The organism is Streptomyces griseus subsp. griseus (assembly GCF_003610995.1).
Lineage (GTDB): Bacteria > Actinomycetota > Actinomycetes > Streptomycetales > Streptomycetaceae > Streptomyces.
This window is the reverse complement of the sequence record NZ_CP032543.1, coordinates 1490917-1548587: the sequence shown is the minus strand read 5'-3', so window position 1 is coordinate 1548587 and position 57671 is coordinate 1490917. Positions and strand designations below refer to the sequence as shown.

The following is a 57671-nucleotide window of genomic DNA, read 5'->3' as shown; positions in this document are numbered from 1 at the left end:
ACGGGGGTGGAGATCGGCCAGGACATCGACGCCGCCAAGCTCCGCCGCCGCTACGACGCGGTCGTCATCGCGGCCGGTGCCACCGTCTCCCGCGACCTGCCGGTCCCCGGCCGTGAGCTGGGCGGCATCCACTTCGCGATGGAGTACCTGCCGCTCGCCAACAAGGTGCAGGAGGGCGACCTCACCGTTCCCCCGATCACCGCCGAGGGCAAGCACGTCGTCGTCATCGGCGGCGGCGACACCGGCGCCGACTGCGTGGGCACCGCCCATCGCCAGGGCGCGGCCTCCGTCACCCAGCTGGAGATCATGCCGAAGCCGGGCGAGGACCGGAACGCGAACCAGCCGTGGCCGACCTTCCCGATGCTCTACAAGGTCACCTCCGCGCACGAGGAGGGCGGCGAGCGGGTCTACTCCGTCTCCACCACCCACTTCGAGGGCGACGAGGACGGGAACGTCGCGGCCCTCCACCTGGTCGAGGTCGAGTTCAAGGGCGGTAAGCTGGAGCAGAAGCCCGGCACGGAGCGGCGCATCCCCGCGCAGCTCGTCACCCTCGCCATGGGCTTCACCGGAACCGACCAGTCCAACGGTCTGGTCCAGCAGTTCGGTCTGGAGCTCGACGAGCGCGGCAACGTCGCCCGCGACGAGAGCTACGCGACCAACGTCGACGGCGTCTATGTCGCCGGTGACGCGGGCCGCGGTCAGTCGCTGATCGTCTGGGCGATCGCCGAGGGCCGCTCCGCCGCCCGCGGCGTGGACCGCTTCCTGACCGGGACCAGCGCACTGCCGGCTCCGATCCGCCCGACGGACCGGTCTCTGCTGGTCTGAGCACCACCCGGGTTCCCCCTGGTCCACGCGGCCCGGGGGAGCCCCACACAGACGTCCCGTACAACGGCGTACGGAACTGAACGCGGCGCCCGCCTGTCCCCGACCGGACTCAGTGGGCGCCGTGGCGCGTCCGGGGGCAGCTCCTTTGTCCGGGCTCAGCCGGTCAAAGCCGAGGTCCGCACCGCCACCGCCACCGCGAACAGGCCCGCCAGCACCACCCCGCCCGCCAGCTGCACCGGCCCGGTCCGCAGCTTCGCCGGCGCGTAGGCGAGTCCGTACGTCACCAGCGCCCCGGTCAGCAGTCCGCCCAGGTGCCCCTGCCACGAGGTGAAGAGGGCCGAGAGCACCATCCAGAGCAGAAACCCGGCCATGAACCGGTTCACCGCCGCCATGTCCCGGCCGAGCCGCCGGTTGATCACCCAGTACGACGCGGCGAGACCGAACACAGCACCCGAGGCGCCCACGGTGGAGGTGTCCGGGGCCAGCAGATACACCGCGACCGAACCGCCCACCGCCGACAGCAGATACAGCGCCAGATAGCGGGCCCGGCCGAGCTGCCCCTCCACCACCCGGCCGATGTTCCACAGCGCGAACATGTTGAACAGCAGGTGCATCACGCCGAACGAGGCGTCCGGCGGCAGATGCAGGAAGGCCCCGGTCACCAGCCGGTACCACTCGCCGTCCGCGATGCCCGTCAGCTCGTACCCGACGTACGTCTCGCCCCGGTAGTAGTACTGCTCCCCGCCCGGCCCGGTCAGCGCGGCACCGAGCACCGCGAACCGGTCCACGATCTCGGGCCGCACCACCTCGCCGAGGTAGACCAGGATGTTCAGCGCCATCAGGACGTACGTCACCACCGGAGCCGGCGCCCCGGAGACCGCACCGCCGAACACGGTCCGGGCCCGCCGCACCGAGCGCTGTCCCTCCTGCACGCACTCCGGGCAGTGGTGGCCGACCGAGGCCTCGCGCATGCAGTCGGGGCAGATGGTGCGCTCGCAGCGGGTGCAGCGGACATACGTCTCGTACGAGGGATGGCGGTAACACGTGGTGGCGGCGGCCTCCATGACCGGCTCCTTCACTGGGGTGCGATGCGGGGCCGGTGTGGTCGGCGGCGATCAAGATAGCGAACCGGTGCCGAGCACTCCGGAGCCGGGGGCGCCGCTGGGGCACACGGCAGTTCGACGACAGGCCCTAAGCTCTGGTCCGAAGAGCACGGACCGCACGAAGGGGGGCGCCATGCACGGCGTGAACACGGCGGCCGCCACCGGCCCGGCCATCAGCCTGACCAAGGTCCAGGAGGCGGCTCCCGGCCTCGTCAGCCTCTACAAGAGCGCCGGCGTCTCGTTGGAGAAGCACGGACTGAACGGCCGGCGGGCCGCCGTCTACCTGGTCCTCGACTACTCCGGCTCGATGCGGGACTACTACAAGGACGGCACCGTCCAGGCGCTGGCCGACCGGGTGCTGGGCCTCTCGGCCCATCTCGACGACGACGGACGCGTCCCCGTCGTCTTCTTCTCCACCGATATCGACGGGTTCGGGGAGGCCGGGCTGAGCGAGCACCACGGCATCATCGACAAGATCGTGGCGAACCTCGGGCACATGGGCCGCACGAACTACCACGTCGCCATGGACGAGGTCATCGACCACTACCTCGACAGCGGCTCAACCGAACCCGCCCTGGTCGTCTTCCAGACGGACGGCGGGCCCACCAGCAAGCTCGCCGCCGAACGCTACCTCTGCAAGGCGGCGAAGCTGCCGCTGTTCTGGCAGTTCATCGGCTTCGGCGACACCCGCAGCCGCCAGTTCGACTTCCTGCGCAAGCTGGACGAGCTGGCCGTCCCCGCCAAGCGGGCCGTCGACAACGCCGGGTACTTCCACGCGGGCCTCGACCCCCGGAAGGTGCCGGACGCCGAGCTGTACGACCGGCTGGTCGCCGAATTCCCGTCCTGGCTGGCCGCCGCCGAGGCCCAGGGGATCGTCCGATGACCGCCCGGATCCTGCGCGCCGCCGACCGTACGCCCGTCGCCTGGAAGAACGGCGGCGGGCTCACCCGTGAGGTCGCCGCCTCTCCTGGAGAGGCTGACGGGTTCGAGTGGCGGGTGAGCCTCGCCGACGTCACCGCCGACGGGCCGTTCTCCGACTTCCCCGGGGTGGACCGCACCCTGACCGTCGTCGAGGGCGCGGGTATGGACCTGGTCGTCGGCGGCGAGCACCACATCGTGGACGAGCCGCTGTGGCCGCACGACTTCCCCGGCGACCGGCCCACCGAGGGCTTCCTGCTGGCCGGACCCGTCGTCAACCTCAACGTCATGCACCGCAGGGGGCGTACGCGGGCGGAGACCGCGGTCGTCTGCGGCACCGTACGCCTGATGGCGCCTCCGGGCGGCGCGGTGCTGGCCCTCTCCCTCGACGACGGGGCCGTACTCGACGGGACGGACATCCGACTCGACCGCTACGACGCGGTGCTGGCCGAGGGCGGATCGCCCGGGGTGCTGCGGACGATGGGCCAGGCGGTGGTCATCACGTTCTCGGACGTGTGAGTGGGAGAGACGGTCGGCGAAACCGGACAGAAGGTGTCGGGTATCGGGTGTTCGATGGCGGTCATGACGTCTTCCTCACCGCTCTCCTGGGGCGCTTTCAGCACCGCCGAGCCCGCCTTCGCCGACACCGTGCGCCGCCGTTTCCAGCTCTACAAGCACCATGTCCTCGCCACGGTGCGGAAGGACGGGGCGCCCCGGGTCACCGGCCTGGAGGCCGACTTCCGCTTCGGTGAACTGCTGCTCGGCATGATGCCGGACTCCCGCAAGGCCCTGGACCTGCGCCGCGATCCCCGCTTCGCGTTCCACGCCAACCCGGGGCCCGACGCCGAGATGAACGACGGCGATGTCCGCGTCAGCGGGCGGGCCGTGGAGATCACCGACCCCGCCTACCTCGCCCGCTTCGTCGACGACGCCACTCCGCCCGAACCGTTCCTCCTCTTCCGGGCCGAGCTGACGGAGGCGGTCCGGATCGGGCTGGACGACGAGGAACTGGTCATCCAGTCCTGGCGGCCGGGGCAGCCGCTGCGGACGGTACGCCGGAAGTGACGGTGCTCCGGGGCCGGTTGCCTGAGCCGCCGGGGGCCTGAGGGGGTGTTCCGGCGGACGTGCCCGCTGGAGGGCGACCGAACCCGGCGTACAGATCAGCTCGCCTCACCTCGCCAGCACCCGCCCCCGGCACGCCGACGGCGTCCCCCACGCGTCCCGCAGCGGCCGGGCCCGGCGCAGCCACCACGCGAGGTCCAGCTCCTCGGTGTACCCCACCGCGCCGTGCAGTTGCAGCGCGGTGCGGGCCGCCGCGTACCCGGCCTCGCCCGTCGCCACCTTCGCCGCCGCTACCGCCGCCCCGGCGCCGGGCGTCCCCTCGGCCAGCTCCACCGCCGCCCCGTACAGCAACGGGCGTGCGAACTCCAGGCCGAGCAGGGTGTCCGCGAGGCGGTGCTTGAGGGCCTGAAAGGAGCCGACGGGCACCCCGAACTGGGTGCGCTGCTTGGCGTACGCCACCGTCGCCCGCAGCAACTCCTCGCCGCAGCCCAGCGCTTGGGCCGCCGTCGCGAACGTGGCCCAGGTGCCCGCCGCCCGGGCCGCCTCGCGCACCCGTGGACCGGCCGCCACCCCTTCGCCGCCCGCCCCGGGCCGGAAGAGCCGCCGCGCCGGGTCCATGGAGCGCGTCGGCTCTCCGTGCCCCGGTGCCAGCCGCAGCCCGTCCCCGGTCGCCGTGAACACCGCGTCCGCCGCGTCCGCGTCCAGCGCGTACGGCCCGTACCCCTCCAGGACCAGCGTCACCACCGCCGTACCGGAGGCGATCCTCGGCAACCACTCCTGGGCGACCGGCCCGCCCACCGCCCCCAGCAGCACCCCCGCCGCCACGCTCTCCACCACCGGCCCCGGCACCCCGTGGCGGCCCAGCTCCACGAACGCGACGGCCGTCTCCACCGGGAGCGGACCCACGCCCCCGTACGCCTCCGGAACCGCCAGCGCGAACACCCCCGCGTCCGCGAGCCGCCGCCACAGGGCCAGCCCCGGTCCGTGGTCCCCGGCGGCCCACGCCCGTACGACCGCAGGTGTGTCGGCCGCCGTCAGCAGCGCGTCCAGTGAGCGCGCGAACTCCCGCTGCTCGTCGTCCAGGAGGAACGGCATCAGCGCCGTCCCTTCGGCAGACCGAGGAGCCGCTCGGCGATGATGTCGCGCTGGATCTCGTTCGTCCCCGCGTAGACCGGCCCCGCCAGCGCGAACACGTACCCCTCCGCCCACGCCCCGTCCGCCGCCTCCGCGTCCGGGCCGAGCAGATCGAGTGCCGTCTCGTGCAGCGCGATGTCGAACTGCGACCAGAACACCTTGTTCAGGCTGGACTCCGCCCCGAGCGCCGCCCCCGCCGCGAACCGGGACGCCGAGGCGGCCGTGAACAGCCGGTACGCCCGTGCCCCGATCACCGCGTCCGCCACCCGGTCGCGCACCGCCGTGTCCGCAGGGTCGCCCGCCTCCCGCCACAGGGACGTCAGCCGGTCGGCGGCGGCCAGGAAGCGGCCGGGGGAGCGGAGGGCGAGGCCGCGCTCGTCGCCGGTGGCCGACATCGCGATGCGCCAGCCCTGCCCCGGCTCCCCGATGACATCCGCGTCCGGTACGAAGACCTCGTCCAGGAAGACCTCGGCGAACGCGGGCTTCCCGTCCAGCCGCCCGATCGGCCGGACCGTGACCCCGGGCTCCCGCAGCCCGAACATCAGGTACGTGAGCCCCTGGTGCGGCTTCACCGCCCCCGGGTCCGTACGGAAGATCCCGAACGCCCGGTCCGCGAACGCCGCCCGCGACGACCACGTCTTCTGCCCCGACAGCAGCCAGCCGCCCTCCGTCCGCACCGCCCGCGACCGCAGCGCCGCCAGGTCCGACCCGGCCTCCGGCTCCGACCAGGCCTGCGCCCAGATCACCTCGCCGCCCGCCATCGGGGGCAGCACCCGGGCCCGCTGCTCGGCGGTGCCGTGGTCGAAGAGGGTCGGGGCGAGGAGGCTGATCCCGTTCTGCGAGACCCGGCCGGGGGCGCCCGCCGCCCAGTACTCCTCCTCGAACGACAGCCACCCGAAGAGATCCGCGCCCCGGCCCCCGTACTCCTCGGGCCAGGCGACCGCCGACCACCCGCCCGCGTGCAGCTCGGCCTCCCACTCCCGGTGCGCGGCGAACCCCTCGGCGGTCTCCAGGGAGGGGAGCGGCCGGGCGGGCACATGGGCGCGCAGCCATCCCCGCGCCTCGGCCCGCAGCGTCTCGGTCCGTTCCGTCTGCGCCAGATCCATGGGGCCTGCCTTCCGTGAGGTCGGCACTGACGCCGAGGCGGTTCCCTAACAAGTGTTTGGTAGGTTAACGTACGACCCAAGCACCGTCGAGGAGTAGGGGGATGGGCCGATGGGCGCACCGGACTACCTGCCGGGCCACGGACTGCTGGCGGGCCGCACCGCCGTCGTCACCGCCGCCGCCGGAGCCGGGATCGGCGGCGCCACCGCCCGCCGCTTCCTGGAGGAGGGCGCACGTGTCGTCCTCGGCGACGCCCACGCCCGGCGGCTCGAAGAGAGCGCGCACGCCCTCGCCGAGGAGTTCGGTGCCGACCGCGTCACCGCTCTGACCTGCGACGTCACCGACGAGGACCAGGTACGGGCCCTCTTCGCCCACGCCGAACACGCCCACGGCGGCCTCGACATCGTCGTCAACAACGCGGGCCTCGGCGGGACCGCCGAACTCACCGAGATGACCGACGGCCAGTGGACGAAGATCCTCGACGTCACCCTCAACGGCACCTTCCGCTGCACCCGCGCCGCCCTGCGCTCCCTCCAGGCCGCCGGCACCGGGGGAGTGATCGTCAACAACGCCTCCGTCGTCGGCTGGCGCGCCCAGCGCGGTCAGGCCCACTACGCCGCCGCCAAAGCCGGTGTCATGGCCCTCACCCGCTGCGCCGCGCTCGAAGCCGCCGACTACGGCGTCCGCGTCAACGCCGTCGCCCCCAGCCTCGCCATCCACCCCCACCTGGCCAAGGTCACCTCCGCCGAACTGCTCGCCGAGCTGACGGAGAAGGAGGCCTTCGGCCGGTACGCCGAGCCCTGGGAGATCGCCAACGTGATCGTCTTCCTGGCCAGCGGCTACTCGTCGTACATGACCGGTGAGGTCGTCGCCGTCAGCAGCCAGCATGCGTGAACACCCAGGCCGCGGGCGGACAATGGACGGGTGCCTACCAAGAAGAAGCCCCAGGTGACCCCCACCCCCGAACGGCGCGGCGAACTCCTCGCCACCGCCGCCGAGGTCTTCGCCGCCCAGGGATACAACGCCACCACCGTCCGCCGCATCGCGGACGAGGCGGGGATGCTCGCCGGCAGCCTCTACTACCACTTCGATTCCAAGGAATCGATGGTCGACGAGATCCTCTCCACCTTCCTCGACGAGCTCTGGCAGGGGTACGACGCCGTCCTGGCCGCCGGACTCGGCCCCCGCGAGACCATCGAGGCACTGGTCACCGAGTCCTTCCGGGAGATCGACCGGCACCGCCCCGCCGTCGCGATCTACCAGAAGGAGTCCAGGCACCTCGCCACCCAGCCCCGCTTCGCCTACCTCACCGACTCGCAGGCGAAGTTCGAGAAGCTCTGGCTCTCCACCCTGGAACGCGGCGTCGCCGAAGGCGCCTTCCGCGACGACCTGGACATCCGCCTGACCTACCGCTTCGTCCGCGACACCGTCTGGGTCGCGGCCTCCTGGTACCGGCCCGGCGGACACCACAGCCCCGAAGAGATCGCCCGCCAGTACCTGTCGATGGTGCTGGACGGGATCGCCCTGCGCACCTAGCCACCTCTTGCCAGTCACCTCTCGATGACCGAGGAGCAGCAGCCATGGCCGAGGCCTACATCGTCGAAGCGGTACGGACACCCGTCGGGCGGCGGAAGGGAGGTCTCGGGGCCGTCCACCCCGCCGACCTCGGCGCCCATGTGCTGCGGGAGCTGGTCGCCCGCGCGGGCGTCGACCCGGCGGCCGTGGAGGACGTCGTCTTCGGCTGCCTGGACACCGTCGGACCGCAGGCCGGGGACATCGCCCGTACGTCATGGCTGGCCGCCGGGCTGCCCGAAGAGGTGCCGGGCGTCACCATCGACCGGCAGTGCGGCTCCTCGCAGCAGGCCCTCCACTTCGCGACCCAGGGCGTCCTCTCCGGCACCCAGGACCTGGTGGTGGCGGGCGGCACGCAGAACATGACCCAGATCCCCATCGCCTTCGCCTCCCGCCAGGCCGCCGCACCCCTCGGCCTCACCGAGGGGCCGTACGCGGGCAGCGAGGGCTGGCGCGCCCGGTACGGCGACGCGCCCGTCAACCAGTTCCACGGCGCCCAGCTCATCGCCGAGAAGTGGGACATCAGCCGCCGGGACATGGAGGAGTTCGCCCTCACCTCCCACCGCCGCGCCGTCCGCGCCATCGACGAGGGCCGCTTCACCCGGGAGACCGTCGCGTACGGGGACGTCACCGTGGACGAGGGGCCGCGCCGCGACACCACCCTGGCCAAGATGGCCGCCCTCAGCCCCGTCCTCCCCGGTGGCACCATCACCGCCGCCTGTTCCTCGCAGGTCTCCGACGGGGCCGCCGCCCTGCTCATCGCCTCCGAGCGGGCCGTCGCCGAACACGGCCTCACCCCGCGCGCCCGGATCCACCATCTCTCGGTCCGGGGCGAGGACCCGATCCGCATGCTCTCCGCGCCGATCCCCGCCACCGCGTACGCCCTCAGGAAGACCGGCCTCACCATCGACGCCATCGACCTCGTCGAGATCAACGAGGCCTTCGCCCCGGTCGTCCTCGCCTGGCTGAAGGAGACCGGCGCCGACCCGGAGCGCGTCAACGTCAACGGCGGGGCCATCGCGCTCGGCCACCCGCTCGGCGCGACCGGCGCCAAGCTGATGACCACGCTCCTGCACGAACTGGAACGCACCGGGGGCCGCTACGGGCTCCAGACCATGTGCGAGGGCGGCGGCCAGGCCAACGTCACCATCGTCGAACGCCTCTGACCAGGACCCGGCTTCTTCGGGGCCGGCGTGGCGTGATCCACCACGCGCAGGGAGGACGTGCTACGGTGTTCCCGTTGCAGTTTTGGTACCCATGAACTTTATGTGCGCCTGACGGGAATGCTTCCTCAGGCGCTTTATTGTTTTCCGGCTTTCTCCGGATGGGGCTCAATGCGGCGACTTGGAATCCGTAAAGTGCGGATTCTCGGCACTGCACCTGTTTTAGGAGAATGACATGGCCACCGGCACCGTGAAGTGGTTCAACTCGGAAAAGGGCTTCGGCTTCATCGAGCAGGACGGCGGCGGCGCCGACGTCTTCGCCCACTACTCCAACATCGCCACCTCGGGCTTCCGTGAGCTCCAGGAGGGCCAGAAGGTCTCCTTCGACGTCACGCAGGGCCAGAAGGGCCCGCAGGCGGAGAACATCGTCCCGGCCTAATTGCCGCGACGCGTACCTCTCTGACCGGGGCCCGCACCGTGAAGGTGCGGGCCCCGGTTTGTGCTGTTCGAGCAACAACCCGTTCTGTGCGCGCATCCTGGGGGCGCACAACAAGCGGTCGGACAAGCACATCGGCAGTGATCCGAATCCGTAGTTGCCCAGGAATCCCCCAGGAGGGCAATTCCGTATGACTCGCTTCGAACGCCAGGACCGCACCCCCCGCTCCCGCCCGGCCCGTGGCCGCGGCCAGGGCACGACCGCGCAGGCCCCGTCGGGCAACCGTGGGGGCGGCGCCGCCCGCGGCAAGGCTCCGGCCCGCCGCCGCGCCACGCCGCCGCAGGGCGAGTTCGCCCTGCCGGAGACGGTGACCCCCGCACTGCCCGGCGTCGAGGCCTTCGCGGACCTCGACATGCCGGCCGCGCTGCTGAAGACCCTCGCGGCGCAGGGCGTCACCGAGCCGTTCCCGATCCAGGGCGCGACCCTGCCGAACTCGCTGGCCGGCCGGGACATCCTCGGCCGGGGCCGCACCGGCTCCGGCAAGACCCTCGCCTTCGGCCTGGCCCTGCTCGCCCGCACCGCCGGGCGCCGCAGCGAGCCGCGCGCCCCGCTGGCCATGGTCCTCGTCCCCACCCGGGAGCTGGCCCAGCAGGTCACCGACGCGCTGACCCCGTACGCGACCGCCGTCAACCTGCGGATGGCCACGGTCGTCGGCGGCATGTCGATCACCAAGCAGTCCGCCACCCTGCGGCGCGGCGCCGAGGTGCTCGTCGCCACGCCGGGCCGGCTCAAGGACCTCATCGAGCGCGGCGACTGCCGGCTGGACGAGGTGGCCATCACCGTCCTCGACGAGGCCGACCAGATGGCCGACATGGGCTTCATGCCGCAGGTCGTCGCCCTGCTCAAGCAGGTCGAGGCGGACGGGCAGCGGATGCTGTTCTCCGCCACCCTGGACAAGAACATCGACCGCCTCGTCAAGATGTTCCTCACCGACCCGGTCGTCCACTCCGTCGACCCGTCCGCCGGTGCGGTCACCACGATGGAGCACCATGTGCTCCACGTCCTGGACGAGACGGACAAGAAGGCCGTCGCCACGAAGATCGCCGCCCGCGAAGGCCGCGTGATCATGTTCGTCGACACCAAGCGCGCCGCCGACCGCTTCGCCAAGCGGCTGCTCGCCAGCGGTGTACGGGCTGCCGCCCTGCACGGCGGGCGCTCCCAGCCGCAGCGGAACCGGACCCTGGACCAGTTCAAGAACGGGCAGGTCACCGCGCTCGTCGCGACGAACGTGGCGGCCCGTGGCATCCACGTCGACGACCTCGACCTCGTCGTCAACGTCGACCCGCCCACCGACCACAAGGACTACCTCCACCGGGGCGGCCGCACCGCCCGCGCCGGGGAGTCCGGCAGCGTCGTCACGTTGGTGCTGCCCGAGGAGAAGCGGGAGATGACCCGCCTGATGCAGGACGCGGGCATCGCGCCGCGCACCACCCGGGTCACCTCCAGCGACGAGGAGCTGTCCCGCATCACGGGGGCGCGTGAGCCGTCGGGCGTCGCGATCGTGATCGAGGTGCCCCAGCCGACTCCGCCGAAGCAGCGGACGCGGTCGGGCGGTTCGGGTCCGGCCGGCTCCGGCGGCGGCACGGTGCGCTCCGGGAGCCGGGGCCGGGGACGGCGTGGGACCGGTTCCGGGACGGGTGCGGGTGGCGCGTCCGGTGGAGGTGCGGGCCGCTCCGGCGCCGCGCGTTCGGGCGGCGAGCCCCGGGGCACGGGGCGTTCCGGCGCCGCTGCACGGGGACGTCGGGCAGCGTAGGGCGGCGCGCCTTCAGCCTGCCCGGCGCCTGAGGACGGGGACCACCTCGGGCCGTCCGGCGATGGAGGACCGGGGCCATGTTCGGCCGTCCGGCGATGGAGGGCCAGGGTCCCTTCACCCCGTCCAGCGATTCGAGGACCGGGATCACCTACAGCCGTTCAGCGATTGATGGCCGGGACCACTCCCAGCCGTCCGGCGATGGAGGACCGGGGTCCGGGGCAGAGCCCCGAAAGCCCCGGACCGGGGGTGTCCTCGATCGCCGGACGGGCTGGAGATGGCCCCGGTCGTCCGGTGCAGGGCCGACGTGGCGTCCTCAAGCGCCGGACGGGCTGGATTCGGCGCCGGGCGGGCCGGAGGTGGCCCGAGGCGGGCTGGATTCGTCGCCGGGCGGGCCAGAGGTGGTGCCGGGCGGGCCGGATTCGGTGCTCAGGGTCGCAAGCGTCCGCTCCGCCTCCGTCATCAGCCGGGACACCAGCTCCCCCACGCTCGGCAGGTCCTCGATCAGGGCCGCCACCTGGCCCGACGCCATGATGCCGACATCCGTGCGGCCCTCCACCATGGCCGCTCTCAGCAGCATCGGCGTGTTCGCCGCCAGCAGCACCTGGCTCCAGGTCAGCTCCTTGCCGTGCCGCAGCGCCAGTCCGTCCCGCACCATCCCGGGCCAGCCCAGGCCGGAGATCCGGCGGAAGCGGGACGCGCGGCGCACCGCCGTCGCCAAGGAACGCAGCCGCCCCGCTCCCTCCAGCTCCGCCACCATCTCCGTACGGAGCATCCGGTGCGGGAGCCCGTCCACGGCCCTCGTCAGGGTGATGTCCTTCGCCGTGGCCGCCAGATACCGGGCCTTCACCGCGTCCGGCACCGTCGAGTCCGAGGTCAGCAGAAACCTGGTTCCCATCGCCACGCCCGCCGCCCCGTACGCCAGCGCCGCCACCAGCCCCCGCCCGTCGTGGAAGCCGCCCGCCGCGATCACCGGGATGTCCACCGCGTCGGCCACCTGGGGCAGCAGCACCGTCGTCGCCACGTCCCCCGTGTGGCCGCCGCCCTCGCCGCCCTGCACGATCACCGCGTCCGCGCCCCACGCCGCGACCTTCTCCGCATGCCGCCGGGCCCCCACCGACGGGACGACCACCACACCCCCGTCCTTCAGCTCCGCGATGAGCTCCTTCGACGGGGCGAGCGCGAACGACGCCACCCGTACCCCCTCCTCGACGATGATCCGCACCCGCTCCCGCGCGTCCCCGGCGTCCGCCCGCAGGTTCACCCCGAACGGGGCGTCCGTCCGCGACCTCACCTCCCGTACGGCGGAACGCAGTTGGTCCGGCGTCATCGTCGCCGAGGCCAGGATGCCGAGCGCCCCGGCCCGTGCGGTCGCCGTGACCAGACGGGGGCCGGAGACCCACCCCATCCCCGTCTGCACGATCGGGTGCCGCACCCCCACGAGCTCCGTCAGCGCCGTACGCATCAGGGCCGCACCTCGCGGTTGCGGGTGCCGGACGGGTCGATGACCTCGCGGATCAGGGCGAGTTCGGCGGGGGAGGGGGTGCGGGTGTACGGGACGTCGGCGGGGACGGTGAGGGGGAAGCCCGTCGCCTCGTGGACCTGGTCCACCGTGACGCCCGGGTGGAGTGAGGCCAGCCGCATCGAACGGTCCGGGGTCGTGAAGTCGAAGACCCCGAGATCACTGACCACCCGGGGGATACGGTGGAAGCGTGTCGCCGAGGGGCCCGCCGCCTCGGCCCGGTCGTATCCGACCCCGCAGACCATGTCGACCCGTTCGACGAAGACCCGGGGCGAGTGCCGGGGGATCCAGTAACTCACCGGGTTGTTCAGGGTGTTGACCGGTGCTCCGCGCACTCCCAGGAGCTGGCGGGCCGGCTGCTCCCAGTCGCCGATGCAGGAGATGTTCTGGTTGCCGAACCGGTCGATCTGGCTCGCGCCCATCATCACGTGCCGCCGCCCGCCGGTGACCAGGGTGAGGTGCTCGCGGTAGGGGAGCCACCCCTCCGCCTCGCCGCCCGGGCCGACGATCGTCGCCTCGCCGTCCGTGAGCAGCAGCTCGGGGGCGAAGGTCAGCCGGGCCAGTCGCGCGCCGACGGAGGGGATCGCGCCCATCGGACTGGCCAGTACCTCGCCGTCGCCGCGCCAGGCCTCCGCGCAGGCGATCACGCAGTACTCGGCACGGGTCGCGGCCGGAGTGCCGGGTGGGTTCATCGCTGCTCCTCGTGCCAGGTGCGGACCGCCTGCTGGTAGCTCTTCTCGTCGCCGTCCGGGGGGAGGAAGCGCGCGCTGAACCCGGCCCAGGCCGCCGGGTCCGCCGCGGCGGCCGCGTACGCCTTCTGGAACGGCTCGTCGCGCGGGTGGTCGGGGACGCAGGAGGTGAAGTGCGCACCGCCCGGGGTCTCCACGACCCCGGTGACGGAGTGCCGCCGGACGAGGAGCGTCTGCGGGGCCGCCCCGGACCGTTCAGTCAACTCGGCTGTCTCCACGAGGCGTTCGCAGGAGACGTACGCCTCGTCCGCCGCCTCGCAGAACAGATCGTCGAAGTACGGGTCGGGGCCGAGGTACTGGCCGTTGCCCAGCCGGTCCGCCCGGTTCAGATGGACCAGCGCCGCGTCCATCCGCAGGGCCGGCACCGCGACGAACTCCTCGCCGTCCTCGTACGGTGAAGTCACCGTGCGCAGGCCGGGGTTGACCCGCATCACGTCCGAGCCGAGCCCTGCCCGCACCGGCAGGAACGGCAGCCGGTTGGCGGCCGCGTGCAGCCCCCACATGAACATCGCCTCGTCGATCTCCGTCAGCGCGAACGCCGCGCGCTGCCGGGCCGCCCGGTAGTGCGGCTCCAGCGGGATGGAGTCGAGGGTCACGAACGCCGTGACCAGGCGGGCGATCCGCCCGGCGGCGGCCAGCAGCCCGACGTCCGGGCCGCCGTAGGAGATCACCGTCAGATCGGTGACGGGCGAGCGGAGCAACGCCCGTACCAGAGCCATGGGTTTGCGGCGCGACCCCCAGCCGCCGATGCCGATCGTCATGCCGCTGCGCAGCCGGGCGACGACCTCCTCCGGCGTCATGGACTTGTCGCGTGCGGCGGGCGGCAGGGTCATGCCTCAGGCCTCCTTGCCGAAGGTGGAGCGGACCCGGTCGGCGGTCCCCGCCAGGCTCGCCTCGAAGGTGAAGCCCTGCTCGTAGCGGTAGCTGCGCCGTACGTCGACGGGGTCGATGCCGTTGAGCGCGGCCTTGGCCAGTCGCAGCAGGTGGCCGTCCTTGCCGGCGATCTCCCCCGCCAACTCGACTGCGGCGTCGAGGAGTTCACTTACCGGCACGACCCGCCAGACCGATCCGTGGGTCAGCAGCTCGGCCGCTGTCACCGTGCGCGAGGTGTAGTAGAGCGTCCGCATCAGATGCTGCGGGACCAGCCGGGCCAGATGCGTCGCCGCCCCGAGCGCGCCCCGGTCCAGCTCCGGGAGGCCGAAGACGGCATCCTCGCCCGCCACGATCGCGTCGGCGTTCCCGGCGAGGCCGATGCCGCCGCCGAGACAGAACCCCTGCACCGCCGCGACCACCGGGACCTCGCACGCGTACACCGCCTCGAACGCCTCCGCACAGCCCCGGTTGACGCCGATCAGAGCCGTGTTCCCCGGGTCGCGCTGCAACTCCTTGATGTCGACACCGGCGTTGAAGCCGCGCCCGGCGGCGGCCAGGACGACGCACCGCACCTCCGGGTCGCGGCCCGCCGCCCGGACGGCGTCGGCCAGGTCGTACCAGCCCTGTACGGGAAGCGCGTTGACGGGCGGCCGGTCGACGGTGACGACGCGGATGCCGGCGGCGGGAGACGCGGTGGAGACAGTCATCGGAGGATCAGCTACCTTTCCACCAAACATTTGTTAGGTGGACGGTAGCAGTCGCACCCCCACCCGCCAACCAGGCCGACTCGTACGGGAGATGAGATGACGCCACCCACCACCGGACGGCTCTGCGTCGGCCGGGTCGTCGCCGTCACCGGCGCCGGACGCGGCCTCGGCCGGGCCCACGCGCTCGCCTTCGCCGCCGAAGGAGCCGCGGTGGTCGTCAACGACCTGGGCGTCGGGCCCGGCGGGGACGGCGGCTCGTCCGAGCCCGCCCGCCGGGTGGTCGAAGAGATCGTGGCCGGGGGCGGGGAGGCGGTCGTCCACGACGGTGACATCGCCACCACCGAGGGCGCCGCCTCCCTGGTCACCACCGCCCTGGACGCCTTCGGCCGCCTCGACACCCTGGTCAACAACGCGGGCTTCCTGCGCGACCGGATGCTCGTCAACCTGGACGAGGACGCCTGGGACGCGGTGATGCGCGTCCACCTCAAGGGCCACTTCCTGCCCCTCAAGCATGCCGCCGCGCTCTGGCGGTCCGAGGCCAAGGCGGGCCGGACGCCCGTCGCCCGGGTGATCAACACCAGCTCCGGCGCCGGCCTCCTCGGCAGCGTCGGCCAGGGCAACTACGCGGCCGCCAAAGCCGGAATCGTCGCCCTGACCCTGGTCGCGGCCGCCGAACTGGGCCGGTACGGAGTCCACGTCAACGCCCTCGCCCCGGCCGCCCGGACCCGGATGACCGAGCAGACCTTCGCCGCGACGATGGCGGACCCGGGGGAGGGGAAGTTCGACGCGATGGCCCCCGAGAACGTCTCGCCCCTCGTCGTCTGGCTCGGCTCCGCCGCCAGTGACGGGGTGACCGGCCGCGTCTTCGAGGCCGAGGCGGGCCGCATCACCGTCATGGAGGGCTGGCGCCCGGGCCCCACCGACGACCGGGGCGCCCGCAGGTCCCCGGCCGATGCGGGGGAGACCGTACGCCGGCTGCTGGCGGACGCGGAGGTTCCGCGGGGCGTGTACGGGGCGCCGTAGGCGATGCCCTGCGACGCGCGGGCCGGGCTGTGCGGCGCGGAAACTCGCTTGCGGAGACGCCCGCGCTCCCGATATCCAGCACAGGACACCGAGGAGCGCACGATGACACGGCACGGCCCCCTGGACGAGTTCTGCTGGATGGACCTCAAGACCCATGACCCCTCCGGCACCGCGGACTTCTTCTCCGCCGTGCTCGGCTGGGACTTCGCCGTGGACGAGGACGACCGGCGCAAGGCCGTCACGATCTCCGCGGGGGACCACCGCATCGGCGGCCTGAGCGACCTCGCGCAGCCCGTCCATCCGCCGGGGCTGCCCGCCCATGTCGCCTCCTGCCTGGCGGTCGACGACGTGGACCGCCGTACGGCCGTGGCGGCGGAGCGCGGGGCGCAGATCCTCGTACCGCCCTTCGACGCGGGGGACCGGGGCCGGATCGCCACCCTGGTCGACCCGGTGGGTGCGGTCGTCTCCCTCTGGCGGCCGCGGGGGTTCGCGGGGTGGCCGGTGTCGCCGCCGGACGGGACCCTGGCCGTACCCCAGCACGCGGTCCTGGCCTGCGAGGACCCTGGGCGGGCCCGGCTCTTCTACACCGGGATGACGACCGGCGCTCCGCCCGCCCGGGCCTCGTTCGTCGAGGCTCCCACCGGCACCGCGCCGCAGTGGGAGCCGGCCCTCGCCGTGGACGACCTCGAAGGTGTCGCCGCCCGGGCCCGTGCCCATGGCGGGGAGTTCGTCACCGTCTCCGAAGGCCTGGCGCGGCTGTCGAGCCCGGAAGGCCTGACCTTCCGCATCCAGGTGCCGGAGAGTCCCCGCACCTTCCTGGAGACCGACCGGCTCGTGCTGCGCCCGTTCACCAACGCCGACGCCCCCCACCTGCTCGCCCTCGACAACGACCCCGAGGTCATGCGGTACATCAACGGCGGCCGGCCCACCACCGCCGGGTCCATCCGGGAGCGGACCCTGCCCAGGCTCCTCCACGACCACCCGTGCACCGGCACCCGCGGGTTCTGGGCCGCCGAGGAGAAGGCCACCGGCACCTTCCTCGGCGGGTTCGAACTCCGGCCCGTCGACGACCACGACCGCACCGTCGTCGAACTCGGCTACCGGCTCAACCGGGCCGCCTGGGGCCGTGGTTACGCCACCGAGGGCGCGCTGGCCCTCGTGCGCAAGGGGTTCACCGACCTCGGGGCCGAGCGCGTGACCGCCAACACCATGGCCGTCAACGCCGGGTCCCGGCGGGTGATGGAGAAGGCGGGGCTGACCTTCCTCCGCTCCTACGCCGAGAACTGGCCGGACGCCATCGAGGGCTCGGAACACGGGGAGGTGGAGTACGTCCTCACCCGGGCGGAGTGGCAGGCGCGGCAGGCGTAGTGCCCCGAGGTCCGGGGCGCGACCTCACCTGGGCGGAACGGGCGCACCGGCGCGCGCGACCCCCTCCAGCAGCGCCGCGATCTCCGCGTGCCCCGTGTGCCGGTCCACCCCCGCCGCCGGCTCCCCGTCCCGCAGCAGCTCCACGGTCACCGTCTCCTCGCCGTCGGCCAGGTCCCGCCGGACCACCGCGTCGAGGCCGGTCCCGTACGCCTCCTCCAACTGCCGCAGCAGCTCCTGCTCCTGGTCGAGGCCGGCTAGCCGCCGTGCCTCCTCCAGCGCCACCCCGACCACCGCCTCCTGCCCCGGCGCCGCCGCTCCGTGCTCCAGCAGCGCCCGCACCGTCCGCAGCGAGCCGCGCTGCGCCGCCAGGACCAGCATCGGCTCGCCCTGGGGGCCGGGCAGCAAGGGGTCCGCGCCCCCGGCGAGCAGCACCTCCACCGTCGGGGCGTGGCCGAGACCCACCGCCCACCGCAGCGCCGTGAACCCGAACTCCTCGCGCAGATCCGGCTGCGCCCCGGCGGCCAGCAGAGCCTCCACCACCTCGGTGTGCCCGCCGCACGCCGCCCCGCACAGCGGCAGGTCGCCCGCCTCGGGTCCGCTCACCCGGTCGGGATCGGCGCCCGCCGCGAGCAGGAGCCGTACCGCTTCCGGCAGGTCCTGGACCGCCGCCAGATAGAGCGCCGTCGTGCCCTCCTCGTCACTCGACTCGGCCCGCGCACCCGCGCGCAGCGCCCGTACGACAGCGTTCTGGTCCCCGTACAGCGCATCGAACAGGCTTGGTTCATCCCTGATCGGCTCGTTCGTCATGCTTCGACCCTACGGTGGCCGGAATGGCACTCAGGTGTCGCACTCCAGTCGCGTACGACACAGTCCGCACCGTGCGACGGTCCGGCCCCGGACGGGGAGCCGGATGCGCTGGTGGCAGGTGGGGCAGGGGAAGGAGACCCGCAGCCCCTCGCGGCCGGAGTCGAAGGCGTAGGGAACGCTCGGGTCCGCGCCCGTTCCGGGGTGGTCCTGGGCGTACCGCCGGTCCTTGGCGTACCGCCGCCGTCCCGCCCACCCGGCCGCCGTCAGCGGGGGCCGGCGCAGATCGTCTAGGGCGTGCGCCCGCCCCTTGGTGTACGCCGTGTACGCCTGCGGGCTGGTGAACCAGGGCGAGGGGTCCTCGTCGAAGACCAGCGCCCGCTTGGCCAGGACGTACCCGAACTCCTCCGGCGTCAGATAGCCCAGCTTCTGCCGGGACACGGCGTCCTCCCGGAACGCGTCCAGCAGCAGCCAGCCCGCGCCGAGATAGGCGGTCACGGTGTCGGTGAGGATCTCGTTGTCCCGGGTGCCGGGGAACTCCAGGTCCAGCCGGTGCAGCAGGACATGGGTGATCTCGTGGGCGAGCGCCGCGCCGATGTCCCTGCGGTGGGTGCGGAACCGGTCGTTCAGTTCGATGAAGTATTCGGGGCCCGCGGTCAGTTCCACGCTCGCCGCGTGCTCCATCGCGCGGAAGCCGACGATCATGCGGGCGTCGGGCAGACGGAGGTGCTGGACCAGGGCCCGTGCCACCCGCTGGGTGCCGAGGTGGAGATCGTCCGCGTCGGAGAAAGCGGCATCGGCGGGGACCAGGCTGGCGCCGTAGGTGTGGACGCCGTCCGGGGAGAGCCGCCGGTACAGCGCGGTGATCGCGGACCGGACCGTGTCCAGATGCGGAAAGCCGTGGACGACCGGTGCGCCCGGACTGCCGTTGCTCACGTCCGTACCCCCATCCGCTCCGGCCGAGGGCCCCCGCCCCCGGCCGCTCTCCACTGTAGGCCGGGGGCGTCCGGGGGGAGCGGGAACCGCCGTGGTGAGCTTGGCCGAAAAGTGTGCCTTGTGGCAGCGGTGAACGGCTCTCGATAATCGGATGGCCTTGACGGGTTCATGACCATCACGTCGCGTCGTCGTCCCGCCGTGGTTCCCACCGCAACCCCCCACGAAAGAAGGCAGTCCGTGAACCAGCTCCTGCGTGCGCTGAAGAGATGTTCCGTCGTCGTCGCCACCGTCGCCATAGCGGTCGTCGGCCTCCAGCCCGTCACCGCCTCGGCCGCCCCCAACCCCGTCGTCGGCGGAACCCGGGCCGCCCAGGGCGAGTTCCCCTTCATGGTCCGGCTCTCCATGGGCTGCGGCGGCGCCCTCTACGCCAAGGACATCGTCCTCACCGCCGCCCACTGCGTGAACGGCTCCGGCAACAACACCTCGATCACCGCCACCGGCGGGGTCGTCGACCTCCAGTCGTCGAACGCCGTCAAGGTCCGCTCCACCAAGGTCCTCCAGGCCCCCGGTTACAACGGAGCCGGCAAGGACTGGGCGCTCATCAAGCTCGCCCAGCCCATCAACCAGCCCACCCTCAAGATCGCCACCACCACCGCCTACAACCAGGGCACGTTCACCGTCGCCGGCTGGGGCGCCAACCGCGAGGGCGGCAGCCAGCAGCGCTACCTGCTGAAGGCCAACGTCCCGTTCGTCTCCGACGCCGCCTGCCGCGCCGCCTACGGCAACGAGCTCATCGCGGCCGAGGAGATCTGCGCCGGCTACCCCGACACCGGCGGCATCGACACCTGCCAGGGTGACTCCGGCGGCCCGATGTTCCGCAAGGACAACGCCAACGAGTGGGTCCAGGTCGGCATCGTCAGCTGGGGCTACGGCTGCGCCCGGCCCGGCTACCCCGGCGTCTACACCGAGGTCTCGACCTTCGCCTCCGCCATCGCCTCGGCGGCCGCCACGCTCTGACGCCGCTGACGGCCGATCACGGCTGAACCACCCCGGGGGCGTCCGTACGATCGGACGCCCCCGGACCGGGCTCGGGGGCGCCGGTAAGCACCGGCGTCCCCGGACCCAGCTCGGGGGTGCCGGCACGCACCGGCGTCCCCGGACCCAGCTCCACCCACGCCCCGCCCGCACCCTCCAGCTCCAGCACCCACACCTCGTTGACGCCGTCACGGAGCACCGGCCCTGGCACGTACAGCGTCTCCTGCGGGCCCGCCGACCAGTACCGGCCCAGGCAGAAGCCGTTCACCCAGACGAAGCCGCGCGTCCAGCCGGGCAGCCGCAGCCCCGCGTGGCCGACGCCCTCCGTCCCCTCGACGGTGAACGTCCCCCGGAACAACCCGGTGCCCCCGGAAACCCCCGGTACCGGCCCGAACGCAACCCCCGCCACCGCGTCCGCCTCCTCGAAGGCGTCCAGCCGCAGCCCCCGGGCCCGTACACCGTGCAGATACTGCCGCTCGTGCAGCACCCCGCCCGTGATCCCCTTCGGCTCACCCAGGCGCGGCCCGTAGTTGACCCGGCCCAGCGACTCCACCCACAGCTCCACCTCCGCCGGACCCGCCACCGGCTCCGGCAGCGTGGCGCTCTCCTCGGTCAGCACGCCCGCCCGGACCCCGTCCACGTACACCACCGCCCGGTCCCGCAGCCCGGCGGCGGTCAGCGGGTACGGGATGCGCGGCCCGGGCACCGCCACCCGGTAACGCACCAGCCCCGGCCGACCCCCAGCTCCTCGAAGGCCGGCGCCGCCCCGGACTCCGGCTCCTCCGGATCACCCAGCGCCTCCAGTACGTCACCGAGCCCGGCCCACCCGTCCAGCTCCACCCGCACCGGCCCGGCCAGACCTTTCGGCTCCGGCGGCAGCGCGGGCAGCGTGCCCTCGGCGTACTCCGCCAGCACCTTCCGGAACAGGTGGAACTTCTCCGTGGCCCGCCCGTACTCGTCGACCGGCGCGTCGTAGTCGTACGACGTCACCGTCGGCTGGAACTGACCGTCCTGCACCGGACCGCCCCGGTTCGCCCCCGCCCACCCCGCGAAGTTCGTCCCGCCGTGCGCCATGTAGATGTTCACCGACGCCCCGCACTCCAGGATCTCCCGCAGCGCCTCCGCCGCCTGCCCGGCGTCCCGTACGACGGGTTCGGCCCCCAGTGGTCGAACCAGCCGCACCAGAACTCCATGCACATCAGCGGCCCCTTCGGCTGATGGCGGCGCAGCACCTCGAAATCCTCCCGCGCCCCCGAACCGAAGTTCGCCGTCGCGAGCAGCCCCGGCACGGAACCGCCGGTCAGCATGTGGTCCTCCGGGCCGTCCGACGTGAACAGCGGCACGCTCACCCCGCACCGCCGCAACAGCCCCGCCAGCCACTCCAGATACACCGCGTCGGAGCCGTAACTCCCGTACTCGTTCTCCGCCTGCACCAGGATCACCGGGCCGCCCCGGCCGATCTCCCGCTCCACCACCTGCGGCAGCAGCTCCCGGAACCACCGCTCCACCACCGCCCGGTAGCCGTCGTCCCGCGTCCGCACCCGTCGACCGAACCGGCCCGTCACCCAGAGGGGCAGCCCGCCGTTCTCCCACTCGGCACAGATGTACGGACCCGGGCGCACGATCGCCCACAGCCCGGCCCGCTCCACCGCGTCCAGGAACCGGCCCAGCGCCCCCACATCCCGGTACGCGCCCTCGCGCTCCTCGTGCAGATTCCACGGCACGTACGTCTCGACGCAGTTCAGCCCCATCGCCGCCAGCATCGCCAGCCGGTGGTCCCACTGCTCCTCGTGCACCCGGAAGTAGTGCAGGGCACCCGACAGCAGGCGCACGGGCTTCCCGCCGATCCGGAAGTGGTCGTCCCCCACGGTGAAGTCGGTCATCGTGCTCGTACGCTCCTGTGCTCCGCCGCACCCGGCGGCCCTGGCGTGAAATGGTCCGACCACTGTGACCTCTGGCGTCACGACGGGTCCATGGACAAAGATCGCTGCTGATTGGACGCAACGGACCCCATGGACGCGACGAATCCATGACCCTGGGAGGGGAAGGCCGCGATGTACCACACCTGGATGCGCTTCTTCACCCCCAGCCCGCTCCACCACCGCCTCGGCCTCGTCTGCCTCGGCGTCGGTCTCCAGCACGGCGCCCTGCCCACCGTCGGCCCCCGCACCCTCGACCACCACGTCGCCGTGATCGTCAACTCCGGCACCGGCTGGTTCGCCGGCCCCGACGGACGCCGCACCCCCGTCACCGGCCCCACCCTGATCTGGCTCACCCCCGGAACCCCGCACCACTACGGCGCCGACCCCGGCACCGGCTGGGACGAGAGCTTCGTCGACTTCACCGGCCCCGCCACCACCACGTACACCGAGCTCGGCTGCATCGAACCCGACCGCCCCCTCGTCCCGCTCTCCGACACCGCCGCCCCCCGCGCCGCCGTCGGCCGCATCGTGCGCGCCGCCCGCCGCGGCAACCCCCTGCTGGAGGTCGAGACCGCGGCCGCCGTCCACGAACTCCTGGTCTCCCTGCGCCGCGCCCGCGCCGACCTCGGCCCCGACGGCGACCCGGTCCTCCAGGCGCTCGCCCGCGACGCCTACCAGCCGCTCACCGTCGCCGAGCACGCCGCGAAACACGGCATGACCCCCGCCGAACTGCGCACCGCCGTGCGGCGCGGCGCCGGATGCAGCCCCAAGGACTACCTGCTCACCATCCGCCTCGGCCGGGCCAAGGAACTGCTCGCCGCCACCGACCTCCCCGTCGCCGCCGTCGCCCGCCGCGTCGGCTACGACGACCCCGCCTACTTCTCCCGCCTCTTCGCCCGCCGCGTCGGCACCGCCCCCGTCCGCTTCCGCGAGCAGCAGGGGCGCAGCGTCCCCGGCGGCTGGAGCGACCAGGTGCCCGACCCGGACGACCCGCCGATGATCCGGCCGTGAGGAGGGACGTCTAAGCTCGCTGACCATGAGTACGAGCGAAATCGACGCGTCCGTCCAGGCCGAGCTGAACCGGCTGCGCGAGTCCATCGACAACATCGACGCCGCCGTCGTCCACATGCTCGCCGAGCGCTTCAAGGCCACCCAGCAGGTCGGCCGCCTCAAGGCCGACCACCAGCTCCCGCCCGCCGACCCGGCCCGCGAGACCCGCCAGATCACCCGGCTGCGGCAGCTCGCGCAGAGCGCCAACCTGGACCCGGCGTTCGCCGAGAAGCTGCTGAACTTCATCATCGCCGAGGTCATCCGCCACCACGAGCGCATCGCGGAGGAGACGGGGAACGGGAACGCTACGGCCACCGAGGCCTGACGGGCGGCCCGCCGGGACGCCCGCCGCGCCCCGGCGCCGGTCCGCCCACCCGACCTCGCGCTCAGCCTCCGGCCCGCCACCGCCACCAGCCCCGCGCCGGGCCGTCCCCCCGGTCCCACGCCGAGCCTCCCGTACGCCACCCCCGCGCCCACCCTCCCGCGCGCACCACCGCCACCACCCCTGCACCGGCCACCGCCCCCAGCACCGGCCCGCCCCCGTACACCCACAGCAGCCCGGGCTCGCCCGACAGCAGCGCCGGGCCCAACTGCCGGGCCGGGTTGGCCGATCCGCCGCTCAGCGGACCGAGCACCGCGATCACCAGGGCGGTGACCAGCCCGACGGCGTACGGGAGAAGTCTTCGGCCCACCGGATGCGCCTGGAGCCCGGCGAGCAGCAGCGCCGACCCGGCCAGCACCCCGGCCTCGGCCGCCATGACGGCCCCCTCGCCCCAGCCCGGACCGGGCCGCACCACCGCGTGGGAGACCGGCGGCCGGGCGACCACCGGCCCCCACACCAGCCCCGCCAGCCACGTCCCCACCACCGAGCCGCCGAACTGCGCGGCGGCGTACGGCACCACCTCCCGCCCCGGGAACGCCCCGATCCGCCACAGGGCGAGGGTGACCGCCGGGTTCAGGTGCCCGCCCGAGCGCCGCCCGGGCGCGGAGCGGACGAGGGCGGTGAGCAGCGCGCCGACCCCCGCCCCGAGCAGGACGAACGCCGTCCCGCTCCCTCCGTACCCGTCCGGTGCGAAGAGCCACCGCACCCCGCTCACGACGCCCAGGAGCAACAGCGCCGTCAGCCCGAACTCGTCAGCGGCACGGCGCGGCAGACCGGGGGAGCGGGCAGGGGGAGCGGAGCCGGCATCGCGCGCAGGCGTGAGTGTCATGAGGATGTCCTCGGTACTCGGTGTGCCGCGCCCAGGAGATGGTAAGCGGCCACTGCCCCCAGGGGGTATCCGCCCGCCCCGGTCCGCCCGTACGCCCAGCGAGAACCCCCCTGCGCCCGCCCCACGCCGTACGGCAGCATGGCCCCCATGTCCGTACTGACGCGCGACGAAGCGCAGACCCGAGCCCAGATCATCGACGTGGAGCGGTACACGATCGCCCTCGACCTCACCACCGGCGAGGAGACCTTCGACTCCAGGACCGCCGTCCGGTTCACCGTCCGCGCGGCGGGTGACACCTTCGTCGAGGTCAGGCCCGCCACCCTGCGCTCCATCGCTCTGGACGGACAGCCCTGGACCCCGCCCTCCTCGACGGGAACCGCTACCCCCTCACCGGCCTCACCCCCGGCGTCCACGAACTGCGGGTGGACGCCGCGATGAGCTACTCGCGCACCGGCGAGGGGATGCACCGCTTCACCGACCCCGCCGACGGCGAGACGTACCTCTACACGCAGCTGTTCATGGAGGACGTCCAGCGGGTCTTCGCCGCCTTCGACCAGCCCGACCTCAAGTCCGTCTTCGCCATCGAGGTCACTGCCCCCGAAGGCTGGACCGTCCTCGGCAACGGCGTCGCCGAACACACCGGCGACGGGCGCTGGACCATCGCGCCCACCCCTCTCATCTCCACCTACCTCGTCGCCGTCGCCGCGGGCCCCTGGCACTCGGTCACCACCCGGCACGCCGGACTGCCCTTCGGCCTCCACTGCCGGCGCTCCCTCGCGCCCTACCTGGACGCCGACGCGGACGAGATCCTCTCCATCACCCGCGCCTGCTTCGACCGGTACCACGAGAAGTTCGACGAGCCCTACCCGTTCGACTCCTACGACCAGGCCTTCGTCCCCGAGTTCAACGCGGGCGCCATGGAGAACCCCGGACTCGTCACCTTCCGCGACGAGTTCGTCTACCGCTCGGCCGTCACCGACACCGAGCGCCAGACCCGCGCCATGGTCGTCTCCCACGAGATGGCCCACATGTGGTTCGGCGACCTCGTCACCCTCAGCTGGTGGGACGACATCTGGCTGAACGAGTCCTTCGCCGAGTACATGGGCTACCAGACCCTCACCGAAGCCACCCGGTTCACCGACACCTGGGTCGAGTTCGGTGTCGCGCGCAAGGGCTGGGGCTACGACGCCGACCAGCGCCCCTCCACCCACCCGGTCGCCCCCGACCCCGAGGCCGTGCCCGACACCGCCTCCGCGCTCCTCAACTTCGACGGCATCAGCTACGCCAAGGGCGCCTCCGCGCTCCGCCAGCTCGTCGCCTGGCTCGGCGAGAAGGACTTCCTCGCCGGGATCAACACCCACTTCGCCCGGCACAAGTTCGCCAACGCGACCCTCGCCGACTTCATCGACAACCTCGCCTCCGCCACCGACCGCGACGTCCACGCCTGGGCCGAGCAGTGGCTGCGCACCTCCGGCGTCGACACCCTCACCGCCGACGTCCACGAGCCCACCGGGCCCACCGATGCCGGACAGTCCTGGGCGCTCGCCGTGGAGCGCGACGGCAGCCGCCCCCACCGCATCACCGTCTCCACCTTCGACCACGCCCTCAACACCCAGGCGGGCCCCGGCCACCTCGCCCCGCGCGACCGCTTCGAACGCGACATCCCCGGCGACGGCACACCCCTGGTCCGCCCCGGCCGCCGCCCCGCCCTCGTGGTCCTCAACGACGGCGACCTCACCTACGCCAAGATCCGCCTCGACGCAGCCTCCTGGGACACCGCCCTCACCCACCTCTCCGCGATCCCCGACGCCCTGACCCGGGCCGTCATCTGGAACGCGGCCCGCGACATGGTCCGCGACGGCGAGCTGGACCCGGCGCGCTACCTCACCGCCGCCCGCACCCACCTCCCGTACGAGAGCGACCTCGCCCTCGTCCAGGGCGTCCTGGCCTTCGCCGACGGCCAGATCGCCGCCCGCTACACCACACCCGAGACCCGCCCGGCCGCCCTCGCCACCCTCTCCAGCCTCTGCCGCGACCTGATCCGCCGCACGGAGGACGGCTCCCACCCGGGCCTGCGCCTCACCGCCGTACGCCACTTCATCGACGCCGCCACCCAGCCGGACACCCTCCAGAGCTGGCTCACCGAGGGCACCGTCCACGGCGGACCCGAACTCGACCCCGAGCTGCGCTGGCGCATCCTCACCCGCCTCGCCGTCCTCGGCGCCACCGACGAGGCGGCCATCGACGCCGAACTCGCCGCCGACCCCAGCGCCACCGGCCGCGAAGGCGCCGCCCGCTGCCGGGCCGCCCTGCCCACCCCCGAGGCCAAGGCCGCCGCCTGGCAGGCCATGTTCGGCGACGACACCCTGTCCAACTACCTGTTCACCGCCACCGCCCAGGGCTTCTGGCAGCCCGGCCAGGGCGAACTGCTGAGCGCGTACGTCGACCGCTTCTACCCCGACGCCACCGCACTCGCCGCCCGCCGCGGCCCGGCCATCGCGGAGGCCGCCGGACGCTACGCCTTCCCCGCGTACGCCGTCGACACCGAGAGCCTCGCCACCGGCACCCGCGCCCTCAAGGACCCGGCCCTCATCCCGGCCCTGCGCCGCAAGCTGGTCGACCAGCTGGACGACCTCCGCCGCGCCCTGGCCGTACGCACGACGGAACACTGAGCCGACGGACGGGGTGAGGGGCCGGCGGGCATCACCTGCCCGCCGGCCCCTCACCCCTCGGGTCCGCCGCCCGCAGATCCGCCAGCAGCTCCGCCTGCCCGGTCAGCACCTCCGTCAGGATCGTCCGCGCCACCCGCAGCAGCTCCGCCACCTCCGGGGCGGCCAGCGTGTAGTACACGGCCGAACCCTCCCGCCGCGCCACCACCAGACCCGCCCGGCGCAACACCGCCAGCTGCTGCGAGAGATGGGCGGCCTCGACCCCCATCACCGCCAGCATCTCCGAGACCGCGTGCTCACGTTCGCTGAGCAGCTCCAGCACCCGGATGCGCACCGGATGCCCCAGGGTCTTGAAGAACTCGGCCTTCAGCCGGTACAGCGGCGTACTCACCGGTGGGCCCCCGTTCCGTACCGCGCCGCACCGCGCGCGGACCAGCCGGTACAGCGCGTCGGGCGAACTCTCTTCTCCATGGGTTCATCCTCGCGCCTTCCCGGCGCGAGGATGAACCGGGGCCGAAGGGGTCAGGCCTTCTTCAGGAACTCGGTCCTCAGCACGAGCCCCTTCACCTTCTTCGTGTTGCACTCGATCTCGCCCGCACGGCCCGTGAGCCGGATGTTCTTCACGAGCGTGCCACGCTTGAGCGTCTCCGACGTGCCCTTCACCTTCAGGTCCTTGACCGTGGTCACGGAGTCACCGTCCGCCAGCACGTTCCCGTTGCCGTCCTTCACGACGATGTCGCTCATGGTGCGTTCCTGCCTTTCCCACACCCGCGCAGCTCTTGCGGCGGGAATCCTGATCTCACCGGCCTCGGGACCCCGCCGGCCGCCGCAGCGGAAACGTGACCCAGATGCTCTTCCCGCCCTCGTCCGCGTCCCCCCGCACCACCGCGCTGCCGCCCAGCTCCAGCGTCAGCTCCATCACCGTGGCCAGCCCCCGCCCGGCACCGGTGACGGCCGGGGTGTGGAGCGCGGGACGGTACGGGTGCCGGTCGTGGACGCCGAACGCGAACGCGTCCGGCCCGCCCGCGAAGATCACCGTCACATTCGGGGAGAGCACCGCCGCGTGGCGCACACTGTTGGCCACCAGCTCGCTCAGGATGAGCAACGCGGGCCCCGTACAAGGCTCCTGCGGGCCCACGCCCCACTCCGCCAGCTCCTGTTCCGTCGTCTCCCGCGCGATCCGCACCGCCGAGCCCATCGTGGGCAGCGTCAGCACATGGCGGTACGGCAACGACGCATGGGCCCTGGTCACCGGGCAGCCTCCTCGGCGGCTGCGGCCTCCACCGGGCCGCGACCGGGGCGCGAGCACCCCCGCCTCCCGCAACCGGTCGCGCGCCCCCGCGATCGCCTCCGGCGTGGTCGCGTACTCCCGGCCCTCCCGCCGCAACAGCTCCAGCGCCCCCACCGACTCCAGCGCCCGCCGCTGCCCGGGGCGGATGCCCGAGGCCAGGACCGCGATGCCCCGCCGGTTCAGCTGGTGCACCGCGTCCTTCAGCATCAGCGCACCCGACGCGTCCACCGTCGTCACCCGCGACATCCGCAGGATCACCACCCGTACGTCCGCCACCTCCGACAGCGTCAGCAGGAAGCGGTGCGCCCCCGCGAAGAACAACGGGCCGTCGATCCGGTACGCCACGATGTGCTCGGCCAGCAGCGCGTGCTCCTCCTCACCGTGCGCCCCCGGCAGGTCCGCGTCCCGGTCCTCCCGCAGGTCCACCCGGTCCATCCGCGCCTCACCCGCCACCGCCCGCAACGCCAGCGCCCCCGCCACCACCAGCCCGATCACCACCGCCAGCACCAGATCCAGCACCAGCGTCGCGGTGGCCGTCAGCACCAGCACCACCGCGTCCGAACGCGTGGCCCGGACCATCGCCCGCAGCGCCCCCACCTCCACCATCCGCACCGCCGTCGCCAGCAGCACCCCGGCCAGGGCGGCGAGCGGGATCCGGGAGACCAGCGGGGCCGCCGCGAACACGATCACCGCCAGCACCGCCGCATGGGCCAGCGCCGCGAGCCGGGACGAGGCACCGGTACGGACATTGACCGCCGTACGGGCGATCGCCGCCGTGGCGGGCACCCCGCCGAACAGCGGGGCCGCCAGATTGGCGACGCCCTGCCCGAACAGCTCCCGGTCCGGGTCGTGCTTCTGCCCCACCGTCATCCCGTCCGCCACCGTCGCCGACAGCAGCGACTCCAGCGCCGCCAGGGCCGCCACCGCGACCGCCGGCGCCACCAGCGAACCCAGCGCCGACACCTCCAGAAACCCCAGCGAAGGCGCGGGCAGCCCGGCCGGCAGCGCCCCGATCGGCTCGGCGCCCAGGCCGAACACCCCCACCGCCACCGTCGCCAGCGCCACCGCGACCACCGAGAACGGGACCGTCGGGAACCGCCGCGCCCCGAGCAGCATCACCCCGGCCACCCCCACGGTGATGGAGAGGGCCGTCACATCCGGGTGCGCGGCGAACTCCCGCACCGCCCGCCACGCCACCACCAGCACCTTGTCGCCCTCGGGCACCGTCACGCCCAGCGCGTTCGGGACCTGCTGAAGGGCGATGACCCCCGCGATGCCGAACGTGAACCCCTCCACCACCGGCGCGGGGACGTACCGCATGGACCTCCCCGCCCGCAGCAGCGCCAGACCGATCAGCAGCGCCCCCGCCATCAGCCCCACGGTCAGCACCCCGCCCGGACCGTGCTGGGCGACGATCGGCACCAGGACCACCGTCATCGCCCCGGTCGGCCCGACACCTGGAGGTTCGACCCGCCGAACACCGCCGCCAGCGCCCCGGCCACCACCGCCGTCGCGAGCCCCGCCTCGGCACCGAGCCCCGAGGAGACCCCGAAGCCCAGCGCGAGCGGCAGCGCCACGATCGCCACGGTGAGCCCGGCGAGCAGATCACGACGAGGGTTACGGGTCATGGCCGCGAAGTCCGCCCGTGCGGGCAGCAACGCCCGCACCCGGCCCCAGGACGAGATGTTCCTGGCCGACGTCACCGCGAGGACACCTCGGCCTCCCGCAGCTCCGCGAGGAGCCCGTCCCGGCCCACCAGCATCTCGGTCAGGATGCGCCGCGCCGCCCGCATCAGCTCGGCGACGTCACCACCGGCCAGCTCGTACACCACCGTCGAACCCTCCCGGGTCGCGGTCACGATCCCCGACCTGCGCAACACCGCCAGCTGCTGCGACAGGGACGACGGCTCCACCTCGATCGCCGCCAGCAGCTCCCGTACGGGGAGCGGACCGTCCTGGAGCAGCTCCAGGACCCTGATGCGGACCGGATGCCCGAGCATCCGGAAGAACTCGCCCTTCGCCTGGTACAGGGGGACCGCCATCGCTCCGGGCTCTCCTCGGCCGTACGCCACCACCGCGGGCGGGGGAGCCGAGCGGGGGCCGTACCGCACGGGTGGCGGCGGGACGGCCCCCACAGCATGTAGTGAATTGCAGAATTTCGCAATTAGTTGATTCACCGGCCCCGCCGGGCTGCCCGCCCCGAGCCCGGAGCCCGGAGGACCCGCCGCACCCGGCCCCGTAACACCTGTCACACCCGCCCCGAGGACCCACCCGTACACCCGTCCCGGAACCGCACGCCCTTACCACCAAGCTCCCCGGCAAGCGGCACACACCGGTCAGCAGTACCCCTTTCGAGTTCAGATCGTTGACCTCTTCGGCCGCGCCGCCCAAAACCCGGGACAAGCTGGCATGTCCACCCCCCCCGCCTCCCGAAGGACCACCCCACCCATGCCCACCCCACCCCTCGCCGGAGGCACCGCGGGCCCCGCCGCACTGCGCCCCCTCATCGACACCGTGCTCACCGCACTCCACGACGGCGCGGCCCACCGGGACGGCCCCCTCCCCGCCGGCGGACCCGACACCGTCACCCCCCGCACCCGCACCGCCACCCACCCCCTCATCCCCGACCACGGCACCGGCGCCCACCACGCCCTCCGCACCCTCGTCACCGCCCTCACCGAAGGGGCCGCCGACCCCGCCCACCCCCTCTGCGCCGCCCACCTCCACACCCCGCCCCTCGCCCTCGCGGCCGCCGCCGACCTCGCCGCCAGCGCCCTCAACCCCTCCATGGACTCCTGGGACCAGGCCCCCGCCGCCTCCGCCCTCGAAGCCGACCTCACCACCGCACTCGCCGCCGAGATCTACCCCCACGCCCCCTCACCCGACGCCGTCATCACCACCGGCGGCACCGAGGCCAACCAACTCGCCCTCCTCCTCGCCCGCGAACGCCACGGCCCCGTCCAGACCGTCTGCGCCACCAACACCCACCACAGCATCGCCCGCGCCGCCTGGCTCCTCGGGCTCCCCGAACCCGTTGCCCTCCCCGCCCCCACCGGCACCCTCGACCCCACCGCCCTCGACGAAGCCCTCACCCGCCTCGACCGCCCCCTCCTCGTCATCGCCACCGCCGGAACCACCGACACCGGCCAGATCGACCCCCTCGGCGCCATCGCCGACCTCTGCGCCACCCACGGAGCCGAACTCCACATCGACGCGGCCTACGGCGGACCCCTCCTCTTCAGCCCCACCCACCGCACCCTCCTCCACGGCCTCGACCGCGCCCAGAGCATCACCCTCGACCTGCACAAACTCGGCTGGCAACCCGCCTCCGCCGGTCTCTTCGCCGTCCCCGAACGCCACCAGCTCACCCCCCTCCACCACCACGCCCCCTACCTCAACGCCGACGACGACACCGAAGCCGGCCTCCCCGACCTCCTCGGCCGCTCCCTGCGCACCACCCGCCGCCCCGACGCCCTCAAGATCGCCGTCACCCTCCAGGCCCTCGGCCGCACCGGACTCGCCGACCTCATCGACCGCACCGTCGCCACCGCCCACCACCTCGCCGACCTCATCACCCGGACCCCCGCCCTCGACCTCTACGACCGCCCCACCATCTCCACCGTCCTCTTCCGCCCCACCAACGCCGACGACCACAGCGTCGCCACCCTCCGCCGCACCCTCCTCAACCGCGGCCACGCCGTCCTCGGCCGCGCCCACGCCGCGGGCCGCCTCTGGCTCAAGGCCACCCTCCTCAACCCCCACACCACCCCCCAGGACCTCCAGGCCCTCATCGACCTGGTCACCGCCACCACCACCGGCCTGGCGGTCACCACCACCCCCCGCACGGAAGGCAACACCCCGCGATGACCGACCGGCCCGCCCCCGACCGGCCCGCCCCCACCCCCGGACCCGACCGCCCCCACGACCTCGTCGGCATCGGCATCGGCCCCTTCAACCTCTCCCTCGCCGCCCTCGCCCACAACCTCCCCACCGCCCCCGACGACCCCCGCCCCCTCGCCGCGACCTTCTACGAACAACGCCCCGCCTTCCACTGGCACCCCGGCCTCCTCCTCGACGGCGCCAGCCTCCAAGTCCCCTTCCTCGCCGACCTCGTCACCCTCGCCGACCCCTCCAGCCCCTGGAGCTTCCTCAACTACCTCCGCACCCGCGACCGGCTCTTCCCCTTCTACTTCGCCGAGCGCTTCCACATCCAACGAGCCGAGTACGACGCCTACTGCCGTTGGGTCAGCGAACAGCTCCCCGGACTCCACTTCGGCCACCAGGTCGACGCCGTCCGCTGGAACACCGAACGCGCCCTCTTCGAAGTCGACTTCACCCAACTCGACCCCGACGGCGAAGCCGAAGCCCTCGGCCGCGCCTACACCCGCCACATCGCCCTCGGCATCGGCACCGAACCCTTCGTACCCGAACCCCTGCGCCCCCTCGCCGAAGCCGAATCCGTCCCCGTACTCCACTCCGCCGACTACCTCCGCCATCGCGAACAACTCCTCGCCGCCGACCACATCACCGTCATCGGCTCAGGACAGTCCGGCGCCGAGATCTTCCTCGACCTCCTCCGCGCCCGCCCCGAAGGCGCCGAGAAGATCCACTGGCTCGCCCGCACCCAGGCCTTCGCCCCCATGGAATATTCCAAGCTCGGCCTGGAGCACTTCACCCCCGACTACAGCCGCTACTTCCACGCACTCCCCGAAACCGCCCGCGACGAACTCGTCCCCCGCCAATGGCAGCTCCACAAGGGCATCGACGCCGACACCATCGCCGCCATCCACGACGAGCTCTACCGCCGCACCCTCCACGGCGGCTGGCCCGACGCCACCCTCACCCCCGGCGTCCACGTCCGCACCGCGGGCCGCCTCGCCAACACCCGCGTCGAACTCCACCTCGAACACACCCAGCAGGGCACCCGCTCCCGCCTGACCACCGACGCCGTCATCCTCGCCACCGGGTACCGCGAACGCCCCCTCGACGCCCTCCTCGGCGGCCTCGACCCCTACCTCCGCCGCGACGCCTCCCACCGCCCCCGCATCGACGACCAGTACCGCCTCGTCCTCGACCGCGACGTCACCGGCCACGTCTACGTGCAGAACGCCGAACGCCACACCCACGGCGTCGGCGCCCCCGACCTCGGCCTCGCCGCCTGGCGCAGCGCCACCATCCTCAACAACCTCACCGGCACCACCCCCTACCCGCTCCCCGAACGCACCGCCTTCACCACCTTCGGCCTCACCACCGACCACCCCCGCGTCCCCGCCCAGGCCCCCGCCCTCATCCCCCTCAGCCAGTCCGTCTGACCCACCGGAACGCGGAGCGGCCCGGGACCCCACCGAAGGAGACCCGGGCCGAACCACCAGCACACCGCGCAGGGTTACGGGAACACCGGCGTCCCCTCACGCGTCAGCCGCCACCCCACCGAAGCGAACGCCGCCGGATCCACCGATCCCTTCGCCTGCACCCACGCGATGATCGTGTTCCGGATCTCGTCCGAATTCGCCCACAGCTGCTTCGCCCCCGGAACATGCGGGAAATTGCCCCCACCGCTCGCCCGGTAATTGTTCACCGCGAACACGAACCGCGCCGCCGGATCCACCGGCTTCCCCTCGAAGGACAGCCCCACGATCCGCGACCCCACAGGCTGCGCGATATCGATGTCGTACGTCACCCCCGACACCGCGTCATAGTTGTAATCCGGAATCCCGTCCGCGTTCGTCAGCTTCGCCGTATCCACCGGACCACCCGCCGGCGTCCGCACGTAATACCGCGCCGAATACTCCAGATACTCCTTCAGCTGCGCCCCCGTGAGCAGCCGCGCCTCCAGCGTGTTCTCGAACGGATACAGCCCCGCCGCGTCCCTGATCGTCACATCACCGGCCGGGATCCCCGCCGTACGCGAGAAGCACGACGCCTGCGACAGCACCGGCAGCTTCGCGTACTCCCCGCCCGCCAGCGCCGCCGCCACCGTCTCCGCCTGCACCTGGTTGATCAGATCGATGATCGGCTCGTCCTTCCACGGCGCGTCCGCCGTCGACATCGCCACCACCGACGTACCGATCACCTGGTTGACGTACGCCACCACCTTCCGGTGCTCGCTCCGCAACAGCGAGACCACCTTCCGGTCCTCCGCCACCGTATTCGAGTTCAGCACCTGTGAACCGGCCTTCTCGACCGCCCAGCGCCCCTTCTCCCACACCAGATCGAAATCGAACAACGTCAGCCGCTGCCCCCACTTCGCCGGCTCCGAGAGAACGACCCGCTTCCCCGTCACCTTGTTCGTGACGAAGTGCTCGGCGATCTCCACATGCGCGTGACCCACCAGAATCGCGTCGATCCCCGGCACCTGCTCCGCCACCAGACCCGCCGCGTTCTCGACGTACGGCAACTGATCCCCGTACGACGACGTCCCCGACGAACCCGAATGCGCCGACACGATCACCACATCGGCACCCATCGAACGCAGCTTCGGCACCCACTTCGCCGCCTGCTCCTCCAGCCCCGGGAACACCATCTTCCCGCCCACATTCACCTTGTCCCAGATCGCGATCCCCGGATTCGTCAACCCCAGAACCGCCACCCGCACATCACGCCCGAACGGCGTCCGCAACCGCTTGATCACATACGGGGCGAACGCCGGCCGCAACGTCTTCGCATCCAGCGCGTTCGCCCCCAGCAGCGGAAAATCACACTGCTCCTCGAACTTCCGCAGCACCGGAATCCCGTAATTGAACTCATGGTTCCCCAGCGCCGCCGCGTCATAGCCGATCGCGTTCATCGCCTTGGCCATCGGATGCACCGGACCACGCCGCGCCGTGATCGGATCGACCTTCGCGTAGTAGTACGACAACTGCGTGCCCTGGATCGTGTCACCAGCGTCGATCAGGAGCGTGTTGCGGCGCCCCTTCTCCCGGCGCACCTGATCCACCAGCGTCGAGATCTTCGCCAGACCGACGTCGTTGTGGGCCGCGTCGTCGTACTCCTTGTCGGTGAAGTAGTCCCAGTTGAGGACGTTCCCGTGCAGATCCGTCGTACCCATCACCGTGAACGAGTACCGCTTCCCCGGCCGTCCATGACCGTGCCCGCGTCCGTGCGCCTCGGCCGCACCCGCCGTACCCACGACCGCACCGCCCGCCAACGCCACCCCCGCACCGGCGGCAGCCGAACGGCCCAGAAACGTCCTACGGTCCACGGGGTTCAACGACATCGCTCACTCACTCCTCGTTCAGTACGGGTAACGCGCGTAGATTCTGACCCGCCCCCCGTTCCACGCAACACCCCACGCAGGTTTCGATCCGATGACCACCCCACACACCTCCTCCACACCCGCGCCCCGTGCCACAGTGAACGCATGACCGAAACCCCCACACCTCAGCCCGCAGCCACCACCCACCATCCCTACGGCACCCCCGACACCCCCCACGTCACCGTCCGCGGCGAAGCCCACCTCGAAGCCGATCCCGAAATCGCCCACCTCACCATCACCGTCACCGCCCGGTCCACCGACCGCCGCGCCACCCTCGGCGACCTCACCCGCCGTAACACCACCACCCTCGACCTCATCAAGAGCTACGGCGACACCATCGAAAAGCTCGAAACCAGCACCCTCACCATCAACCCCGAACTCACCCGCCACGGCCGCGCCGAACGCATCCGCTCCTACCACGGTCACATCCAACTCACCCTCACCATCAACGACTTCAGCACCCTCGGCGAACTCACCGCCCGCCTCGCCGACCAGGAACTCACCCGCATCGACGGCCCCTGGTGGTCCCTGCGCCCCACCTCGCCCCACCACGCCGCCGCACGCCGGCAAGCCGTCCGCGAAGCCCTCCAGCGGGCCCGCGAGTACGCCGAAGCCCTCGACACCCGCCTCGGCGCCCTCCTCGAACTCAGCGACACCGGCACCCACCACGGCCCCCTCGGCCGCGCCGCCTTCGCCGAATCCATGCCCTACGCGGCAGCGGCGGGCGGAGCGGAAGCGGACGCCGCCCCCATCGATCTCGAACCCGTACGCCAGAACGTCGACGCCCAGGTCGAAGCCTCGTTCACCCTCATCCCGCCGACTCTCGGATAAACGCTCATCGGAGCGGACCGCCGCACAATTCAACACTTGTCAATAACCCTTCATCCAAAGGTTGTTGAGGTGTCATGCCGAGCCAAATACCTACCCGTAGGTAAGGTTTAGGCTCGAACCATGCGCCGAGCGAAAATCGTTTGTACCCTGGGACCGGCAACCGACACGTACGACCAGATCAAGGCCTTGGTCGAAGCGGGAATGGACATCGCCCGCTTCAACCTCAGCCACGGCTCCTACGCCGAACACGAGCAGCGATACCACCACGTACGCAAAGCCGCCGAAGAGACCGGCCGCAGCGTCGGCATCCTCGCCGACCTTCAAGGCCCGAAGATCCGCCTCGGACGCTTCCGCGAAGGCCCCGTACTCCTTGAACGCGGCGACACCTTCACCATCACCGTCGAACCCCTGGAGAACCAGGGCAACGGCGACATCTGCGGCACCACCTATGACGGCCTCGCCGCCGACGTCACCACCGGCGAACGCATCCTCGTCGACGACGGCCGCGTCACCCTCGAAGTCACCGATGTCGACGGCCCCCGCGTCCACACCACCGTCATCGAAGGCGGCATGGTCTCCGACAACAAGGGCCTCAACCTCCCCGGCGTCGCCGTCTCCGTCCCCGCCCTCTCCGAGAAGGACATCGACGACCTCCGCTGGGCCCTGCGCACTGGCGCCGACCTCATCGCCCTCTCCTTCGTCCGCACCGGACGCGACATCGACGACGTCCACCGCGTCATGGACGAGGAAGGCCGCCGCCTCCCCGTCATCGCCAAGGTCGAGAAACCCCAGGCCGTCGAGAACATCGACGACATCGTCGCCGCCTTCGACGGCATCATGGTCGCCCGCGGCGACCTCGGCGTCGAGATGCCCCTGGAACAGGTCCCGATCGTCCAGAAGCGCGCCATCAAGCTCGCCAAGCGCAACGCCAAGCCGGTCATCGTCGCCACCCAGATGCTGGACTCGATGATCGACAACTCCCGCCCCACCCGCGCCGAAGCCTCCGACGTCGCCAACGCGATCATCGACGGTACCGACGCGGTGATGCTCTCCGGTGAGACCAGCGTCGGCAAGTACCCCATCGAGACCGTGCGCACCATGTCCCGCATCGTCGAAGCGGCAGAGGAAGACATCCTCGCCAAGGGCCTCCCGCCGCTCACCGAACGGAACAAGCCCCGCACCCAGGGCGGCGCGGTCGCCCGGGCCGCCGCCGAGATGGGCGACTTCCTCGGCGCCAAGTTCCTCGTCGCCTTCACCCAGAGCGGCGACACGGTCAAGCGCCTCTCCCGCTACCGCTCGCCCATCCCCCTCCTCGCCTTCACCCCCGATGAAGCGACCCGCGCCCAGCTCAACCTCACCTGGGGCGTCGAGACCTTCCTCGGCCCGCACGTCGACTCCACGGACGCGATGGTCGCCCAGGTCGACGAGGAACTCCTGCGCATCGGCCGCTGCGCGAAGGGCGACATCGTGGTGATCACCGCCGGCTCCCCGCCCGGCGTCTCGGGCTCCACGAACCTGGTCCGCGTCCACCACGTGGGCGAGGACGACAGCCCGAAGTAGGACGGCTCGGTATGTCGGCCCGACGTGCGCATCCATGAGGGCGACGGATGCCCGTCGGGCTACGGAGATGCTGAGCGGCTTGCTGCCGCGCGCGGGTACGGCCCCTTCGACTCCCACGGCGGTGAGGGCGTCGCTGAGGAGGTTGCCGATGTCGTCGGACTTGTTGGTGAGGAAGAGCCGGGGGTACTCGTAGCGCTTGCGTCCGCCGCGAACCATGCGCGTGGCCCGGTTGGTGATGCGGCAGCTGGCAGAGTGGATGAGCCCGCGGATGAATTCCCAGGGGTGGGCGGCCCGATCTGCTGCTGCCAGGGTCCGAGGGCGATCCGGCGGTTCTGCTTCTTGCCGGGACCGTGTTGAGGGCAGAGACAGGGTCGGTGCTTGCTGACGGAAGTGACGTACTGGCAGCCCACACCGGCCACCCGGCAGACCTTGTTGCGCGGCCGCGCGATCTGGATGGCTTCGGCGCGGGCGTCGATGAGGCCCGGCCGAGCGCCGGCGCACCTCGGGCACGGGCGTACCCGGATCAGGTGAAGTTCACTGAATCGCTTTGCGCCTTGGAATCCAAGGAAAAGTGCCCCAGGTGGGATTCGAACCCACACTGTCCGCTGTTTGAGAGCGGCCTCTCTAACCAGTTGGAGTACTGGGGCCTTAGAAAGGAAGGGTCATTGCTGCCCTGCGCGTCACCACCTTACAGGAGCTAGGTAGGCTCGTGGCAGCAGTATCTGCCCCATACCGAGGAGCCCCGTGACCACCCCCGAGTCGCCCCAGCCCGTAGACGCCGTCGACGACGACAAGTCGCACGTCCCGCCGCTGACGACCCGCGTCGTCATCGCCGAGGACGAGGCTCTCATCCGCCTCGACCTCAAGGAGATGCTGGAGGAGGAGGGTTACTCCGTCGTCGGTGAGGCGGGCGACGGGCAGCAGGCCGTCGAGCTGGCCCGGGAGCACAAGCCGGACCTGGTCATCCTGGACGTGAAGATGCCGGTCCTCGACGGGATCTCCGCCGCCGAGAAGATCGCCGAGGAGTCCATCGCACCCGTCCTCATGCTCACCGCCTTCTCGCAGCGCGACCTAGTCGAGCGGGCCCGGGACGCAGGGGCGATGGCGTACCTCGTGAAGCCGTTCAGCAAGAGCGACGTCGTGCCGGCCATCGAGATGGCTGTCTCCCGCTTCGCGGAGCTGAAGGCGCTGGAGAGCGAGATCGCGGATCTGTCGCAACGGCTGGAGACGCGGAAGCTGGTCGACCGGGCCAAGAGCATTCTCCAGACCGACTACGGGCTCTCGGAGCCGGCCGCGTTCCGGTGGATCCAGAAGACGTCGATGGACCGCCGGATGTCGATGCAGCAGCTGGCGGAGGCGCTGATCGAGGACGCCGAGGAGAAGAAGAAGGCGGCCGAGTAGCCGCGTACGAGCGCGATTGCGAGAGGCCCGCACCCGGTTCACCGGGTGCGGGCCTCTCGCGTACGGGAAGGACCTCAGTCCTCGCCCAGGTACGCCTTGCGGACCGAGTCGTCGTGCAGCAGGTCCTGGCCGGTGCCGGAGAGGACGATGCTGCCGACCTCCATCACGTGCGCGTGGTTGGCGAGCGAGAGCGCCGCCTGGGCGTTCTGCTCCACGAGCAGGATGGTGGTGCCCTGGGCACGCAGTTCGGTGATGGTCGCCATGATCTTCTGCATCATGATGGGGGAGAGGCCCATGGAGGGCTCGTCCAGCATGAGCAGCTTCGGCTGGGACATCAGGGCGCGGCCCATGGCGAGCATCTGCTGCTCGCCGCCGGAGAGGGTTCCGGAGGCCTGCTTGCGGCGTTCCCCGAGGATGGGGAAGAGGTCGTAGGCGCGCTGGATGTCCTTGTTGATCCCTTCGCTGTCCTTGCGGAGGAATGCGCCGAGGCGCAGGTTGTCCTCGATGGACATGCGGGGGAAGATGTGGCGGCCCTCGGGGGAGTGGGCCAGTCCCAGGGAGACGACCTGGTGGGCCGGGACCTTGCGGAGGGACTTGCCGTTGAACTTGATCTGGCCCGTGAGGGGCTTGATCAGTCCGGAGAGGGTGCGCAGCGTCGTCGTCTTGCCGGCGCCGTTGGTGCCGATGAGGGTGACGACTTCGCCTTCTTCGACCTTGAACGAGATTCCCTTGACGGCCTCGATCTTGCCGTAGGCGACGCGCAGGTCCTCGACTTCGAGAAGTGCGGTCATCGGTCGTTCTCCTTGCTGGTGCTCTCGCCGGGGGCGGCCGGAGCGTCCTCGGTCGTGGCCTCTGCCGTGGGGGCCTTCGGGGCGGTGGTGGCCCCGGTGGTCTCCGGTGCGGCGGCGGCTTCGGCGGCTTCGACTTCGGCGACCTCGGCCGCGCCCGGGTCGCCCTCGAAGGGTTCGCCGAGGTAGGCGGCGACGACGCGGTCGTCGCCCTGGACCTCGGCTGCGGTGCCTTCGACCAGTTTCTCGCCCTGGACGAGGCAGGCGACGCGGTCGCAGAGGTTGAAGATGAACCGCATGTCGTGCTCGATGACGAGGACGGCGATGCCCTTGTCGCGGATGGCGAAGATGAGCTCTTCGGCCGCGCGGGTCTCCTGCGGGTTCATGCCTGCGGTGGGCTCGTCGAGGAGGAGGAGTCCGGGCTCGCTGGCGAGCGCGCGGGCGATCTCCAGCTTGCGCTGTTCACCGTAGGGGAGGTTGCGGGAGAGGTGTTCGGCCTTGTGGTCGAGGCCGACGAACTCCAGCAGCTCCATGGCCCGGGTCTTGGATTCGGCCTCGGCGCGGTGGAAGCCGGGTCCGCGCAGGAGGGCGGACCAGAGGCCCTCCTTGGTGCGGGTGTGGCGTCCGACGAGGACGTTCTCCAGGACGGTCATGTTGGCGAAGAGCCGGATGTTCTGGAAGGTGCGGGCGATGCCGGTCGCCGTGATCTTGAAGGATTTGGCGGGGAGGACGGTGCCCTTGTAGCGGACCTCACCCTCGGTGGGGATGTAGAGGCCGGTGAGGCAGTTGAAGAAGGTGGTCTTGCCGGCGCCGTTGGGGCCGATGAGGCCGACGATCTCGCCGGAGTTGACGGTGAGGTCGACGGAGCGGACGGCGGTGAGACCGCCGAACCGCATCGTGACGCCGCGGGCGTCGAGGACGGTCTCGCCGGGTGCGCTGACGGCTGTGGCCTCGGCGGTGGTGGTGTCGGTGGTCATCGTCAGGCCCCTGCCTTGGTGAGAGTGGCGGGCGCTTCGTCCTTCTCGTGGAATTCGAGCTGTTGGCGGCGGTTGGCGATGAGGCCTTCGGGGCGGAAGCGCATCAGCAGGACCAGCGCGAGCCCGAAGGCGAAGAGCTGGTAGTCGCTCATGAACTGGAGCTTGGCGGGGATGAGGAAGAGCAGTGCGCCGCCGACGAGCGGGCCGCTGATCGTTCCCATGCCGCCGAGGACGACCGCTGCGAGGAGGAAGGCCGAGTTGGGCGGGACGGCGTGGGCGAACTGGTACTGCTCGGGGGTCACGGTGTAGGTGACGTGTGCCTGTACGGCTCCGGCGAGGCCGGCGAGGGTGGCGCCGAGGGCGAAGGCGATGAGCTTGGTGCGGAAGCCGTTGATGCCCATGGCTTCGGCGGCTGTCTCGTCCTCGCGGATGGCGACCCAGGCGCGGCCGATGCGGGATTCCGCGCTGCGGCGGAAGACCACGACCACGATGAGGGTGACCAGCAGCATCAGGAAGAAGTAGTTCGCGAAGCGGCCGATGGTGAACCCGCCGATGGTGTGGGTGGCGCCGAAGTCGAATCCGAAGAGGGAGAGGTTCGGGATCGAGGAGATGCCGTTGGAGCCGTTGGTGACGTCGGGGCCGGAGGTGCCGTCGAGGTTGAGGACGGCGATGCGGAAGATTTCTCCGAAGCCGAGGGTCACGATGGCGAGGTAGTCGCCGCGCAGTCGCAGGGTGGGGGCGCCGATGAGGACGCCGAAGACCATGGAGGCGGCGGCGCCGACCAGGATGGCCTGCCAGAAAGGCAGGTGGATGCCGAGCGGGGAGGTGGGGGAGCCGGAGACCAGGGCCGCGGCGTAGGCGCCGACGCCGAGGAAGGCGACGTAGCCGAGGTCGAGGAGGCCGGCGAGGCCGACGACGATGTTGAGGCCCAGGGCGACGGTGGCGAAGATGAGGATGTTGACGCCGATGGTCGCGTACTGGTCGTCGGACTGGGTGAACGGGAAGGCCGCGGCGGCGACGAAGGCGCCGACGAGGGTCACGTTGCGGTGGCGTGCGGTGAGGGTGGAGACACGCTGGATGAGGCCGGCTTTGTTGATCGCCGCGAAGCCGAAGCCGGCGGTGATGAGGAAGCCGATGAACAGTTCGTCGTACTCGGTGGTGATGCCGTAGGTGAAGACGGCGAGACCGAGGGCGAGGACGACCGCGACGATCAGGATCTCGATGTACGAGGGGAGGGTCTTCGCGGGCTGGGCGGGGGTGGTGGCGAGGGTGCTCTTGTAGGTCGCCCAGCGGTTGCTCAGGTTGTGCTTGAACCGGTCGTAGGCGCTGTCCTCGGGGTCGGCGGGGGTGGTCTCGGGCCGCTCGTAGGGCAGGGAGCGGGCGCCGAGCCGGCCGATGAGGGTGGCGGCGATGGCGACGTAGGCGCCGGGTTCGAGGTTGGCGATGCCGCCGAGCTGGACGCTGATGGCGGCCATGGTGAACCAGGCGGTGGCGAAGGCCGCGTAGGAGGCGAGCCGGATCGCGGCGTCGGCGCCCTGGGGGGTGAGCCAGCCCAGGCCCTTGATCCCGTAGGAGGAGAGGCCGAAGAGGGCGACGAGGGCGCCGCTGACGAGGACGAGCCACTGAAGGCCGCCGGGGTAGCCGTAGACCGTGAGGTCGCCGGGGAAGGCGGAGGTCCAGGTCCAGGCGAGGAAGGCGGAGACGACGGTGAGTGCGCCGCCGGCCGTGGCGGTGGCCCGGGCTATGTGCGGCGGGAGGGCCAGCGGGCCGCTGGTGGTGGGTGCGGTCTGTGCGGGTGCGGTGACCGTGCTGGTGGTCTGTGTGGTGGTCATGGTGGTCACGCCCTGTCCGCGACGCGCTCGCCCATGATGCCCTGGGGCCGGAAGAGGAGCACGAGGATGAGGAGTACGAACGCCCAGGCGTTGGCCCAGGACTGGCCGCCGAGCTGTTCGAGGCCGGGGACTTCGGCGATGTAGGCGGCGGCCATGGTCTCGGCGACGCCGAGGGTGAGGCCGCCGATCATGGCGCCGTAGATGTTGCCGATGCCGCCGAGGACGGCTGCGGTGAAGGCCTTGAGGCCGAGCAGGAAGCCCATGCGGAACTGGACCTCGCCGTACTTGAGGCCGTAGGCGACGGCTCCGATGGCGGCGAAGGTGGCGCCGAGGGCGAACGCGACCACGATGATGCGGTCGGTGTTGATGCCCATGAGCTTGGCGGTGTCGGGGTCCTGCGCGGTGGCCTGCATGCCGCGGCCGGTGCGGGTCTTGATGACGAAGTAGCCGAGGACGGCCATCGACACGGGGGCGGCGATGAGCAGGAAGACGTCACCGGTCTGGATGGTGACGGGTCCGAGCTCGAAGGGTCCACCGGGGATCTCGGGGAAGGTGCGGGCGGACTTGGCGCCCGGGTACCAGGCCCATACGGCTTGCTGGAGGGCGAGCGAGAGGCCGATGGCGGTGATGAGGGGTGCGAGGCGTGGTCCGCCGCGGAGCGGTCGGTAGGCGAATCGTTCCGCTCCGACCGCGATGGTGGTGGCGACGACGATCGCGCCGATGAGCATGAGGGGGAGTGCGAGCAGCACGCTGGTGCCGCTGGGGAGTATGAGCCAGACCGTGAGGGCCCCGAAGCCGCCGGTCATGAAGATCTCGCCGTGGGCGAAGTTGATGAGCTGGACGATGCCATAGACCATCGTGTAGCCGATGGCGACGAGCCCGTACATCGATCCGAGTAGCAGGCCGTTGACCAGCTGTTGCGGCAGTTCGTTCACCGCGGGTCCTCCGTGTCTTTCGCCGGGTATAGAACAGCGCGGGGCGCATGGTGTGCGGCGCCCCGCGCTGCCGGTGGTAGGTCAGGCTTGGTGGGTCAGCTGGAGAGTTCGCCGGACTTGACCGCGGCCCAGGCGCCGTCCTTGTACTCGTAGACGGTGAGCTGCTTGTTGGTGGTGTCGCCGTACTCGTCGAAGGAGACCTTGCCGGTCACGCCTTCGAAGTCGACCTTGCCGACGGCCTCGGCGACCTTGGCGCGGGCGTCGTCCGGGAGCTTGCCGTCGTTGGCGTCGACGACGGCCTTGACGGCCTCGATGATCGACCAGGCGGCGTCGTAGGAGTAGCCGCCGTACGCCTCGAAGGGCTCCTTGTAGCCGGCCTTCTCGTAGTTCGCGACGAAGTCCTTGGCGGACGGGAGGGTCTCGATGGGCGCGCCGACCGAGGTGGCGAGGTCGCCGACGCCTTCGGCGCCGGAGAGCTTGATGTACTCGCCGCTGTAGATGCCGTCGCCGCCGACGAGCGGGATCTTGGCGCCGGCCTTCTTGATCTGCTTGCTGAGCGGGCCGGCCGCGGGGTACTCGCCGCCGTAGTAGACGACGTCGGCGCCGGCGCTCTTGACCTTGGTGGCGACCGAGGAGAAGTCCTTGGTCTCGGGGTCGATGTGCTCGGTGCCGACGACCTTGCCGCCGAGCTTGGTGAACTCGGCCTTGAAGGTGCCGGCGAGGCCGGCGCCGTAGGTCTTCTTGTCGTCGATGACGAAGACCTTCTTCTTCTTGGCGTCGTTGAAGAGGTACTGCGCCGCGAAGGGGCCCTGGACGGCGTCGGTGGTGGCGGTGCGGAAGTAGGAGGCGAAGGGGCGCTCCTTGGTTCCCTCGTTCCACTTCTGGCCCTGGGTGAGGGAGGGCGAGGTGTTGGCGGGGGAGACCTGGGCGAGCTTGGCGTCGGCGAGGACCTTCTGCATGGACTCGCCGACGGAGGAGTTCAGGGGGCCGACGGTGCCGAGGACCTTCTTGTTGGCGACGAACTTGCTCGCGTTCTGCTGGCCGGACGACGGCTGGGCCTGGTCGTCGAGGGCCTGGATCTCGAAGGTGACGCCGTCGACGTACTTCTTCGCGTTGGCCTGCTTGGCGGCGAGGTCGGCGGAGTTCTTGATGCCGAGGCCGAGGGCGGAGAGGTCGCCGGTGAGCGGGGCGTCGACGCCGATGACGACGGTGGTGGTGCCGCCGTCGCTGCCGCTGCTGTTGTTGCTGTCGTCGCGCGAACCGCAGGCGGTGAGGGTGAGTGCTCCGGTGGTGAGCACGGCAGTGAGTATGAGCAAAGAACGGTGTCGCACGAAAAGTCCTTTCCCTGGCGCGGCCTCCTCTGCTTGAGGTGCCGTGTCGGTCGCCGGGCCGTACTGGGGTGGTACGGGGGCTGTGCTGAGACGTGCCCGGCGGCGCGGTGACTGGCCGTGACTCTAAGCGCAGCCGAGGGCCTCCGGGACGGGTCGGCTGCGGATGTGACGCTCTTGTTATGCCGTTGAGCAAGGCTTGAGGTTTCCGGGTGCGGATGTGTGGCTTTGGCATGGAGTGCGAAATGACCACATGCTGAGAACGCGCAGCTCTGCTAAGGGGCTTGGGGTGATCTTGGTGCTGACGCGGGGTGGGGCCGGCGTCGGGCGTGGCGGTGTGCCCCGGGTGCCTCGGGCCGGGGTGAGCGGCTGGTTTTCACATTTCGTCGTTGTTACGCAGTGTTACAACGACGAAGGTGCGTTCGAGTCCGCCGAGGTCAATGTGGCTGCTGAGTGGCTCATGGAACGTGGTTCGGCGTCAAGAGTGCTGACCGAGGGTGGTGATCAGCGGTGCTGGATTTGGTGGGGATATGGCGCTGCCCGGCCGGATTGTGAGATGCGGTTTCCGGCCGGGCAGGGGGCCTTGCGGCGGTGGTGCGGTGGTGGCGGGCTGTGCTGTGAGGGTGGGGTCGTGCCGGGGTGCGGGGTGTCAGCCGGCGTCGGGGCGGGGGGCGTCGCGGAGGAGGCAGGTGAGGCGGGCGGTGCAGACCCGCTTGTCCTGTTCGTCGGTGATGACGATCTCGTACGTGGCGGTCGACCTGCCCCGGTGTACGGGGGTGGCGACGCCGGTGACGAGGCCGCTGCGGGCGCTTCGGTGGTGGGTGCAGTTGAGGTCGACGCCGACGGCGACCTTGCTCGCGCCGCCGTGGAGCATGGAGCCGATGGAGCCGAGGGTCTCGGCGAGGACGGCGGACGCGCCGCCGTGCAGGAGGCCGTAGGGCTGGGTGTTCCCCTCTACGGGCATGGTGCCGACGACGCGGTCGGCGGCGGCCTCGACGATGGTCACGCCCATGCGCTCGCCGAGGTGGCCGGCGGAGAAGAGGGCGGGAAGGTCGACGCCGAGTGCCGCGTACTCGTCGATGACTTCCTGCGGGAAGAGGGGTGCGGTGTGCTCGCCCATGGGTCCGGCTCCGATCGTCTGCGCTGGGTCATTGCTGTGTGCACTGTTCTTACCAGACGGCTGAGCGGACGCTTAGGGGATGGTGGTCCTCAGTCTCCCCGGGGGTTCTCGAAGCGGATGACGACCGACTTGCTGGCCGGGGTGTTGCTGGTGTCCGCGGTGGAGCCCAGCGGGACCAGGACGTTGGTCTCCGGGTAGTAGGCGGCGGCGCAGCCCCGGGCGGTGGGGTAGTGGACGACGCGGAAGCCCTCCGCGCGGCGCTCCACGCCGTCCTTCCACTCGCTGACGAGGTCGGTGTAGGAGCCGTCGGTGAGGCCGAGGGCGGCCGCGTCGTCGGGGTTGACCAGGACGACGCGGCGGCCGTTCTTGATGCCGCGGTAGCGGTCGTCCAGGCCGTAGATGGTGGTGTTGTACTGGTCGTGGGAGCGCAGGGTCTGCAACAGGAGCCTGCCTTCGGGGAGTTCGGGGAACTCGACGGGGGCGGCGGTGAAGTTGGCGCGGCCGGTGGCGGTGGGGAAGCGGCGCTCGTCGCGGGGGGCGTGGGGGAGGGCGAAGCCGCCGGGGTGGGCGGCGAGGCGGGTGTTGAAGTCCTCGAAGCCCGCGACGACTCGGGAGATGCGGTCGCGGATGGTGGCGTAGTCCCGTTCGAACTCCTCCCATGGCGTACGGGAGTCGGCGCCGAGCACCGCCCGGGCGAGGCGGCTGACGATGGCCGGTTCCGAGAGCAGGTGGGGGCCGGCGGGGGTGAGGTTGCCTCGGGAGGCGTGGACCATGCCCATGGAGTCCTCGACGGTGACGAACTGCTTGCCGCCCGCCTGGACGTCCTTGTCGGTGCGGCCGAGCGTCGGCAGGATCAGCGCGCGGGTGCCGGTGACGGCGTGGGAGCGGTTGAGCTTGGTCGACACATGGACGGTGAGGCGGGCGCGGCGCATCGCGGCCTCGGTGACGGCGGTGTCGGGGTGGCGGCGACGAAGTTGCCGCCCATCGCGAAGAAGACCTTGGCCTCGCCGTCGCGCAGGGCCTGGATGGAGCGCACCACGTCGTAGCCGTGGTGGCGGGGCGAGGTGATGCCGAACTCCTTGTCGAGGGCGTCCAGGAAGGCCGGTGCGGGCCGTTCGAAGATGCCCATGGTGCGGTCGCCCTGGACGTTGGAGTGCCCGCGCACGGGACAGACCCCGGCGCCGGGGCGGCCGATGTTGCCGCGCAGGAGGAGGAAGTTGACGATCTCCCGGATGGTGGGCACGGAGTGCTTGTGCTGGGTGAGGCCCATGGCCCAGCAGACGATGGTGCGCTCCGATGCGAGGACGAGGGCGAGGGCCTGTTCGATCTCGGCGCGGGTGAGGCCGGTCGCGGTGAGGGTCTCGTCCCAGCCGGCTGCTTCGGCGGCCTTGGCGAACTCCTCATAACCGTGGGTGTGTTCGGTGACGAACGCGGTGTCGACGGCGCCCTCGGTGGCCAGGATCAGCTTGTTGAGGAGGCGGAAGAGGGCCTGGTCGCCGCCGATGCGGATCTGGAGGAAGAGGTCGTTGAGCGGCGTGCCCTTGAGCATGCCGTGCGGTGTCTGCGGGTTCTTGAACCGCTCCATGCCCGCTTCGGGGAGCGGGTTCACCGAGATGATCTTCGCTCCGGCGTTCTTCGCCTTCTCCAGCGCGGAGAGCATCCGGGGGTGGTTCGTGCCGGGGTTCTGTCCGGCGACGATGATCAGGTCGGCCTGGTGGATGTCCTCCAGGGAGACGCTGCCCTTGCCGACGCCGATGGTCTCGCCGAGCGCCGAGCCGGACGATTCGTGGCACATGTTGGAGCAGTCGGGGAGGTTGTTGGTACCGAACTCGCGGGCGAAGAGCTGGAAGAGGAAGGCGGCCTCGTTGCTGGTGCGCCCCGAGGTGTAGAAGAGGGCCTCGTCGGGGGAGTCGAGTGCGGTCAGCTCCTCGGCGATGATCGCGAAGGCGCGCTCCCAGCTGACCGCCTCGTACCGGTCGGCGCCCTCGGGGAGGTACACCGGCTGGGTGATCCTCCCCTGCTGGCCCAGCCAGTAGCCGCTGCGCTCGGCGAGGTCGGCGACGGGGTGGGCCGCGAAGAAGTCCGGGGTGACCCGGCGCAGCGTCGCCTCCTCGGCGACGGCCTTCGCCCCGTTCTCGCAGAATTCGGCGGTGTGCCGCTTGTCGCCCTCGGGCCAGGCGCAGCCGGGGCAGTCGAACCCGTCCTTCTGGTTGACCTTGAGGAGGGTCCGCGCGGTGCGGCGCACGCCCATCTGCTGCTGGGCGATGCGCAGGGAGTGGGCGACGGCGGGCAGCCCGGCGGCGGCGTGCGGGGCCGTCCCGACCTGCGGGGCGTCCTGGACCGGGTCACCTGCGGGCGGCTTGCTGGCCATGATGCTGCTCCCCTTCGAGCGCTTCTTCGACGGTCGTGTGTCCTCACCATCGATCCTGTCACGCCTCCGCAAGGCCGTGCCCGGTCCGGATTGTCAGTGGGCCGTGGCAGGATCGAGGGCGTGGCTGAGACGGCATCGAAGAAGACGGCAGACAACCGACCGCGCCTGCTCCTCATGGACGGGCACTCCCTGGCGTACCGGGCGTTCTTCGCCCTGCCCGCGGAGAATTTCACGACGGCGGTGGGGCAGCCGACGAATGCCGTGTACGGCTTCATGTCGATGCTGGCGAACACCCTGCGTGACGAGGCGCCCACGCACTTCGCGGTGGCGTTCGACGTGTCGCGCAAGACCTGGCGTGCGCAGGAGTTCCCGGAGTACAAGGCGAACCGCTCCAAGACCCCCGACGAGTTCAAGGGGCAGGTGGAGCTGATCGGCGAGCTGCTGGACGCGATGCACGCGGACCGGTTCGCGGTGGACGGCTTCGAGGCGGACGACGTCATCGCGACGCTGGCGACCCAGGCGGAGGCGGCCGGGTTCGAGGTGCTGATCGTCACCGGCGACCGGGACTCCTTCCAGCTGATCACGGAGAACGTGACCGTGCTGTACCCCACGAAGGGGGTCTCCGAGCTGACCCGGTTCACCCCGGAGAAGGTCGTCGAGAAGTACGGGCTCACCCCGCAGCAGTATCCGGACTTCGCGGCCCTGCGCGGCGACCCGTCGGACAACCTGCCGGGCATCCCGGGAGTCGGTGAGAAGACGGCCGCGAAGTGGATCAACCAGTTCGGTTCGTTCGCCGAGCTGGTGGAGCGGGCCGAGGAGGTCAAAGGCAAGGCCGGGCAGAATTTCCGCGACCATCTGGACGCGGTGAAGATGAACCGGGTGCTGACCGAGATGGTCCGGGACGTGGAGCTGCCGAAGTCCCCGGCCGAGCTGGAGCGCGCTCCGTACGACCGCACGGCCGTCACCGGTGTCCTGGACATACTGGAGATCCGCAACCCGAGCCTGCGCGAGCGTCTCCTCGCCGTCGACCCGGGTGCGGCGGAGGCCGAGCCGCCGGCGCCCGCCGCCGGTATCGAGTTGGACGGTGCGGTGCTCGGCTCGGGCGAGGTCGCCCCGTGGCTGGAGGCGCACGGTGCGCAGCCGCTCGGCGTGATGACCGTCGACACCTGGTCCCTTGGCGCCGGTACGGTCACCGAGGTCGCGCTCGCCGCCGCCGACGGGGCCGCCGCCTGGCTGGACCCGGCGCAGCTGGAGGAGGCCGACGAGCGGGCGTTCGCCGCATGGGTGGCGGACCCGGCCCGGCCCAAGGTCCTGCACAACGCGAAGAACGTGATGCGGGTCTTCCCCGAGATGGGCTGGCAGCTCGAAGGCGTCACCATGGACACCGCGCTCGCCGCGTATCTGGTGAAGCCGGGCCGCCGCTCCTTCGCCCTGGACGCGCTGGCCGTGGAGTATCTGGGCCGCGAGCTGGCCCCGGCCGCCGCCTCCGACGGGCAGCTCGCCTTCGGCGCGGACGACCGGGCCGAGCAGGACGCCCTGATGGCGCAGGCCCGCGCCGTGCTGGACCTGGGCGACGCGTTCACCACCCGGCTGAAGGAGGTCAACGCCACCGAGCTGCTCCATGACATGGAGCTGCCGACCTCGATCCTCCTGGCCCGTCTGGAGCGGCACGGCATCGCCGCCGACCGGGCCCATCTGGAGTCCATGGAGCAGCAGTTCGCGGGGACCGTGCAGCAGGCGGTGAAGGAGGCGCACGCGGCGGTGGGCCGGGAGTTCAATCTCGGGTCGCCCAAGCAGCTCCAGGAGATCCTCTTCGGCGAGCTGGGCCTGCCGAAGACGAAGAAGACCAAGACGGGCTACACGACCGACGCGGACGCGCTGGCCTGGCTGGCCGCGCAGACCGAGCACGAGCTGCCCGTCCTGATGCTGCGCCACCGCGAGCAGGCCAAGCTCCGGGTCACGGTCGAGGGCCTGATCAAGACGATCGCCGCCGACGGCCGCATCCACACCACGTTCAACCAGACGGTGGCGGCGACCGGCCGCCTCTCCTCCACCGATCCGAACCTCCAGAACATCCCGGTCCGCACCGACGAGGGCCGGGCCATCCGCCGGGGCTTCGTCGTCGGCGAGGGCTTCGAGACGCTGATGACGGCGGACTACAGCCAGATCGAGCTGCGGGTGATGGCCCACCTCTCCGAGGACGCCGGTCTCATCGAGGCGTTCACCTCCGGCGAGGACCTGCACACCACGGTCGCCTCCCAGGTCTTCGGCGTGGAGAAGGGCGCCGTCGACGCGGAGATGCGCCGCAAGATCAAGGCCATGTCGTACGGCCTGGCCTACGGTCTCTCCGCGTTCGGCCTCTCCCAGCAGCTGAACATCGACCCGGCCGAGGCGCGGGTGCTGATGGACACCTACTTCGAGCGGTTCGGCGGCGTACGGGATTATCTCCACCGGGTCGTCGAGGAAGCGCGGGCCACCGGCTACACGGAGACGATCCTGGGCCGCCGCCGCTACCTCCCCGACCTGAACAGCGACAACCGCCAGCGCCGCGAGGCCGCCGAGCGGATGGCGCTCAACGCCCCGATCCAGGGCACCGCCGCCGACATCGTGAAGGTGGCGATGCTGCGGGTGGACAAGGCGCTGCGGGAGGCGGAGCTGACCTCGCGGATGCTGCTCCAGGTCCACGACGAGATCGTGCTGGAGATCGCCGGGGGCGAGCGGAAGCAGGTGGAGCAGATCCTGCGCCACGAGATGGCGGGCGCCGTCGAGTTGCGCGCCCCGCTGGACGTCTCCGTCGGCGTCGGCAAGGACTGGGAGTCGGCGGCCCACTGAGCCGCCGGGCCGAACCGGGCCACGGCACACCGAAGGGCCCGGCACCGCAGCGCGGTGCCGGGCCCTTTCCGGTCCGTCTACCTCGGGCCGGTGGAGGCTTCCGTACGGGGCTCGTCCGCCACGGGCGTCTGCCCCGGGCCCTCCTCCGCCGGCCGCCGCCTGCGCAGCAGCCGCATCCACACCCCGTACAGCAGCAGCCCGGCCCCCAGTCCGGCGCCCGCGCCGAAGCAGGCCGTCGGGATGATGTCGAGGGGGTTCTCGATCCGCCCGAAGTGCGTGTAGAAGCGCACGCAGCGGTGGGCGATGCCCAGCACCACGCAGGCGGCCAGCAGCCCGAGCGCGCCCCACCGTTCGCCCCGGCCGAGCACCGGGAGCGCCTTTGGCACCGGGTTCCCGGCCGCGCGCCGCAGCCCGGTGGCGACGAACCGGACCAGCACCACCAGGGCCACCGCCGAACTGCCGTACTGCGCGAGCTGGTAGAGCGGGAAACCACCGACGCTCCGGTTCAGGAACGGCAGCAACTCCGTGCCCCACCGGCTGTGGTGGGTGAACGCGTCCCACACCACATGCGTGGCCGCCCCGAGCGCGGCCGACCCCACGAACACCAGCCAGGCATGCGGCCCGAACGACGCCCGGGTCCACCGCTGCCCCCGTACGAAGCGGTGGACGCGGCCCCGTACGCGTACCGGAAGCAGGGCCACCAGCGGCTCGCGCACCGCGGCCCACACCGCCACCAGCACGGCGGCGATCAGCACGTTCACGGTGACCACGCCGAGGAAGGAATGGGTGAAGCCGCCGAACCTCATGGCCCCGGGGATCACCGTGTCCGCGAAGTAGGTGACGTCGGGCGCGAACGAGCCGGCGACGAGGGCCGAGGTGAACAGCCCCCAGCGGGCGGTCCCGTTCCGGCGGACCGCCGGGAGCACGGCGGCAGCATGGCTGAGGGTGAAGGGCATGGCGGCAAGTATGCGCGAACACCCTCCACCGCACCCCGGGGCACCCTTCGTTGCCCTCTCGGACACCCCGCGCGCGGGAACGTGAAAAAACAGTAAGAAGCGGTCAGGGTGCGGTGCCCAGGCGCTACGGGGTGCCGTAGGGTCGCTGGAGTCCCGCGCTGGGGAGCGCGATCAGCCTTCGAGGGGGAGGGACCGGAACGTATGGCAGCGCACATGCGCCGACGGCTGCGCAAGGGGGCCACGACCACCGCGGTGGCGGCGGCCGCCGTGGCGGCGCTCGCGGCGTCGCAAGCCCCCGCGGCCCCGCTGGCCGAAGGGGCCACGGGCGGCGACCAGCAGACCGCCGGCGGTGAGTCGGGCGGCCCGGAGGGCGGCGCCGCCACGGGCAACTCGCCGTACTACACCGACCTTCCGCCCCTCGTCACGCCCGACAAGCCCGGTTCGTCCAGCAATCTCCCGGCTGCCACCGGCAGCGCGGAAGCGGGCATTCCGGCCTCCGTCCTGGCCGCGTACAAGCAGGCCGAGCAGACCGTCGCCACCACCGACCCGGCCTGCTGGCTGCCCTGGCAGCTCCTCGCCGCGATCGGCAAGGTCGAGTCCGGCCAGGCCCGCGGCGGCCAGGTCGACGCGGACGGCACCACCTTCTCCCCGATCCTCGGCCCGGCCCTCAACGGCCAGGGCTTCGCGCTGATCAAGGACACCGACGGCGGGGCGTACGACGGCGACGCCGTCCACGACCGTGCGGTCGGCCCGATGCAGTTCATCCCGTCGACGTGGGCGGCCTGGGGCCAGGACGCGAACGGCGACGGCCGCAAGGACCCCAACAACATCTACGACGCGGCGCTCGCCGCCGGCCGCTACCTCTGCGCGGGCGGCCGCGACCTCGCCGTCGCCGCCGACCTCGACCGGGCGGTGCTGAGCTACAACCGGTCGACGGAGTACCTGCGTACGGTCCGCTCCTGGTTCTCCTACTACCAGCGCGGCACCCACGAGGTGCCCGACGGCAGCGGCATCCTCCCCACCGCGCCCAGCACCCCGACGCCGAGCCCGAGCCCCACCCCCGGCGGGACGGCGAGCCCGACGCCCTCCCCGTCCCCCTCCAAGCCCGGTGGTACGAAGCCGAGCCCCAGCCCCTCGAAGCCCGGCGGCACCACCGGCCCGACCCCGACGCCGCCTCCCAGGCCGACCCCGCCCCCGAAGCCGACCCCGTCCCCGGCCGACACCCTCGGTTCCCTGGAGAACGCGGGCACCGGTCCCCTCACCACCACCGCCGGCGGCACGTTCGACGAGCGGGTCTCCGTACGCGCCCGCAACGCCCTCGGCGCACCGATGGCGCAACTGCCCGTCACCTTCACCGTCACCGGGGCCACCGGCACCCTCTTCGACGGCGGCCGGAAGACGGTCACCGTCATCACCAAGGCCGACGGCACCGCCACCGCACCCGCGCTCAAGGCGGGCGAGAAGACCGGCGACTTCACCGTGACCGCCACCGCGGGCACCACCCGGCCGCGCACCCTGACCTACGAGGCGAGCGTCACCGCCCGCCAGGCCGACAAGCTCGTACGGACCGACGACAAGGCGCTCGCCGCCGCGCCCGGCGAGAAGTTCGCCGACGCCGTCACCGTCAAGGCCACCTACAAGGGCGCTCCCGCCGCCGGGGTGGCCGTCACCGCCACCATGGTCAAGGACAGCCTGGGGCTCATCGACAACGACAAGGGCCCGTACTTCAAGGACGCGGACGGCAAGCCGCTGCGGACCCTGAACCTCACCACGGACGCCGACGGCCTGCTCCAGCTCCCGCAGATCTTCGCCGACGAGAACCCGGGCACCTACAAGCTGCGGCTCACCACCGAGGGCGGCGCCCCGGTCGTCATCGAACTCACCGTCCAGGCCCCCGAGGAGACGGCGCCGGAGGAGACGGAGCCCCCCGGAGCCTGACCCGTCGCTCCACCGACAGCCCCGCGCCCGCCCGGCGCGGGGGCTGTCGTCCGTGTTCTCATCTCGCGTCCCGGTTGCTACGGTGCCCCACCCCTGACGAACCATCAGATCACCGTCCCGGGAGGCCGAGCATTGCGTGCCCTCGTCGCCGCCGCCATCGGACTGGCCGCCGCCCTCGCGATCGTGTCCACCATCTCCGCCATCGGCTCACCGCCGGGTGAGACCTCACCGAAGCCCCTGCTCACCACCGTCCCGGGCCCCAAGCAGTAGCCCAGCAAGGGAGAGGTCCACCACCATGCGCCGCCGAGCCGGTCTCGTCCTCCTCGCCTTCGCCGTCTTCTTCGCCGCCCTGTCCCCGCTGCTGCGCTGGTACGCCTTCCCCCGCCTGGCCAAGGTCCCGCCGAACCAGTACCAGGAGGTCGTCCTGGAGGCGGAGCCCGCCACCCTCCTCGACTACACGACCCTCAAGGCGAAGGAGGTCGAGAAGGTCACCATCGTCCAGACCCTCAAGGGCAACGTGGAGGAGTCCGAGAAGATCGAACGCAGCGCCGGGCGGGACGTCGTCGTCTGGGACGCGCTCTCCTACGTGGAGGGCCCCGACGGCAAGACGGTCTCCGAGATCCCCGAGCGCTACATCTTCGACGCCCACACCCAGGCCCCCGTCAACGCCACCGGTGAGATGGTCGACGGCGACCCGGTCCGCCGCGAGGGCATCGAGTTCAAGTGGCCCTTCCTCACGGAGAGACGGGACTACGCCTACTTCGACGCCCAGACCCGCACCACCGCCCCCATCCACTACCGGGGCACCCGCACCTTCCGCGGCCTGGAGGTCTACTACTTCGAGCAGACGGTCCCGTGGACCAAGGTCCCGATGCCGAAGAAGATGCCCATCGAGGGCATCACCCCCGAGCAGATCGCGCAGACCGGCATGACCCGCTGGTACACCACCAAGCGCATGTTCTGGGTCGAACCCGTCACCGGAGCCCCGGTCAACGGCGAGGAGATCCACGAGGAGGAGCTGCGCGACGCCAGGAAGATGGGCATGTCCGAGGACACCGTCACCGCCTTCTCCGGCCACGTGAAGATGCGCGAGGACTACATCGTGGACACCGTCGACCTGGTGAAGTCCCAGCGCGTCCTGGTCCTCCTGCTCACCTCGTACCTGCCCTGGGGCTTCCTGGGGCTGGGCATCGGCCTGCTTGCGCTCGCGCTGTGGCTGGAGGCGCGGTCGCGGCGGCCGGCGGCTACGGAGAGCTCTGCCGCTTGAGCCTGGCCGAGGTGTACCGCGTCGCCCGTACGGTCGCGGGGTCCTCCGGCCAGGGATGCTTCGGGTAGCGGCCGCGCAGCTCCGCCCGTACGGCCTTGTAGCCGTCCTGCCAGAACGAGGCCAGGTCGGCCGTGACGGCGGCGGGGCGGCCGGCGGGGGAGAGCAGGTGGACCAGGACCGGCACCCCGGCCACCCGGGGCGTCTCGGCCAGCCCGAACAACTCCTGGAGCTTCACCGCCAGTACGGGCTGCTCGCCGCCGTAGTCGACCCGGATACGGGAGCCGCTCGGCACCTCGATCCGCTCCGGCGCCAGCTCGTCCAGCCGGACGGCCTCGCCCGTCGCCCACGGCAGCAGCCGGCGCAGCGCCTGGCCCGCGTCGATCCGGCCCAGATCGGAGCGGCGCCGCGCCCGCGACAGCTCCGGCTCCAGCCACGCGCCCGGGTCCGCGAGCAGAGCCCCGTCCGACACATCCGGCCACGGCGTGCCCGCCACCCGGTGCAGGAACGCCAGCCGCAGCCGGAACTGCTCACTGTCCCGGCTCCACCGCAGCAGCCCGAGCCCCTCGCGCCGCAGCCCCTCCACCAGCGCCCCGCGCACCAGCTCCGGATCCGGCTGCTTCAGCGGGCGTACCGCCAGCTCCACCGCCCCCACCCGGTCCACCGACCGGGCCACCACCTCACCGCCCACCCAGCGGACCTCCTCGCCCCGCACCCGCAGGTGCCCGGCGGCCAGGAGGGCGGTGGGCTCGTCGACCACCGCCGCCAGCCGCACCCGGGCCGAGGCCGCGTGGGAGGGCCGGTCCGCGACGGCGACGGCCAGCCAGGGCGCGCTGCGCAGCCGCGACCCGTCCCGCAGCTCCGCGCCCGTCCCCGACACCATGAGGAACGCCCCGTCGCCCCGGGCCCGCGCCACCCGCTCCGGGAAGGCCAGCGCGGCGACGAGCCCGACGACGGCGTCATCGGAGCCACCGCCGGCGGTGAGCCTGGAACCGGAGCCGCCGGTTCCCGAGGGCGCGCCCCCGGAATCCGGGCCCACCGACGACGACAGCCGCCGCACCTCCTGCTTCCACCGCCCCGCGTACGCGTCCTGCCCCCGGCGGGCGGTCCGCAGCGCTGCCGCGAGATCGTCCCCGTACTCCCTCGGCGGCTCCTCGCTCAGCAGCGCCACCACCTCCGCAGCCCGCCGCGCCCCGGCCTCCGAGGCGCCGTCCAGCAACGCGCGCGCCAGCCGGGGGTGCAGCCCGAGCCGGGACATCCGTACGCCCCGGTCGGTGACCCGGCCGGACCCGTCCACCGCGCCGATCGCCTCCAGCACCTCCCGGGCGGCGCCCATCGCCCCGGCGGGCGGCGGGTCCAGCAGGGCGAGCGAGGCGGCGTCCGGGTCGCCCCAGCACGCCGCCTGGAGCGCGAAAGCCGCGAGGTCGGCCACCTTGATCTCGGGGGCGGGGAAGCGCGCGAGCCGCCCGTCCTCGGCCTGCTCCCAGCACCGGTACACCGCCCCCGGCGCCTCCCGCCCGGCCCGGCCCGCACGCTGCCGGCCGGCCGCCTGCGAGGCCCGTACGGTGGTCAGGGCGCTCAGCCCCCGGGCGTGGTCGGTACGGGGCTCCCGGGCGAGGCCCGAGTCGACGACGACCCGCACACCCGGCACTGTCAGCGAGGACTCCGCCACCGAGGTCGCCAGGACCACCCGCCGCCCACCGGACGACCCGGCGAGCACCGCGTCCTGCACGGCGGCCGGGGCCCGCCCATGGACCTGGAGCACCTCCGCGCCCACCCCGGCGAGCTGCCCGGCCACCCGCGCGATCTCCCCGACACCGGGCAGGAAGCAGAGCACGTCCCCCTCCCGCTCCGCGAGCGCCCGCCGCACGGTCGCGGCCACGTGCGTCAGCAGGGCAGGGTCCACCCGCATCCCGTGCGGCGGCTTCACGGGCCGCGCGGGCGGCGACCAGACGACCTCCACCGGGTACGAGACCCCCTCGGCCTCGACGACCGGT

46 protein-coding genes, 1 tRNA gene and 6 pseudogenes (2 of these 53 only partly in view) are annotated in these 57671 nt (G+C 71.9%); 25 read left to right on the top strand and 28 right to left on the bottom strand.

From position 1 onward, the window contains the following. Positions 1-825, top strand: partial view of a glutamate synthase subunit beta gene (locus D6270_RS07200; RefSeq protein WP_109166197.1) — the 3' portion only. Its footprint begins 636 nt before the window's first position; the window shows 825 of its 1461 coding nt (coding positions 637-1461); the start codon falls outside the window, past its left edge; it ends in the stop codon at positions 823-825. 155 nt (positions 826-980) lie between these two features. On the opposite strand, the gene D6270_RS07195 is transcribed toward D6270_RS07200, so the two are convergent. Further along, complete coding sequence (locus tag D6270_RS07195; protein ID WP_109166198.1) at positions 981-1889, bottom strand: rhomboid family intramembrane serine protease; 909 nt, start codon at positions 1887-1889, stop codon at positions 981-983. A gap of 172 nt (positions 1890-2061) precedes the next feature. Here D6270_RS07195 and D6270_RS07190 point away from each other — a divergent pair, with 172 nt between their 5' ends. The 3 genes from D6270_RS07190 (at position 2062) to D6270_RS07180 (ending at position 3911) form a co-directional block, all read left to right on the top strand. After that, entirely contained in the window at positions 2062-2811 is a 750-nt protein-coding gene (locus tag D6270_RS07190) for a vWA domain-containing protein (RefSeq protein ID WP_109166199.1), read from the top strand. Then, positions 2808-3365 (top strand): HutD/Ves family protein, encoded by a 558-nt coding sequence (locus D6270_RS07185; protein WP_109166200.1) that lies wholly within the window; start codon positions 2808-2810, stop codon positions 3363-3365. The genes D6270_RS07190 and D6270_RS07185 overlap by 4 nt, the downstream gene beginning before the upstream one ends. A 63-nt stretch (positions 3366-3428) precedes the next feature. Further along, on the top strand, positions 3429-3911 hold the full coding sequence (locus D6270_RS07180; protein ID WP_109167558.1) for a pyridoxamine 5'-phosphate oxidase family protein: 483 nt from the start codon (positions 3429-3431) through the stop codon (positions 3909-3911). 105 nt (positions 3912-4016) lie between these two features. Here the strand turns inward: D6270_RS07180 and D6270_RS07175 are convergent, their stop codons facing one another. Further along, a complete protein-coding gene (locus D6270_RS07175) occupies positions 4017-5003 on the bottom strand; it encodes an acyl-CoA dehydrogenase family protein (protein WP_109166201.1) in 987 nt (328 codons plus the stop codon). Continuing rightward, entirely contained in the window at positions 5003-6148 is a 1146-nt protein-coding gene (locus D6270_RS07170) for an acyl-CoA dehydrogenase family protein (RefSeq protein WP_109166202.1), read from the bottom strand. The genes D6270_RS07175 and D6270_RS07170 overlap by 1 nt, the downstream gene beginning before the upstream one ends. A gap of 109 nt (positions 6149-6257) precedes the next feature. Between D6270_RS07170 and D6270_RS07165 the strand changes: the two genes are divergently transcribed. From D6270_RS07165 to D6270_RS07145, 5 genes are all read left to right on the top strand, one after another. Further along, positions 6258-7040, top strand: a complete 783-nt coding sequence (locus tag D6270_RS07165) for an SDR family oxidoreductase (RefSeq protein ID WP_109166203.1) — start codon at positions 6258-6260, stop codon at positions 7038-7040. Positions 7041-7070: 30 nt separating this feature from the next. After that, the gene (locus D6270_RS07160) at positions 7071-7682 is read left to right on the top strand and encodes a TetR/AcrR family transcriptional regulator (protein ID WP_225976783.1); all 612 of its coding nucleotides are present in this window, start codon (positions 7071-7073) and stop codon (positions 7680-7682) included. Between the two features lie 44 nt (positions 7683-7726). Beyond that, positions 7727-8884 (top strand): acetyl-CoA C-acetyltransferase, encoded by a 1158-nt coding sequence (locus D6270_RS07155; RefSeq protein WP_109166205.1) that lies wholly within the window; start codon positions 7727-7729, stop codon positions 8882-8884. 232 nt (positions 8885-9116) lie between these two features. Then, the gene (locus D6270_RS07150) at positions 9117-9320 is read left to right on the top strand and encodes a cold-shock protein (RefSeq protein WP_003969786.1); all 204 of its coding nucleotides are present in this window, start codon (positions 9117-9119) and stop codon (positions 9318-9320) included. A gap of 187 nt (positions 9321-9507) precedes the next feature. Beyond that, positions 9508-11130 carry a DEAD/DEAH box helicase gene (locus tag D6270_RS07145; RefSeq protein WP_109166206.1) on the top strand — a complete coding sequence of 541 codons (1623 nt, stop codon included), beginning with the start codon at positions 9508-9510 and terminating at the stop codon, positions 11128-11130. Between the two features lie 313 nt (positions 11131-11443). Here D6270_RS07145 and D6270_RS07140 read toward each other — a convergent pair whose 3' ends face one another. The 4 genes from D6270_RS07140 to D6270_RS07125 are packed head-to-tail and all read right to left on the bottom strand — an operon-like array spanning position 11444 to position 14978. Then, complete coding sequence (locus D6270_RS07140; protein WP_109166207.1) at positions 11444-12592, bottom strand: NAD(P)H-dependent flavin oxidoreductase; 1149 nt, start codon at positions 12590-12592, stop codon at positions 11444-11446. Beyond that, positions 12592-13341, bottom strand: a complete 750-nt coding sequence (locus D6270_RS07135) for a CoA-transferase subunit beta (RefSeq protein ID WP_109166208.1) — start codon at positions 13339-13341, stop codon at positions 12592-12594. The genes D6270_RS07140 and D6270_RS07135 overlap by 1 nt, the downstream gene beginning before the upstream one ends. Then, on the bottom strand, positions 13338-14231 hold the full coding sequence (locus D6270_RS07130; protein WP_109166209.1) for a CoA transferase subunit A: 894 nt from the start codon (positions 14229-14231) through the stop codon (positions 13338-13340). The genes D6270_RS07135 and D6270_RS07130 overlap by 4 nt, the downstream gene beginning before the upstream one ends. A 3-nt stretch (positions 14232-14234) precedes the next feature. After that, complete coding sequence (locus D6270_RS07125; protein ID WP_109166210.1) at positions 14235-14978, bottom strand: enoyl-CoA hydratase family protein; 744 nt, start codon at positions 14976-14978, stop codon at positions 14235-14237. Positions 14979-15074: 96 nt separating this feature from the next. On the opposite strand from D6270_RS07125, the gene D6270_RS07120 reads away from it, so the two are divergent. From D6270_RS07120 to D6270_RS32840, 3 genes and pseudogenes are all read left to right on the top strand, one after another. Beyond that, positions 15075-16001: an SDR family oxidoreductase gene (locus D6270_RS07120; RefSeq protein ID WP_109166211.1), complete on the top strand. Its 927-nt coding sequence runs from the start codon at positions 15075-15077 to the stop codon at positions 15999-16001. A 3-nt stretch (positions 16002-16004) separates the two neighbouring features. Continuing rightward, positions 16005-16403 (top strand): annotated as a pseudogene (locus D6270_RS32845) (VOC family protein); the annotation flags it as partial. A 390-nt stretch (positions 16404-16793) separates the two neighbouring features. Then, the gene (locus tag D6270_RS32840; protein WP_109167559.1) at positions 16794-17369 is read left to right on the top strand and encodes a GNAT family N-acetyltransferase; all 576 of its coding nucleotides are present in this window, start codon (positions 16794-16796) and stop codon (positions 17367-17369) included. 24 nt (positions 17370-17393) lie between these two features. Here D6270_RS32840 and D6270_RS07105 read toward each other — a convergent pair whose 3' ends face one another. Both D6270_RS07105 and D6270_RS07100 read right to left on the bottom strand, forming a co-directional pair. Next, positions 17394-18176 carry an ankyrin repeat domain-containing protein gene (locus D6270_RS07105; protein ID WP_109166212.1) on the bottom strand — a complete coding sequence of 261 codons (783 nt, stop codon included), beginning with the start codon at positions 18174-18176 and terminating at the stop codon, positions 17394-17396. 30 nt (positions 18177-18206) lie between these two features. Continuing rightward, the gene (locus tag D6270_RS07100; RefSeq protein ID WP_109166213.1) at positions 18207-19109 is read right to left on the bottom strand and encodes a hypothetical protein; all 903 of its coding nucleotides are present in this window, start codon (positions 19107-19109) and stop codon (positions 18207-18209) included. Positions 19110-19346: 237 nt separating this feature from the next. Between D6270_RS07100 and D6270_RS07095 the strand changes: the two genes are divergently transcribed. Continuing rightward, positions 19347-20126, top strand: a complete 780-nt coding sequence (locus tag D6270_RS07095; protein WP_109166214.1) for a S1 family peptidase — start codon at positions 19347-19349, stop codon at positions 20124-20126. A 16-nt stretch (positions 20127-20142) separates the two neighbouring features. On the opposite strand, the pseudogene D6270_RS07090 reads toward D6270_RS07095, so the two are convergent. Further along, a pseudogene (locus tag D6270_RS07090) lies at positions 20143-22027 on the bottom strand (beta-galactosidase). 171 nt (positions 22028-22198) lie between these two features. Here D6270_RS07090 and D6270_RS07085 point away from each other — a divergent pair. Continuing rightward, positions 22199-23077 (top strand): helix-turn-helix domain-containing protein, encoded by an 879-nt coding sequence (locus D6270_RS07085; RefSeq protein WP_109166215.1) that lies wholly within the window; start codon positions 22199-22201, stop codon positions 23075-23077. A 25-nt stretch (positions 23078-23102) separates the two neighbouring features. Continuing rightward, complete coding sequence (locus tag D6270_RS07080) at positions 23103-23441, top strand: chorismate mutase (RefSeq protein WP_109166216.1); 339 nt, start codon at positions 23103-23105, stop codon at positions 23439-23441. Between the two features lie 61 nt (positions 23442-23502). Here the strand turns inward: D6270_RS07080 and D6270_RS07075 are convergent, their stop codons facing one another. Then, complete coding sequence (locus D6270_RS07075; protein ID WP_109166217.1) at positions 23503-24327, bottom strand: MIP/aquaporin family protein; 825 nt, start codon at positions 24325-24327, stop codon at positions 23503-23505. 147 nt (positions 24328-24474) lie between these two features. On the opposite strand from D6270_RS07075, the pseudogene pepN reads away from it, so the two are divergent. After that, positions 24475-26999, top strand: a pseudogene (gene pepN / locus D6270_RS07070) (aminopeptidase N). 31 nt (positions 27000-27030) lie between these two features. Here the strand turns inward: pepN and D6270_RS07065 are convergent. The 5 genes and pseudogenes from D6270_RS07065 to D6270_RS07050 all read right to left on the bottom strand — a co-directional run bounded on the left by D6270_RS07065 (position 27031) and on the right by D6270_RS07050 (position 30328). Beyond that, positions 27031-27387, bottom strand: coding sequence for an ArsR/SmtB family transcription factor (locus tag D6270_RS07065; protein ID WP_109166218.1), 357 nt, complete (start codon positions 27385-27387; stop codon positions 27031-27033). Positions 27388-27518: 131 nt separating this feature from the next. Then, positions 27519-27740, bottom strand: a complete 222-nt coding sequence (locus D6270_RS07060; protein WP_109166219.1) for an alkylphosphonate utilization protein — start codon at positions 27738-27740, stop codon at positions 27519-27521. A gap of 55 nt (positions 27741-27795) precedes the next feature. After that, positions 27796-28194: an ATP-binding protein gene (locus D6270_RS32835; protein WP_109167561.1), complete on the bottom strand. Its 399-nt coding sequence runs from the start codon at positions 28192-28194 to the stop codon at positions 27796-27798. Between the two features lie 87 nt (positions 28195-28281). After that, positions 28282-29915: pseudogene (locus tag D6270_RS07055) on the bottom strand (SulP family inorganic anion transporter); the annotation flags it as partial. Positions 29916-29986: 71 nt separating this feature from the next. After that, positions 29987-30328 carry an ArsR/SmtB family transcription factor gene (locus tag D6270_RS07050; protein ID WP_109166221.1) on the bottom strand — a complete coding sequence of 114 codons (342 nt, stop codon included), beginning with the start codon at positions 30326-30328 and terminating at the stop codon, positions 29987-29989. Between the two features lie 406 nt (positions 30329-30734). Between D6270_RS07050 and D6270_RS07045 the strand changes: the two genes are divergently transcribed. Then, positions 30735-32153: a pyridoxal phosphate-dependent decarboxylase family protein gene (locus D6270_RS07045; protein ID WP_109166222.1), complete on the top strand. Its 1419-nt coding sequence runs from the start codon at positions 30735-30737 to the stop codon at positions 32151-32153. Beyond that, on the top strand, positions 32150-33598 hold the full coding sequence (locus D6270_RS07040) for a lysine N(6)-hydroxylase/L-ornithine N(5)-oxygenase family protein (protein ID WP_109166223.1): 1449 nt from the start codon (positions 32150-32152) through the stop codon (positions 33596-33598). Before D6270_RS07045 ends, D6270_RS07040 begins: the two co-directional genes overlap by 4 nt. A 74-nt stretch (positions 33599-33672) precedes the next feature. On the opposite strand, the gene D6270_RS07035 is transcribed toward D6270_RS07040, so the two are convergent. Then, complete coding sequence (locus D6270_RS07035; protein WP_109166224.1) at positions 33673-35502, bottom strand: bifunctional metallophosphatase/5'-nucleotidase; 1830 nt, start codon at positions 35500-35502, stop codon at positions 33673-33675. Between the two features lie 144 nt (positions 35503-35646). Here D6270_RS07035 and D6270_RS07030 point away from each other — a divergent pair, with 144 nt between their 5' ends. Next, the gene (locus D6270_RS07030) at positions 35647-36372 is read left to right on the top strand and encodes an SIMPL domain-containing protein (RefSeq protein ID WP_109166225.1); all 726 of its coding nucleotides are present in this window, start codon (positions 35647-35649) and stop codon (positions 36370-36372) included. A gap of 120 nt (positions 36373-36492) precedes the next feature. Then, positions 36493-37932 carry a pyruvate kinase gene (gene pyk / locus D6270_RS07025; protein WP_109166226.1) on the top strand — a complete coding sequence of 480 codons (1440 nt, stop codon included), beginning with the start codon at positions 36493-36495 and terminating at the stop codon, positions 37930-37932. Between the two features lie 9 nt (positions 37933-37941). Here the strand turns inward: pyk and D6270_RS32830 are convergent. Then, positions 37942-38432 (bottom strand): annotated as a pseudogene (locus tag D6270_RS32830) (transcriptional regulator); the annotation flags it as partial. Between the two features lie 72 nt (positions 38433-38504). Then, positions 38505-38579, bottom strand: a tRNA-Leu gene (locus D6270_RS07015). Between the two features lie 97 nt (positions 38580-38676). Here D6270_RS07015 and D6270_RS07010 point away from each other — a divergent pair. Beyond that, positions 38677-39333 carry an ANTAR domain-containing response regulator gene (locus tag D6270_RS07010; protein WP_030567928.1) on the top strand — a complete coding sequence of 219 codons (657 nt, stop codon included), beginning with the start codon at positions 38677-38679 and terminating at the stop codon, positions 39331-39333. A 74-nt stretch (positions 39334-39407) separates the two neighbouring features. Here D6270_RS07010 and D6270_RS07005 read toward each other — a convergent pair whose 3' ends face one another. The 7 genes and pseudogenes from D6270_RS07005 to D6270_RS06975 form a co-directional block, all read right to left on the bottom strand. Further along, positions 39408-40124, bottom strand: coding sequence for an ABC transporter ATP-binding protein (locus tag D6270_RS07005; protein WP_109166227.1), 717 nt, complete (start codon positions 40122-40124; stop codon positions 39408-39410). Next, complete coding sequence (locus tag D6270_RS07000; RefSeq protein WP_109166228.1) at positions 40121-41098, bottom strand: ABC transporter ATP-binding protein; 978 nt, start codon at positions 41096-41098, stop codon at positions 40121-40123. Before D6270_RS07000 ends, D6270_RS07005 begins: the two co-directional genes overlap by 4 nt. A 2-nt stretch (positions 41099-41100) precedes the next feature. Continuing rightward, positions 41101-42939, bottom strand: coding sequence for a branched-chain amino acid ABC transporter permease (locus tag D6270_RS06995; RefSeq protein ID WP_204117149.1), 1839 nt, complete (start codon positions 42937-42939; stop codon positions 41101-41103). After that, positions 42936-43865 (bottom strand): branched-chain amino acid ABC transporter permease, encoded by a 930-nt coding sequence (locus tag D6270_RS06990; protein WP_093686380.1) that lies wholly within the window; start codon positions 43863-43865, stop codon positions 42936-42938. The genes D6270_RS06995 and D6270_RS06990 overlap by 4 nt, the downstream gene beginning before the upstream one ends. A gap of 95 nt (positions 43866-43960) precedes the next feature. Continuing rightward, complete coding sequence (locus D6270_RS06985) at positions 43961-45196, bottom strand: branched-chain amino acid ABC transporter substrate-binding protein (RefSeq protein ID WP_109166229.1); 1236 nt, start codon at positions 45194-45196, stop codon at positions 43961-43963. 646 nt (positions 45197-45842) lie between these two features. Next, the gene (locus D6270_RS06980; protein ID WP_109166230.1) at positions 45843-46313 is read right to left on the bottom strand and encodes a PaaI family thioesterase; all 471 of its coding nucleotides are present in this window, start codon (positions 46311-46313) and stop codon (positions 45843-45845) included. An 89-nt stretch (positions 46314-46402) separates the two neighbouring features. Then, a pseudogene (locus D6270_RS06975) lies at positions 46403-48684 on the bottom strand (FdhF/YdeP family oxidoreductase). A 120-nt stretch (positions 48685-48804) separates the two neighbouring features. Between D6270_RS06975 and polA the strand changes: the two are divergent. Then, positions 48805-51516 carry a DNA polymerase I gene (gene polA / locus D6270_RS06970; RefSeq protein ID WP_109166232.1) on the top strand — a complete coding sequence of 904 codons (2712 nt, stop codon included), beginning with the start codon at positions 48805-48807 and terminating at the stop codon, positions 51514-51516. 77 nt (positions 51517-51593) lie between these two features. Here polA and D6270_RS06965 read toward each other — a convergent pair whose 3' ends face one another. Then, on the bottom strand, positions 51594-52472 hold the full coding sequence (locus D6270_RS06965) for a DUF4184 family protein (RefSeq protein ID WP_109166233.1): 879 nt from the start codon (positions 52470-52472) through the stop codon (positions 51594-51596). A gap of 201 nt (positions 52473-52673) precedes the next feature. Between D6270_RS06965 and D6270_RS06960 the strand changes: the two genes are divergently transcribed. The 3 genes from D6270_RS06960 to D6270_RS06950 all read left to right on the top strand — a co-directional run bounded on the left by D6270_RS06960 (position 52674) and on the right by D6270_RS06950 (position 55677). After that, positions 52674-54410 carry a lytic transglycosylase domain-containing protein gene (locus D6270_RS06960; protein ID WP_109166234.1) on the top strand — a complete coding sequence of 579 codons (1737 nt, stop codon included), beginning with the start codon at positions 52674-52676 and terminating at the stop codon, positions 54408-54410. A gap of 132 nt (positions 54411-54542) precedes the next feature. After that, positions 54543-54680 carry an SPW_0924 family protein gene (locus D6270_RS06955; RefSeq protein ID WP_109166235.1) on the top strand — a complete coding sequence of 46 codons (138 nt, stop codon included), beginning with the start codon at positions 54543-54545 and terminating at the stop codon, positions 54678-54680. 25 nt (positions 54681-54705) lie between these two features. Beyond that, positions 54706-55677 (top strand): cell envelope lipid trafficking protein PgfA, encoded by a 972-nt coding sequence (locus D6270_RS06950; protein ID WP_109166236.1) that lies wholly within the window; start codon positions 54706-54708, stop codon positions 55675-55677. On the opposite strand, the gene hrpB is transcribed toward D6270_RS06950, so the two are convergent. Further along, a protein-coding gene (gene hrpB / locus D6270_RS06945) for an ATP-dependent helicase HrpB (RefSeq protein ID WP_109166237.1) crosses the window boundary here: on the bottom strand, positions 55655-57671 show its 3' portion. Its footprint extends 536 nt past the window's final position; the window shows 2017 of its 2553 coding nt (coding positions 537-2553); its start codon lies off the right edge, out of view; the stop codon is at positions 55655-55657. The genes D6270_RS06950 and hrpB overlap by 23 nt on opposite strands.

Coding starts and splice junctions, on each gene's coding strand:
- D6270_RS07195 (WP_109166198.1), bottom strand. CDS start 1,889: ATGGAGGCCGCCGCCACCACGTGTTACCGCCATCCCTCGTACGAGACG.
- D6270_RS07190 (WP_109166199.1), top strand. CDS start 2,062: ATGCACGGCGTGAACACGGCGGCCGCCACCGGCCCGGCCATCAGCCTG.
- D6270_RS07185 (WP_109166200.1), top strand. CDS start 2,808: ATGACCGCCCGGATCCTGCGCGCCGCCGACCGTACGCCCGTCGCCTGG.
- D6270_RS07180 (WP_109167558.1), top strand. CDS start 3,429: ATGACGTCTTCCTCACCGCTCTCCTGGGGCGCTTTCAGCACCGCCGAG.
- D6270_RS07175 (WP_109166201.1), bottom strand. CDS start 5,003: ATGCCGTTCCTCCTGGACGACGAGCAGCGGGAGTTCGCGCGCTCACTG.
- D6270_RS07170 (WP_109166202.1), bottom strand. CDS start 6,148: ATGGATCTGGCGCAGACGGAACGGACCGAGACGCTGCGGGCCGAGGCG.
- D6270_RS07165 (WP_109166203.1), top strand. CDS start 6,258: ATGGGCGCACCGGACTACCTGCCGGGCCACGGACTGCTGGCGGGCCGC.
- D6270_RS07155 (WP_109166205.1), top strand. CDS start 7,727: ATGGCCGAGGCCTACATCGTCGAAGCGGTACGGACACCCGTCGGGCGG.
- D6270_RS07150 (WP_003969786.1), top strand. CDS start 9,117: ATGGCCACCGGCACCGTGAAGTGGTTCAACTCGGAAAAGGGCTTCGGC.
- D6270_RS07145 (WP_109166206.1), top strand. CDS start 9,508: ATGACTCGCTTCGAACGCCAGGACCGCACCCCCCGCTCCCGCCCGGCC.
- D6270_RS07140 (WP_109166207.1), bottom strand. CDS start 12,592: ATGCGTACGGCGCTGACGGAGCTCGTGGGGGTGCGGCACCCGATCGTG.
- D6270_RS07135 (WP_109166208.1), bottom strand. CDS start 13,341: ATGAACCCACCCGGCACTCCGGCCGCGACCCGTGCCGAGTACTGCGTG.
- D6270_RS07130 (WP_109166209.1), bottom strand. CDS start 14,231: ATGACCCTGCCGCCCGCCGCACGCGACAAGTCCATGACGCCGGAGGAG.
- D6270_RS07125 (WP_109166210.1), bottom strand. CDS start 14,978: ATGACTGTCTCCACCGCGTCTCCCGCCGCCGGCATCCGCGTCGTCACC.
- D6270_RS07120 (WP_109166211.1), top strand. CDS start 15,075: ATGACGCCACCCACCACCGGACGGCTCTGCGTCGGCCGGGTCGTCGCC.
- D6270_RS07105 (WP_109166212.1), bottom strand. CDS start 18,176: ATGACGAACGAGCCGATCAGGGATGAACCAAGCCTGTTCGATGCGCTG.
- D6270_RS07085 (WP_109166215.1), top strand. CDS start 22,199: ATGTACCACACCTGGATGCGCTTCTTCACCCCCAGCCCGCTCCACCAC.
- D6270_RS07080 (WP_109166216.1), top strand. CDS start 23,103: ATGAGTACGAGCGAAATCGACGCGTCCGTCCAGGCCGAGCTGAACCGG.
- D6270_RS07075 (WP_109166217.1), bottom strand. CDS start 24,327: ATGACACTCACGCCTGCGCGCGATGCCGGCTCCGCTCCCCCTGCCCGC.
- D6270_RS07060 (WP_109166219.1), bottom strand. CDS start 27,740: ATGAGCGACATCGTCGTGAAGGACGGCAACGGGAACGTGCTGGCGGAC.
- D6270_RS32835 (WP_109167561.1), bottom strand. CDS start 28,194: ATGGGCTCGGCGGTGCGGATCGCGCGGGAGACGACGGAACAGGAGCTG.
- D6270_RS07050 (WP_109166221.1), bottom strand. CDS start 30,328: ATGGCGGTCCCCCTGTACCAGGCGAAGGGCGAGTTCTTCCGGATGCTC.
- D6270_RS07045 (WP_109166222.1), top strand. CDS start 30,735: ATGCCCACCCCACCCCTCGCCGGAGGCACCGCGGGCCCCGCCGCACTG.
- D6270_RS07040 (WP_109166223.1), top strand. CDS start 32,150: ATGACCGACCGGCCCGCCCCCGACCGGCCCGCCCCCACCCCCGGACCC.
- D6270_RS07035 (WP_109166224.1), bottom strand. CDS start 35,502: ATGTCGTTGAACCCCGTGGACCGTAGGACGTTTCTGGGCCGTTCGGCT.
- D6270_RS07030 (WP_109166225.1), top strand. CDS start 35,647: ATGACCGAAACCCCCACACCTCAGCCCGCAGCCACCACCCACCATCCC.
- pyk (WP_109166226.1), top strand. CDS start 36,493: ATGCGCCGAGCGAAAATCGTTTGTACCCTGGGACCGGCAACCGACACG.
- D6270_RS07005 (WP_109166227.1), bottom strand. CDS start 40,124: ATGACCGCACTTCTCGAAGTCGAGGACCTGCGCGTCGCCTACGGCAAG.
- D6270_RS07000 (WP_109166228.1), bottom strand. CDS start 41,098: ATGACCACCGACACCACCACCGCCGAGGCCACAGCCGTCAGCGCACCC.
- D6270_RS06980 (WP_109166230.1), bottom strand. CDS start 46,313: ATGGGCGAGCACACCGCACCCCTCTTCCCGCAGGAAGTCATCGACGAG.
- D6270_RS06965 (WP_109166233.1), bottom strand. CDS start 52,472: ATGCCCTTCACCCTCAGCCATGCTGCCGCCGTGCTCCCGGCGGTCCGC.
- D6270_RS06960 (WP_109166234.1), top strand. CDS start 52,674: ATGGCAGCGCACATGCGCCGACGGCTGCGCAAGGGGGCCACGACCACC.
- D6270_RS06950 (WP_109166236.1), top strand. CDS start 54,706: ATGCGCCGCCGAGCCGGTCTCGTCCTCCTCGCCTTCGCCGTCTTCTTC.